Annotated in this window: 50 protein-coding genes and 1 other RNA gene (1 of these 51 running past the window's edge); 26 read left to right on the forward strand and 25 right to left on the reverse strand. The window is 64.4% G+C overall.

The genetic code is table 11. The features are described 5' to 3' along the window. Positions 1–159: 159 nt before the first annotated feature. The 5 genes from D3880_RS09435 to puuE all read right to left on the reverse strand — a co-directional run bounded on the left by D3880_RS09435 (position 160) and on the right by puuE (position 4,684). Entirely contained in the window at positions 160–1,482 is a 1,323-nt protein-coding gene (locus D3880_RS09435) for a urate hydroxylase PuuD (RefSeq protein ID WP_119893212.1), read from the reverse strand. A gap of 50 nt (positions 1,483–1,532) precedes the next feature. Continuing rightward, complete coding sequence (locus D3880_RS09440) at positions 1,533–2,036, reverse strand: ureidoglycolate lyase (RefSeq protein ID WP_119893213.1); 504 nt, start codon at positions 2,034–2,036, stop codon at positions 1,533–1,535. A 144-nt stretch (positions 2,037–2,180) separates the two neighbouring features. Then, positions 2,181–3,176, reverse strand: coding sequence for an allantoicase (alc, locus tag D3880_RS09445; RefSeq protein WP_119893214.1), 996 nt, complete (start codon positions 3,174–3,176; stop codon positions 2,181–2,183). Positions 3,177–3,227: 51 nt separating this feature from the next. Next, positions 3,228–3,743, reverse strand: a complete 516-nt coding sequence (uraD, locus tag D3880_RS09450; RefSeq protein WP_119893215.1) for a 2-oxo-4-hydroxy-4-carboxy-5-ureidoimidazoline decarboxylase — start codon at positions 3,741–3,743, stop codon at positions 3,228–3,230. Next, positions 3,740–4,684: an allantoinase PuuE gene (puuE, locus tag D3880_RS09455; RefSeq protein ID WP_119893216.1), complete on the reverse strand. Its 945-nt coding sequence runs from the start codon at positions 4,682–4,684 to the stop codon at positions 3,740–3,742. The genes uraD and puuE overlap by 4 nt, the downstream gene beginning before the upstream one ends. Positions 4,685–5,105: 421 nt before the next feature. Here puuE and uraH point away from each other — a divergent pair, with 421 nt between their 5' ends. After that, positions 5,106–5,459 (forward strand): hydroxyisourate hydrolase, encoded by a 354-nt coding sequence (gene uraH / locus D3880_RS09460; protein WP_119893217.1) that lies wholly within the window; start codon positions 5,106–5,108, stop codon positions 5,457–5,459. A 639-nt stretch (positions 5,460–6,098) separates the two neighbouring features. Here the strand turns inward: uraH and D3880_RS09465 are convergent. Then, on the reverse strand, positions 6,099–6,725 hold the full coding sequence (locus D3880_RS09465) for a LysE family translocator (RefSeq protein WP_119893218.1): 627 nt from the start codon (positions 6,723–6,725) through the stop codon (positions 6,099–6,101). 156 nt (positions 6,726–6,881) lie between these two features. Further along, entirely contained in the window at positions 6,882–8,231 is a 1,350-nt protein-coding gene (locus D3880_RS09470) for an NCS2 family permease (RefSeq protein ID WP_119893219.1), read from the reverse strand. Positions 8,232–8,861: 630 nt separating this feature from the next. Between D3880_RS09470 and D3880_RS09475 the strand changes: the two genes are divergently transcribed. Continuing rightward, positions 8,862–9,632, forward strand: coding sequence for a GntR family transcriptional regulator (locus D3880_RS09475; RefSeq protein ID WP_119893220.1), 771 nt, complete (start codon positions 8,862–8,864; stop codon positions 9,630–9,632). A 330-nt stretch (positions 9,633–9,962) separates the two neighbouring features. Here D3880_RS09475 and guaD read toward each other — a convergent pair whose 3' ends face one another. From guaD to D3880_RS22700, 8 genes are all read right to left on the reverse strand, one after another. Then, positions 9,963–11,267: a guanine deaminase gene (gene guaD, locus D3880_RS09480; protein WP_119893221.1), complete on the reverse strand. Its 1,305-nt coding sequence runs from the start codon at positions 11,265–11,267 to the stop codon at positions 9,963–9,965. A 185-nt stretch (positions 11,268–11,452) separates the two neighbouring features. Beyond that, the gene (gene xdhC, locus D3880_RS09485) at positions 11,453–12,289 is read right to left on the reverse strand and encodes a xanthine dehydrogenase accessory protein XdhC (protein WP_119893222.1); all 837 of its coding nucleotides are present in this window, start codon (positions 12,287–12,289) and stop codon (positions 11,453–11,455) included. Then, complete coding sequence (locus tag D3880_RS22695; RefSeq protein ID WP_162934972.1) at positions 12,286–12,423, reverse strand: hypothetical protein; 138 nt, start codon at positions 12,421–12,423, stop codon at positions 12,286–12,288. The genes xdhC and D3880_RS22695 overlap by 4 nt, the downstream gene beginning before the upstream one ends. An 86-nt stretch (positions 12,424–12,509) precedes the next feature. After that, positions 12,510–14,906 (reverse strand): xanthine dehydrogenase molybdopterin binding subunit, encoded by a 2,397-nt coding sequence (gene xdhB / locus D3880_RS09490; protein ID WP_119893223.1) that lies wholly within the window; start codon positions 14,904–14,906, stop codon positions 12,510–12,512. Next, on the reverse strand, positions 14,899–16,341 hold the full coding sequence (gene xdhA, locus D3880_RS09495) for a xanthine dehydrogenase small subunit (protein ID WP_119893224.1): 1,443 nt from the start codon (positions 16,339–16,341) through the stop codon (positions 14,899–14,901). Before xdhA ends, xdhB begins: the two co-directional genes overlap by 8 nt. A gap of 523 nt (positions 16,342–16,864) precedes the next feature. Then, positions 16,865–18,181 (reverse strand): NAD(P)/FAD-dependent oxidoreductase, encoded by a 1,317-nt coding sequence (locus D3880_RS09500; RefSeq protein WP_119893225.1) that lies wholly within the window; start codon positions 18,179–18,181, stop codon positions 16,865–16,867. A 121-nt stretch (positions 18,182–18,302) separates the two neighbouring features. Next, entirely contained in the window at positions 18,303–19,667 is a 1,365-nt protein-coding gene (locus D3880_RS09505; protein ID WP_119893226.1) for a glutamine synthetase family protein, read from the reverse strand. Positions 19,668–19,779: 112 nt separating this feature from the next. Next, positions 19,780–19,956, reverse strand: coding sequence for a hypothetical protein (locus tag D3880_RS22700; protein ID WP_162934909.1), 177 nt, complete (start codon positions 19,954–19,956; stop codon positions 19,780–19,782). 231 nt (positions 19,957–20,187) lie between these two features. On the opposite strand from D3880_RS22700, the gene D3880_RS09510 reads away from it, so the two are divergent. The 4 genes from D3880_RS09510 to ligA all read left to right on the forward strand — a co-directional run bounded on the left by D3880_RS09510 (position 20,188) and on the right by ligA (position 27,813). Continuing rightward, the gene (locus D3880_RS09510; protein WP_119893227.1) at positions 20,188–20,847 is read left to right on the forward strand and encodes a GntR family transcriptional regulator; all 660 of its coding nucleotides are present in this window, start codon (positions 20,188–20,190) and stop codon (positions 20,845–20,847) included. 11 nt (positions 20,848–20,858) lie between these two features. Continuing rightward, positions 20,859–24,347, forward strand: a complete 3,489-nt coding sequence (gene smc / locus D3880_RS09515) for a chromosome segregation protein SMC (protein WP_119893228.1) — start codon at positions 20,859–20,861, stop codon at positions 24,345–24,347. A 171-nt stretch (positions 24,348–24,518) separates the two neighbouring features. Further along, positions 24,519–25,364, forward strand: coding sequence for a cell division protein ZipA (gene zipA / locus D3880_RS09520; RefSeq protein ID WP_119893229.1), 846 nt, complete (start codon positions 24,519–24,521; stop codon positions 25,362–25,364). Between the two features lie 67 nt (positions 25,365–25,431). Continuing rightward, positions 25,432–27,813, forward strand: a complete 2,382-nt coding sequence (ligA, locus tag D3880_RS09525) for an NAD-dependent DNA ligase LigA (RefSeq protein WP_119893230.1) — start codon at positions 25,432–25,434, stop codon at positions 27,811–27,813. Positions 27,814–28,107: 294 nt separating this feature from the next. Here the strand turns inward: ligA and D3880_RS09530 are convergent, their stop codons facing one another. After that, entirely contained in the window at positions 28,108–28,728 is a 621-nt protein-coding gene (locus D3880_RS09530) for a methyltransferase family protein (RefSeq protein WP_119893231.1), read from the reverse strand. A gap of 137 nt (positions 28,729–28,865) precedes the next feature. Next, a complete protein-coding gene (locus D3880_RS09535; protein WP_119893232.1) occupies positions 28,866–29,741 on the reverse strand; it encodes a helix-turn-helix transcriptional regulator in 876 nt (291 codons plus the stop codon). 382 nt (positions 29,742–30,123) lie between these two features. Here D3880_RS09535 and D3880_RS09540 point away from each other — a divergent pair, with 382 nt between their 5' ends. The 14 genes from D3880_RS09540 (at position 30,124) to D3880_RS09605 (ending at position 43,017) form a co-directional block, all read left to right on the forward strand. Next, positions 30,124–30,351: a Flp family type IVb pilin gene (locus D3880_RS09540; protein WP_119893233.1), complete on the forward strand. Its 228-nt coding sequence runs from the start codon at positions 30,124–30,126 to the stop codon at positions 30,349–30,351. 30 nt (positions 30,352–30,381) lie between these two features. Beyond that, positions 30,382–30,918, forward strand: a complete 537-nt coding sequence (locus tag D3880_RS09545) for an A24 family peptidase (protein ID WP_119893234.1) — start codon at positions 30,382–30,384, stop codon at positions 30,916–30,918. 15 nt (positions 30,919–30,933) lie between these two features. Further along, positions 30,934–32,253, forward strand: a complete 1,320-nt coding sequence (locus tag D3880_RS09550; protein WP_119893235.1) for a P-loop NTPase family protein — start codon at positions 30,934–30,936, stop codon at positions 32,251–32,253. Between the two features lie 12 nt (positions 32,254–32,265). Next, positions 32,266–33,066, forward strand: coding sequence for a Flp pilus assembly protein CpaB (cpaB, locus tag D3880_RS09555; protein WP_119893236.1), 801 nt, complete (start codon positions 32,266–32,268; stop codon positions 33,064–33,066). 108 nt (positions 33,067–33,174) lie between these two features. After that, entirely contained in the window at positions 33,175–34,686 is a 1,512-nt protein-coding gene (locus D3880_RS09560; RefSeq protein ID WP_119893237.1) for a type II and III secretion system protein family protein, read from the forward strand. A gap of 15 nt (positions 34,687–34,701) precedes the next feature. After that, positions 34,702–34,977, forward strand: coding sequence for a hypothetical protein (locus D3880_RS09565; protein ID WP_119893238.1), 276 nt, complete (start codon positions 34,702–34,704; stop codon positions 34,975–34,977). Between the two features lie 10 nt (positions 34,978–34,987). Next, positions 34,988–36,343, forward strand: coding sequence for a pilus assembly protein TadG-related protein (locus tag D3880_RS09570; RefSeq protein ID WP_119893239.1), 1,356 nt, complete (start codon positions 34,988–34,990; stop codon positions 36,341–36,343). Between the two features lie 8 nt (positions 36,344–36,351). Continuing rightward, positions 36,352–36,840, forward strand: coding sequence for a TadE family protein (locus D3880_RS09575; protein ID WP_119893240.1), 489 nt, complete (start codon positions 36,352–36,354; stop codon positions 36,838–36,840). After that, complete coding sequence (locus D3880_RS09580; protein ID WP_119893241.1) at positions 36,840–37,343, forward strand: TadE/TadG family type IV pilus assembly protein; 504 nt, start codon at positions 36,840–36,842, stop codon at positions 37,341–37,343. The genes D3880_RS09575 and D3880_RS09580 overlap by 1 nt, the downstream gene beginning before the upstream one ends. Then, the gene (locus D3880_RS09585; protein ID WP_119893242.1) at positions 37,337–38,554 is read left to right on the forward strand and encodes an AAA family ATPase; all 1,218 of its coding nucleotides are present in this window, start codon (positions 37,337–37,339) and stop codon (positions 38,552–38,554) included. The genes D3880_RS09580 and D3880_RS09585 overlap by 7 nt, the downstream gene beginning before the upstream one ends. A 3-nt stretch (positions 38,555–38,557) precedes the next feature. After that, the gene (locus D3880_RS09590; RefSeq protein WP_119893243.1) at positions 38,558–39,988 is read left to right on the forward strand and encodes a TadA family conjugal transfer-associated ATPase; all 1,431 of its coding nucleotides are present in this window, start codon (positions 38,558–38,560) and stop codon (positions 39,986–39,988) included. Next, positions 39,985–40,971, forward strand: coding sequence for a type II secretion system F family protein (locus D3880_RS09595; RefSeq protein WP_119893244.1), 987 nt, complete (start codon positions 39,985–39,987; stop codon positions 40,969–40,971). Before D3880_RS09590 ends, D3880_RS09595 begins: the two co-directional genes overlap by 4 nt. A 29-nt stretch (positions 40,972–41,000) precedes the next feature. Then, on the forward strand, positions 41,001–41,969 hold the full coding sequence (locus D3880_RS09600; RefSeq protein ID WP_119893245.1) for a type II secretion system F family protein: 969 nt from the start codon (positions 41,001–41,003) through the stop codon (positions 41,967–41,969). Position 41,970: 1 nt separating this feature from the next. Then, complete coding sequence (locus D3880_RS09605) at positions 41,971–43,017, forward strand: tetratricopeptide repeat protein (RefSeq protein ID WP_119893246.1); 1,047 nt, start codon at positions 41,971–41,973, stop codon at positions 43,015–43,017. A 341-nt stretch (positions 43,018–43,358) separates the two neighbouring features. Here the strand turns inward: D3880_RS09605 and D3880_RS09610 are convergent, their stop codons facing one another. Together D3880_RS09610 and D3880_RS09615 are read right to left on the reverse strand one after the other, a co-directional pair. After that, positions 43,359–43,637 (reverse strand): HU family DNA-binding protein, encoded by a 279-nt coding sequence (locus D3880_RS09610; protein ID WP_119893247.1) that lies wholly within the window; start codon positions 43,635–43,637, stop codon positions 43,359–43,361. A 140-nt stretch (positions 43,638–43,777) separates the two neighbouring features. Continuing rightward, complete coding sequence (locus tag D3880_RS09615; protein ID WP_119893248.1) at positions 43,778–44,011, reverse strand: hypothetical protein; 234 nt, start codon at positions 44,009–44,011, stop codon at positions 43,778–43,780. Between the two features lie 143 nt (positions 44,012–44,154). Between D3880_RS09615 and ffs the strand changes: the two genes are divergently transcribed. The 6 genes from ffs (at position 44,155) to D3880_RS09645 (ending at position 50,467) form a co-directional block, all read left to right on the forward strand. Next, positions 44,155–44,251: signal recognition particle sRNA small type (gene ffs / locus D3880_RS09620), an RNA gene on the forward strand. Positions 44,252–44,672: 421 nt separating this feature from the next. Continuing rightward, positions 44,673–46,742 carry a DNA polymerase III subunit gamma/tau gene (dnaX, locus tag D3880_RS09625; protein ID WP_119893249.1) on the forward strand — a complete coding sequence of 690 codons (2,070 nt, stop codon included), beginning with the start codon at positions 44,673–44,675 and terminating at the stop codon, positions 46,740–46,742. A gap of 24 nt (positions 46,743–46,766) precedes the next feature. After that, complete coding sequence (locus D3880_RS09630) at positions 46,767–47,093, forward strand: YbaB/EbfC family nucleoid-associated protein (RefSeq protein ID WP_119893250.1); 327 nt, start codon at positions 46,767–46,769, stop codon at positions 47,091–47,093. A gap of 157 nt (positions 47,094–47,250) precedes the next feature. Next, complete coding sequence (gene recR / locus D3880_RS09635) at positions 47,251–47,850, forward strand: recombination mediator RecR (RefSeq protein WP_119893251.1); 600 nt, start codon at positions 47,251–47,253, stop codon at positions 47,848–47,850. Positions 47,851–47,957: 107 nt separating this feature from the next. Further along, on the forward strand, positions 47,958–49,106 hold the full coding sequence (locus D3880_RS09640) for an acyl-CoA dehydrogenase family protein (protein WP_119893252.1): 1,149 nt from the start codon (positions 47,958–47,960) through the stop codon (positions 49,104–49,106). A gap of 299 nt (positions 49,107–49,405) precedes the next feature. Then, a complete protein-coding gene (locus tag D3880_RS09645; protein WP_238474424.1) occupies positions 49,406–50,467 on the forward strand; it encodes an MBL fold metallo-hydrolase in 1,062 nt (353 codons plus the stop codon). Between the two features lie 87 nt (positions 50,468–50,554). Here D3880_RS09645 and aauR read toward each other — a convergent pair whose 3' ends face one another. The 6 genes from aauR to D3880_RS09675 form a co-directional block, all read right to left on the reverse strand. Beyond that, entirely contained in the window at positions 50,555–51,829 is a 1,275-nt protein-coding gene (gene aauR / locus D3880_RS09650) for a two-component response regulator AauR (RefSeq protein WP_238474443.1), read from the reverse strand. Between the two features lie 40 nt (positions 51,830–51,869). Beyond that, the gene (locus D3880_RS09655; protein WP_119893255.1) at positions 51,870–53,777 is read right to left on the reverse strand and encodes a sensor histidine kinase; all 1,908 of its coding nucleotides are present in this window, start codon (positions 53,775–53,777) and stop codon (positions 51,870–51,872) included. Positions 53,778–53,953: 176 nt separating this feature from the next. Next, positions 53,954–55,042 carry an asparaginase gene (locus tag D3880_RS09660; protein ID WP_119893256.1) on the reverse strand — a complete coding sequence of 363 codons (1,089 nt, stop codon included), beginning with the start codon at positions 55,040–55,042 and terminating at the stop codon, positions 53,954–53,956. Positions 55,043–55,110: 68 nt separating this feature from the next. Further along, a complete protein-coding gene (locus D3880_RS09665; RefSeq protein ID WP_119893257.1) occupies positions 55,111–55,845 on the reverse strand; it encodes an amino acid ABC transporter ATP-binding protein in 735 nt (244 codons plus the stop codon). Next, positions 55,842–56,510 carry an amino acid ABC transporter permease gene (locus tag D3880_RS09670; RefSeq protein ID WP_177412167.1) on the reverse strand — a complete coding sequence of 223 codons (669 nt, stop codon included), beginning with the start codon at positions 56,508–56,510 and terminating at the stop codon, positions 55,842–55,844. The genes D3880_RS09665 and D3880_RS09670 overlap by 4 nt, the downstream gene beginning before the upstream one ends. Next, positions 56,507–57,004: the 3' portion of an amino acid ABC transporter permease gene (locus tag D3880_RS09675; protein WP_119893259.1), read on the reverse strand. 249 nt of this gene lie beyond the right edge of the window; the window shows 498 of its 747 coding nt (coding positions 250–747); the start codon falls outside the window, past its right edge; its stop codon occupies positions 56,507–56,509. The genes D3880_RS09670 and D3880_RS09675 overlap by 4 nt, the downstream gene beginning before the upstream one ends.

The raw sequence follows: 57,004 nt of genomic DNA on the forward strand, positions 1-57,004 counted from the left end.
TTGTAAGCATCCGCTGACCTGACGGTCACCCGGATCGACTTCAATCTGGTCCTGAGCTCCTGGAATATCTCCTCTGCGCGGCAGCACTTAAAAAGAGGCCCGCCGGTTGGCGGGCCTGAAACTCCTGGCTGCGACGGTAGTAACAGCCAGTTCGTGGGTTCAGTCGGTATGGGCGCCCTGGGCGATCCATTGGCCGATCAGTTCACGCTCTTCCGGGGTCATCTGGGTGATGTTGCCCAGCGGCATGATCTGCGAGGCCACCGCCTGCGCCTGGATCTTCGGCGCCAGCTGCTGAATCTGCTGCGGCGTATCGAACATCACCCCGGCCGGGGCAGCGCTGAACATCGGGCTGGTCGGCTTGGCCGAGTGGCAGACCGTGCAACGTTCCTGGATCACGCTATGCACTTTCGCGAAGGCCGGGCCGGCGGCCTGGGCCTGGGCGGGAGCTGCGGCGCTGGCCGGGGCGGCGGGCTTGGCGGCCTGCTCCTGTTCCAGCTGCTCGGCAGTCTTGCCACCGATGGCGGTTGCCGGCAGCGGCTGGTACTCGAGCTCCTGGACCTTGCTCACGCTCTCGACCGTGGTCGGTTGCAGGCTGGGGCCGGTGACGAAGGCCAGGCAGAGCATGCCCACTGCGCCAGCCGGCAGGGTCCAGGCGAACTTGTTGCTGTCGTGGCGGGTGTTGAAGTAGTGACGCACCAGTACCGCGATCACCGCGATCCCGGCCAGGATCAGCCAGTTGTACTCACTGCCGTAAGTGCTCGGGAAGTGGTTGCTGATCATGATGAACAGCACCGGCAGGGTGAAGTAGTTGTTGTGGCGCGAGCGCAGCAGGCCCTTGGCCGGCAGCACCGGGTCCGGCGTGCGGTTCTCCTCGATCGCCTTAACCAGTGCACGCTGGGCCGGCATGATGACGCGGAACACGTTGCCGACCATGATGGTGCCGATCAGCGCGCCGACGTGGATGTACGCGCCCCGGCCGCTGAACACTTGAGCATAGCCCCAGGCTGCGGCGATGACCAGGATGAACAGCACCAGGCCGAGCAGCGCCGGCTTCTTGCCCAGCGGCGAGTCGCAGAGGAAGGCATAGACGAACCAGCCGACGATAAGCGAGCCGAAGCCGATGGCGATGGCCGCCGCCGGGGCGAGCTCGACGCCCGGTTTGATCAGGTACAGGCTCGGGTTGAGGTAATAGACCACCATCAGCAGGGCAACGCCCGACATCCAGGTGAAGTAGGCCTCCCATTTGAACCAGTGCAGGTTGTCCGGCATTTTCGGCGGGGCCAGCTTGTACTTCTCCAGGTGGTAGATACCGCCACCATGGATAGCCCACAGGTCACCGGACAGCCCGTCGCGCGGGTTGGCGCGGTTGAGATTGTTCTCCAGCCAGACGAAGTAGAACGATGCACCGATCCAGGCAATGCCGGTGATCATGTGTACCCAACGAATGCCCAGGTTCAGCCATTCAATCAGATGTGCTTCCACAGTTGTTTCCTCTTTCTCCCGTCACCGGCACGCCGGCTTTGGGTCTTCTCTTATTGGTGGGGGTCGAGGAGGAGCTGCTCGTCCTCGGTGAAGAAGTGCTCATCGCAGTTGTTGCCAGAACCACTGCGATCAACCACCAGGAAGTCATCCCGCTTTTCGATCGTCAGCACCGGGTGGTGCCAGACGCCGCGATGGTAATTAACGCCCTGCCTGCCATTAGAGAGGAAGGCACGGACCAGGCCCGGTACAGGTGCATCGCCAAGTGGCGCGACCACGACCAGAAAGGAGTTGCCGAGCAGCGGAATGAAGGCCTGGCTGCCCAGCGGATGGCGCTCCAGCATGCGGATGCGCAGCGGCATCTGCAGCGCCTCGGCACTGAAGATGCTGATGATCGCCTTATCCTCCGGCTGCGCGGTCTCGACCGTGGCCAGTTTGTGATAGCGGCGGGTGGAGCCGTTGTTGATCATGAAGTAGTCGCTGTTGTCGGTTTCGATCACGTCACCGAAGGGGGCGAAGGCTTCTTTAGTCAGCGGCTCGATTATCAGTTTGCGCATGCTGGTTCTGCTTGTTCGTTTCTGTTTCCCCCTCTTCCATTCATGGGAGAGGGGCCGGGGGAGAGGGTTGAGCTGTTACGCGCCAATTTCCCTCTCCCGCCCTTCGGGCACCCTCTCCCATAAATGGGAGAGGGGAAAGCACAGTTACTTCGCCGCCTTGCCAAACAGGCGCAGACGGCTGACGCCACCGTCCGGGAACACGTTCAGGCGGATGTGGGTGATCGGGCCGAGCTTGGCGATCTGCTCGGCGAACTCGTGCTCGGCGTGCATCGACAGCTTCTGGCTCGGTAGCAGTTCGCGCCAGAACAGGCTCTGGGTCTCGATCTGCGCGTCGGTACCGCCTTTCACGTAAGCGCCCTGGATCGAGCAGCTGTCCGGGTAGTTGCCCTTGAAGTGCAGGGTATCGACGACGATGCGCTCGATCTCGCCCGGATGGCCGAGGGCGACGATCACCCAGTCGTTGCCCGGGGTGCGGCGGCGCGCGGTTTCCCAGCCGTCGCCCATGTTGATGCCGCGGCCCGGGTTGAGGATGTTGCTCATGCGGCCGAAGTGCTCGTCAGAACAGGCCAGGGCACGGCCACCGTTCAGCGCGGCAGCCAGGTCGATCTGTTCGTTGTCGCCGACCGAGCTCCAGTCGCGGAACGGGATGCCGTACACGCGCAGGCGCGCCACGCCGCCATCCGGGTAGATGTTGAAGCGCAGGTGGGTGAAGGCCTGCTCGTTGGCGATCTCGTGGTAGTGGTGGCTGTTGCCCTGCAAGGTCACCGCCGGTAGCACTTCGGTCCAGACGGTGGCGTCGCTCGGGTCGCCCTCGGCGACGAAGCAGGCTTCCAGCGAAGCCGATGGCGGGAAGTTGCCGGTGAAGTGGCTGGTGTCGATGTCCACGCCCTTGATCGAGCCCGGCACGCCGAGGCGGATCACCGCGCTGTCGTAGCCTTCGAAGCGCTTGCGGCGCGATTCCCAGCCGTCCATCCACTTGCCGTTATCGTCGAACACGCCCTCCTTCCAGACCGCCGGGGTCGGCTGGAATAGCCGGTTGACGTCGGCGAACCAGTCGTCGGTGACGGAAATGGCCTTGGTGCCGAGGCGGGCGTCGGCGAGGTTGACGTATTTCTCGAAGGGTACGGCGTAAGCTTTCATGTACGAGTCTGCCTTGAATGGAGGGCGGGAGAGGGGCGGCCAGTCGCCGGCTTACAGGGTCTGCAGCCGGAACAGCGCGATCTTGTTGATCTCGGCCAGGGCCCGGAGGAATTCGGCTTCGCGCGAGTTGTGAATGCGCTCTTCGAAGGCCGCCAGGATCTGGTGCCGGTTGCTGCCTTTAACCGCCATGATGAAGGGAAACGCGAACTTCGCTTTGTAGGCGTCGTTCAGCTCGGTGAAGCGCTGGAACTCTTCAGCCGTGCATTCGTGGATGCCGGCACCGGCCTGTTCGCTGGTGCTGGCTTCGGTCAGTTCGCCGCGGATGGCGGCCTTGCCGGCCAAGTCCGGGTGCGCGTTGATCAGCGCCAGCTGGGCGGCATGCTCGGCGCTCAGGAGGATGTCGGCCATGCGCTGATGCAAGGCTTCAATCTCGTCGACGCTGGCGTCCAGCCCCAGGTCGTAGGCCTTCTCGGCCACCCAGGGCGAATGTTCGTAGATGTCGGCGAAGGCGGCGACGAATTCGTCACGGCTCAGCTGGGACGGAGTCAGAGTCTGGAAGCGGCTCATTTCGCGCTCTCCTGCTTGTTGTTCTCAGAGAATGGGTGAGTGGTGTGCCAGTGGCGGGCGATGTCGACGCGGCGGGCGAACCACACCTGCTCATGGCCTTTGACGTAATCGATGAAGCGCGCGAGTGCGGCCAGGCGCGCCGGGCGGCCGAGCAGGCGGCAGTGCATGCCGATCGACAGCATCTTCGGCGCACCTGCGGCACCCTCGGCGTAGAGCACGTCGAAGGCGTCCTTCAAATAGTTATAGAAGTCGTCGCCGCTGTTGAAACCCTGCACCTGGGTGAAGCGCATGTCATTGGTGTCCAGGGTGTAGGGAATCACCAGATGTGGCTTGCCGGTCGGGTTGTTGGCTTCCCAGTAGGGCAGGTCGTCGTCGTAGGTGTCGGAGTCGTAGAGGAAGCCGCCTTCCTCCATCACCAGCCGGCGGGTGTGCGGCCCGGTGCGGCCGGTGTACCAGCCGAGCGGGCGCTCGCCGGTCAGCTCGGTGAGGATGCGGATGGCCTCGAGCATGTGCTCGCGCTCCTGCGCCTCGTCCATGTACTGGTAGTCAATCCAGCGGTAGCCGTGGCTGCAGATCTCATGGCCGTCGGCGACCATGGCCTTGATCACCTCGGGGTGGCGCTGGGCGGCCATGGCCACGGCGAACACGGTCAGCGGAATGTCGTGCTGCTTGAACAGTTTGAGCAGGCGCCATACGCCGGTGCGGCTGCCGTACTCGTACAGCGACTCCATGCTCATGTTGCGCGCGCCCTGCAACGGCTGGGCGGCGACCATCTCGGAGAGGAACGCCTCGGACTCCTTGTCGCCGTGCAGCACGCAGCGCTCGCCGCCTTCCTCGTAATTGAGCACGAAGGACAGCGCGATGCGCGCGTTGCCCGGCCAGTGCGGGTGAGGAGGGTTGTTGCCATAGCCGATCAGGTCGCGTGGGTAGTCAGCACTCACTGCAGTCTTCCTTCTTTAGACGTTGCAATCGCCAGGGGCGGCTGAGGGTTCAGGCTGTGGCGATCATGATGGGGTGATTGTATACAAAGTGAATGACACTTTGTAAATCGAAAATTTCACTGTTTTGCTGTCGGAGTGTGCTGCAAAAATCTTGCCCGCTTGGTCAGATGCAGAGGGCAAGAGGGCCTGTATCAGTGGTCTGGATGAAAATCGCTGAGATTCTGGGTGAGCCGTGGCAGCGGAAAATTCAACTGGAATATTGTGTACAATCTATAAGAAAAATGTCTTATATTTCTCCGGCAGCATGTTATGCTGGCCTCGCGCCGGGGCTCCAAGCCTGTGCGGCGTACCGAATTCAACTGACTAATAGGAGGCGTGGCGTCTGCGCCATTCGCCCGGCGAACGCAGAGGCCCTGAAGCCATGGGACGTTTAACCACGCATGTACTGGATGCCGCACACGGCTGCCCTGGCAGCGCGATCACGGTCAAGCTGTACCGGGTCGAAGGCGAACAGCTGGAACTGATCAATACCGTGCAGACCAACCATGACGGCCGTTGCGACGCGCCGCTGCTGCAGGGTGACGACTACCGTTCCGGGGTCTATCAGCTGCAGTTCCACGCCGGCGACTACTACCGTGCCCGTGGCGTCGCGCTGCCCAACCCGGCCTTCCTCGACGTGGTAGTGCTGCGCTTCGGCATCGACGCCGGCCAAGACCACTATCACGTACCGCTGCTGATTTCGCCCTACAGCTATTCCACCTATCGCGGCAGCTAGTCGCCCAGGTACCCCAACTCGTTACCCTCTGACTCCTTAGAAGAGTCCTTGCCCGCCCACACTGCGGGCTTTTTTTTGACGCTGTCCCAGCGACGGGTTGCATGGGGCAGGGCTTTTGTAGGAGCGGAGTTATCCGCGGGCAAGGGCCAGGCCCTTTCGCGAATAAATTCGCCTACAGGTTCGGAGTGTGCTGACAGCCCGCAGTGCAGGTTATGCGGCGCCCCAGATTGCATCCGGGATCTACGGCTGGAGTCCATCGGTAGGATGGGTGGAGTGCAGCGATACCCATCGGCGGCGGTTCGTTGGCTATCGCTGCGCTCAAGCCGACCTAAGGTGCTGCACAGTTCGACGGTGATCGCCAGTTAGCCGGTTCCCGCAAAAGGCTGTGACACGCAACTGGGACATAGCCTTCTTTGGCTCGGTGATTGAGCGGCCGACAGTAAAAGGCCCGGCTTTGGGTCGGGCTTCGTGGCTTGAAGAAGGCGTTGCCGGAGATAGCATCGGCCGCGCGGCGCCGGACTTGGCCTGGCACGGAGTGCATGGGCGTCAGCTGCAGCGCCTGCCCGCGCAGGAACCTGTGCGACCTTGAGTCTGCGTGTGCCGCAGGCGCTGGTGGCCAGCGCTCAGTAGGGACGACTCTTAGCGGCTCAACAGCGACGCCGTGCCGGCACCGGCAAACAGCCCGGCGCTGATACGGTTGAACCACACCTGGCCCTTGCCCGAGCGCAGGAAGCGCGCGGCGCCGTGGGCGCTGAGGCCGTAGAACAGCTTGCAGGCGAGATCGAGCACCACCCAACTGGCGATCAGTATCAGCAACTGCGTGAGCAATGGGCGCTCGGCGCTGAGGAACTGCGGCAGGAAGGCGGCGAAGAACAGGATGTCCTTGGGGTTGCTGGCGCCCAGGCCGAAGGCTTTCCAGAACATGCTGCGAAAGCTCGGGTTGACCGGTTGCTCCTCGGCATTGCGCGGTTGGGCCGCGCGGCGCGACTCGCGCCAGCTCTGCCAGCCGAGATAGAACAGGTACAGCGCGCCGACGATCTTCAGCGCGCTGAAGAGTTTTTCCGAGGCCAGCAGCAGGGCGCCGAGGCCGAGGGCTGAAGCACTGAGCAGGCACAACGAGGCAGACACCCCGCCGAGAAAGCTCGGCAGCGAGCGGCGCAGGCCGTAGTTGAGGGTGTTGCTGATCATCAGCAGCGACAGCGGCCCGGGGATGAGGATCACGATCAACGCCGCACTACAGAACAGCAGCCAGGTTTCCAGACTCATTGCATTCCCTCACGAATAAAAACGGTCGCAGGAGCGGCCCAGGACCGCGAAATGTTGCGAATCGCGGCGATGGGCCGCTCCTACAAAGTTACGTGCACCGGAATGAAAAAGGCCCAGTCGCGGTGCGGCTGGGCCCGGTGGCGCGTGGCTGCAAGCTTACAGGAAGATAAACTTGGCTACAAAAATTGCGCAAAGTGCATACAGGCTGCTGGAGATGTCCTTGTGCTTGCCGGTGAACAGTTTCATCACCACGTAGGTGATGAAGCCCATGGCGATGCCGTCGGCGACCGAGAAGGTCAGCGGCATCATGATCACGGTGACGATCGCCGGGATGGTTTCGGTGTGCTCGTTCCAGTCGATGTGGGCCATGCCGCCCATCATCAGCATGGCGACGTAAATCAGCGCGCCGGCGGTGGCGTAGGCGGGGATCATGCCGGCCAGCGGGGCGAAGAACATCGCCGCGACGAACAGCGCGCCAACCACCACTGCGGTCAGCCCGGTGCGGCCGCCGGCGGCAACGCCTGCGGCGCTTTCCACGTAGCTGGTCACCGGCGGTACGCCGAGCACGCCGCCGAGTACGCTGGAGGCGCTATCGGCCTTCATCGCCTTGGACAGATTCTCGATGCGCCCGTCTTCTTTCACCAGGTGCGCGCGCTGGGCTACGCCCATCAGCGTGCCGGCGGTGTCGAACATGTGCACGAAGAGGAAGGCCAGGATCACGCTGATCATGGTCACGTCGAAGGCGCCGGTGATGTCCATCGCCATGAAGGTCGGTGCCAGGCTCGGCGGCATGGAGAACACGCCGCCGAACTTGACCAGGCCGAGGGCGACGCCGGCCAGGGTGACGGTGAGGATGCTGATCAGGATGGCGCCGAACACGCGGCGGTATTCCAGCACCGCGATCATCAGGAAGCAGATCGCGGCGAGCAGCGGGCCGGGGGCGGTGAGATCGCCGATATGCAGCAGGGTGGCCGGATGGGCGACCACTATGCCTGCGGTTTTCAGGCCGATCAGACCGAGGAATAGCCCGACCCCGGCGCCCATGGCGAAGCGCAAGCTGCTGGGGATGCTGTTGAGCAGCCATTCGCGAATGCGAGAGAAGGTCAGCACCATGAACAGCACGCCGGAGATGAACACCGCACCGAGGGCGATCTGCCAGCTGTAGCCCATGGTTTGCACCACGGTGTAGGTGAAGAAGGCGTTGAGGCCCATGCCCGGCGCCAGGCCGACCGGCCAGTTGGCGTACAGGCCCATCAGGAAGCAGCCGAGCGCCGCGGCCAGGCAGGTGGCGACGAAGGCGGCGCCGTGATCGACACCGGCATCGGCCATGATGTTGGGGTTGACGAAGATGATGTAGGCCATGGTGATGAAGGTGGTCAGACCGGCGGCCAGCTCGGTTTTGACGGTGGTGCCGTGCAGGCTCAGCTTGAACAGGCGTTCCAGCAGGCCCGTGCCGGCAGGGCGTACAAGCGGGATACTTTGTTGTTCTTGTTTGGTGCTTTCCACAGCGGGGTACTCCTCATCTCTTTTGTTTTGTTCACCCAGAACCGTAGGCGTGTGCCTGGGGTTCTCTGAGGCAGGTGGTGTGAGCGGTGCGCTTTCTGGTCGGGTTTAGTTGACCTGAGAGTCAGAAATCGTACGAGCGCGATTATGCGTTTGTGTACAAAAAAAGCAAATATTGTTTATATTGTTGCGAAAATTGATCCTATCGATTGTCGCCGGGTGGAAGGGCCGATTGCATGCGACAATCGTGCTGCGCTCAAATTTCAAGAAAGTCTTTAAAAACAATAGGCTATAGACGTGGATTGGTGTTTGGCGCGGCTTGTAAGCGACATCAGAAGTGGCGTCGACGGGTGGATAAAGCGAGTCGAGTAGGGCGGAATTTGCTATTAATGAGTCTGTTAGGAAGAAAATGTACTGAAAGCCAGGTCGGTTTTGTCGTCAATCTATGGCGCTGTCGCGCCCCGGACGGTCGACCATAAAAGCAGTGATGGCTTGTAAGGTGTGGGTGTAGGTTAAATTGTGTACAATGTGCCAGCCCTTTTACCCGCTCCCCTGCTATTTCTGCTTGCCAGCAGCCAGGGGGAAAGCAGTAGAGTCTCGCTAGACCGCCGACCCTCATTGACGCGAGCCACGATGAACGAAGAATTGCAGCCCCTCAAGAAGCAGCCGCGCGCGGGCAAGAACAGCCGCAGCGGGACTCAGGACGATGTCGTTTACGCCCATATTTTCGATGCCATCCTCGAGCAGCGCCTGGCACCGGGTACCCGCCTGAGCGAAGAGGCCCTGGGCGAGATCTTCGGCGTCAGCCGCACCATCATCCGCCGCGCCCTGTCGCGCCTGGCCCACGAAGGCGTGGTGCTGCTGCGGCCGAACCGCGGTGCGGTGGTTGCCAGCCCCAGCGTCGATGAAGCCCGGCAGATTTTCTACGCGCGGCGCATGGTCGAGCGCGCCATCACCGAACTGGCGGTGGAGCACGCCACAGCCGAGCAACTGGCCGAACTGCGGCAGATGGTCATCGACGAGCAGACCAGTTTCTCCCGTGGCGACCGTGGTGCCGGTATCCGCCTGTCCGGCGAGTTCCACCTGAAGTTGGCCGAGGCGGCGAAGAACGCCCCGCTGATCAGCTTCCAGCGCAGCCTGGTGTCGCAAACCTCGCTGATCATCGCCCAATACGAAAGCGGCAGCCGCTCGCACTGTTCCTACGACGAGCACAACGAACTGCTCGACGCCATCGAGGCGCGCGACGTGGCCAAGGCGGTGCACCTGATGATGCATCACATGGATCACATCGACAGCAAGCTCAACCTCGACGAGGAAAGCGCCTCGGACGACCTGCACGCGGTGTTCTCGCACCTGCTGCAGACCAAGAAGAAGCCCGGGCGCAGCACCTCGCGCAGCGTCTGAGTAAGCCGGCAAACAAGAAGCCCCGCAGATGCGGGGCTTTTTCGTTTCCAACTCTGGCACTTCTGCTGGTGCCCACGTTGGCGCGCAGGAACCAGCAGAACCCCATTGCAGGACTGCGCCGAAGTTTGACCGCCAGTCACCCCTCTCCCGTTCACGGGAGAGGGGGCAGGTCGTGCAGTTTGAAAGGGTGGGTTAGGTGTGCATGCACCTGGGTTGGGTTATGCGTGAGCTAACCCACCAGCGGCGTTTACCTTGACTCCGCCGGGCGCCCAGGCACCTTGCTGGGTTTCGGCCGCGTGCGCTTGCGCCACTAACCCACGGACGGGCCGCTCAATTGCGCCGATGCACGCTGCGGCCAGCGGCGAAAGTTTCCTTCACGACGCGGTCGTCGCCGAGGATGGTCAGGGCGAACAGTTTCTCCGTCAGGCTCTTGGCCTGCTGCATGCGGTAGGCGATCAGCGGCGTGGCGTGGTAATCGAGCACCACGAAGTCGGCGTCCTTGCCGGTCGCGAAGTTACCAATCTGGTGGTCCAGGTACAGCGCGCGGGCACCGCCGAGGGTGGCCAGGTACAGCGACTTGAACGGGTCGAGCTTCTTGCCCTGCAACTGCATGACCTTGTACGCCTCGTTCAGCGATTGCAGCTGGGAGAAGCTGGTGCCGGCGCCGACATCGGTGCCGAGGCCGACGCGCACGCCGTGCCGCTCGAGTTTCTCCAGGTCGAACAGGCCGCTGCCGAGGAACAGGTTGGAGGTCGGGCAGAAGGCGATGGCCGAGCCGGTTTCCGCCAGGCGCTGGCATTCGTCATCGCACAGGTGCACGCCGTGGGCGAACACCGCACGCGGGCCGATCAGCCCGTGGTGGTCGTAGACGTCCAGATAGCCCTTGCGCTCGGGGAACAGCGCCTTGACCCACTCGATCTCTGCACGGTTCTCGGACAGGTGGGTGTGCATGTACAGGTCCGGGTATTCGGCGAACAGCTGGCCGGCCAGGGTCAGTTGTTCGGGCGTGCTGGTCGGTGCGAAGCGCGGGGTCACTGCGTAGTGCAGGCGGCCCTTGCCGTGCCAGCGCTCGATCAGCTCCTTGCTGTCGGCATAGCCGGACTCGGGCGTGTCGGTCAGGTAGTCTGGGGCGTTGCGGTCCATCAGCACCTTGCCGGCAATCATGCGCAGGTCGAGCTTCTCGGCCGCCTCGAAGAAGGCATCCACCGACTGCTTGTGCACGCTGCCAAACACCAGCGCGGTGGTGGTGCCGTTGCGCAGCAGTTCCTTGAGGAAGATGCCGGCGACGTCGGCGGCGTGGGCCTTGTCGGCGAACTGCTGCTCGGTGGGGAAGGTGTAGGTGTTTAGCCAGTCCAGCAGCTGCTCGCCGTAGGAGGCGATCATCCCGGTCTGCGGGTAATGGATGTGGGTGTCGATGAAGCCGGGGGTGATCAGCGCGTCGCGGTATTCGCTGACTTCGACGCCTTTCAGGCGCGGCAGCAACTCGTCGGCGGGGCCGACCTCGACGATCCGGCCGTTGTCGACCACCAGCACGCCGTCGGCGAAGTACTGGTAAGACTGTTCGATGCCGACCTCGGCCGGGTCGGCGAGGCTGTGCAGGATGGCGGCGCGGTAGGCTTTTACGTGGCTAGGCATATCGGTCTTATCTCAATCTTGTGGTTCAGGCGGCTACGGCCTTGAAGGCGAACTTCACCGTAGGTTGGGTTGAGCCTGCGATACCCAACAAAGAGCGCGCAGCGCTCTCGGAAACTTTGCCGGCCGCTTCTGCGAACCGGATGTTGGGTATCGCTGCGCTCAACACCAACCTACAAGTCAGGTGCTCAGGCTTGGCTGCGGCGGCTGTCCGGCAGCAATTTGGCGACGGTCGATTCGCCCTTCTTCACTTCTTGGCCGAAGTGGGCGTTGTAGGTGGCGATCACTTCGCCGGCGATGGACACGGCGATCTCCACCGGCAGCTTGCCCTTCACTTCCGCCAGGCCCATCGGGCAGCGCATGCGCTGCACCGTCTCGGGGGCGAAGCCGCGCTCGTGCAGGCGGTGCTCGAACTTGACGCGCTTGGTGCGCGAGCCGATCAGGCCGTAGTAGGCGAAGTCGTTGCGCTTGAGGATGGCCGCGGTCAGCTCCAGGTCGAGCTGGTGGTTGTGGGTCATGACGATGAAGTAGCTGCCGGCCGGCATGTTGTCGACCTCGTCGACCACCTCGTCGTTGACCACTTTCTCGACCCCGGCGGGGAGCTGCTCGGGGAATTCGTTTTCCCGCGAGTCGATCCAACGCACCTTGCACGGCAGGCTGGCGAGCAGCGGCACCAGGGCGCGGCCGACGTGGCCGGCACCGAATACGGCGATCTGCGCCTGCGGCTGGCCCATCGGCTCGAACAGCAGCACGGTGGCGCCGCCACAGCACTGGCCGAGGCTGGCGCCGAGGCTGAAGCGCTCCAGACGGGTGTCCTGGCTGCGGCTGGCAAGTATCTCGCGGGCGATCTCCAGCGCCTTGTATTCCAGATGACCGCCGCCGATGGTCTCGAACAGGCGCTCGGCGGTGACCACCATCTTCGAGCCGGCGTTACGCGGCGTGGAGCCGCGCTCTTCGATGATGGTCACCAGCACGCAGGGTTCACCCCGTTGTTGCAGGTCGGCGAGGGCGCTGATCCAGCTCATTTGCTCAGCCTCCAGGTGCGCAGCGGCTTGGCCGGGCGCGACAGGCGCCAGTCATCGGCTGGCAGATCCAGCAGCAGCGGCGGCAGGAGCGGCGCGGCTGCGGGTTTGGATTTCGCTTCGGTGTGCTTTGTCATTGTTGTGCACCCTGATGTTTCGTGTAGGAGCGAATTCATTCGCGATGGGCCGTGGCACGGTCGCGAATAAATTCGCTCCTACAGGTTCAGGCCGGCTCCACCTCGGTGACGGCGACGGCCTTGGTCGATTGCTGCAGCTTGCGCATCTGCTCCACGCCCCAGAGCACGCGCTCAGGGGTGGCGGGGGCGTCGATCTGCGGCTGCGCGCGGTAGTCGGCCAGGCTGGCGACGGCGTCCTTGATCGCGCACCAGGGGGCGATGCCGAGCATGAACGGCGGCTCGCCCACGGCCTTGGAGTGGAACACCGTGTCTTCCGGGTTCTTGCGGTTTTCCACCAGCTTGACCCGCAGGTCGATGGGCATGTCGGCGATGGCCGGGATCTTGTAACTGGCCGGGCCGTTGGTCAGCAGCTTGCCCTTGGCGCTCCACACCAGCTCCTCGGTGGTCAGCCAGCCCATGCCCTGGACGAACGCGCCTTCCACCTGGCCGATGTCGATGGCCGGGTTCAGCGAGTCGCCGACGTCATGCAGGATGTCGCCACGCAGCATCTTGTACTCTCCGGTCAGGGTATCGACTATCACCTCGACGCAGGCGACGCCGTAGGCGTAGTAGTAGAACGGCCGGCCGGCGGCCTTCTCACGGTCGTAGTAGATCTTCGGCGTGCGATAGAAACCGGTGGTGGACAGCGACACCTGGCCGAAGTAGGCCTTCTGGATCACTTCCTCGAAGGACAGGAACTGGCCGCGCACGCGCACCTGGCTGTTGCGGAACTCGACGTCTTCCGCGGTCACCTTGTATTCGCGCACGAGGAAGTCGACCAGGCGCTGCTTGATGATCTCGGCGGCGTTCTTGGCGGCCATGCCGTTCAAGTCGGCACCGCTGGAGGCGGCGGTCGGCGAGGTGTTGGGCACCTTGTCGGTGTTGGTGGCGGTGATCTGGATGCGCTCGATGTCGACGTTGAACACCTGGGCCACCACCTGGGCGACCTTGGTATTCAGGCCCTGGCCCATCTCGGTACCACCATGGTTGAGGTGGATGCTGCCGTCGGTGTAGATGTGGATCAGCGCGCCGGCCTGGTTGAGGAAGGTGGCGGTGAAGCTGATGCCGAATTTCACCGGGGTCAGCGCCAGGCCTTTCTTCAGCACCGGGCTGTTGGCGTTGAAGGCGCGGATCTCCGCGCGGCGCTTGCTGTACTCGGCGCTGGCTTCCAGTTCGGCGGTCATCTCATGGATGACGTTGTGCTCGACGGTCTGGTGGTAGTGGGTGACGTTGCGCTCGTCCTTGCCGTAGTAATTCAGCTTGCGCACCTCCAGCGGATCCTTGCCGAGATGGCGGGCGATCACGTCCATGATCTCCTCGATGGCGACCATCCCCTGCGGGCCGCCGAAACCGCGGTAGGCGGTGTTCGAGGCAATGTTGGTCTTGCAGCGGTGACCGTTGATGGTGGCGTTGCCGAGGAAGTAGGCGTTGTCCGAGTGGAACATCGCCCGGTCGACGATCGAGCCGGACAGGTCCGGCGAATAGCCGCAGTTGCCGGCCAGGTCGATCTGGATGCCGTGCAGCAGGCCATTGTCGTCGAAGCCGACGTCGTATTCGACGTAGAAGGGGTGGCGCTTGCCGGTGATGGTCATGTCTTCCATACGCGGCAGGCGCATCTTGGTCGGCCGCCCGGTGAGGTGGGCGATCACCGCGCACAGGCAGGCCGGGCCAGCCGCCTGGGTTTCCTTGCCGCCGAAACCGCCGCCCATGCGACGCATGTCGATGACGATCTTGTGCATCGGCACGCCGAGCACTTCGGCCACCAGCTTCTGCACTTCGGTGGGGTTCTGCGTCGAGGTGTAGACCAGCATGCCGCCGTCTTCGCTGGGCATCACCGAGGAAATCTGGGTTTCCAGGTAGAAGTGCTCCTGGCCGCCAATGTGCAGGCTGCCCTGCAGACGGTGTGGCGCCGTGGCCAGTTCGGCGGCGGAGTCGCCGATCTTGTGCTGGTGGCTGTCGAGGACGAAATGCTTCTTGCGGTAGGCCTCGACCACATCGAGCACCGGCTCCAGGTCTTCGTACTCGACGATCGCCGCCATGGCCGCCTTGCGCGCGGTTTCCAGGCTGTCGGCGCCGACGGCGAGCACGACCTGGCCGACGTATTCGACCTTGCCGTCCGCCAGCAGCGGGTCACCGGCGACCACCGGGCCGATGTCCAACTGGCCGGGTACGTCCTCGGCGGTGATGGCGATGGCCACGCCGGGGAACTGGTAGCAGGGCGCGGTATCGATCCTGACGATGCGCGCATGGGCGCGGTCGCTCATGCGGGCGTAGACGTGCAACTGGTTGGGGAATTCCAGGCGGTCGTCGACATACACCGCCTCGCCGGACACATGCTTGTCCGCGCTCTCGTGCTTGACGCTGCGGCCGACGCCGGTGGTGATGTCGGCGCGGAACAGGGCGGCCAGCTCTTCTTGGGTCTTGTGTTGAACGTGATTAGACATAGGCGGTCACCCGGGTTTCGACTTCGGGAGCTTGTTGCTCGAGGAAGAATTTGCGCAGCAGGTTCTGTGCGGCCAGCAGGCGGTATTCCTTGCTGGCGCGGAAGTCGCTGAGCGGGGTGAAGTCCTGAGCCAGGGCTTCGCAGGCGCGTTCGACCACCCCGGGATACCAGGCTGAGCCGACCAGCGCGGCTTCACAGGCGGCAGCGCGTTTCGGGATCGCCGCCATGCCGCCGAAGGCGATGCGCGCGGCGCTGACCACACCGTTGTTTTCGATGCTCAGATTGAAGGCCGCACACACGGCGGAAATGTCGTCGTCCAGGCGCTTGGACACCTTGTAGGCGCGGAACACCTGATTGGTCTGGGCGCGCGGCACCAGGATCTTCTCGATGAACTCGCCTTCCTGGCGGGCGGTGACCTTGTAGTCGAGGAAGTAGTCTTGCAGCGCCAGCGTGCGGCTGTCGTGGCCCTGGCGCAGGACGATCTGCGCGCCGAGGGCGATCAGCAGCGGCGGGGCGTCACCGATCGGCGAGGCGTTGCCGATATTGCCGCCGAGGGTGCCCTGGTTGCGGATCTGCAACGAGGCGAAGCGGTGCAGCAGCTCGCCGAAGTCCGGGTATTCCGCGGCCAGCGCGGCGTAGCAGTCGGACAGCGAGGTGGCGGCGCCGATCTCGATGTTGTCGGCGGTCACCTCCACGCGCTTCATCTCGGCGACATGGCCGACATAGATCATCACCGGCAGCTCGCGATGGAACTGGGTGACTTCCAGAGCCAGGTCGGTGCCGCCGGCGAGCAGGCGCGCCTGCGGGTTAGCGGCATAGAGGTCGGCCAGGTCGGCGACGGTCAGCGGCAGCAGGCAGCGCTTGTCGCCGCTGTTCAGCTCGGCGGTTTCGCGCGGGGCTATGGCTTGCAACTGGGCGACGGTCTGCGCCTCGCTGGCGTCGAACTGGTCCGGCTGCTTCTGGCAGCAGGCCTGCTCGGCGGCGTCGATGATCGGCCGGTAGCCGGTGCAGCGGCACAGGTTGCCGGCCAGGGCTTCCAGGGTGTCGGCCTTGTCGAAGCCTTCGCTGTTCTTCTGCAGGGCGAACAGCGACATGACGAAACCGGGGGTGCAGAAGCCGCACTGCGAGCCGTGGCAGTCGACCATGGCCTGCTGCACGCTGTGCAGTTGGCCCTTGTGTTTGAGGTCTTCGACGGTGATCAGCTGCTTGCCGTGCAGGGAGGAAACGAAGGTCAGGCAGGAGTTGAGGGTGCGGTAGCGGATGCGATCCCCCTCCAACTCGCCGACTACCACGGTGCAGGCACCGCAGTCGCCAGAGGCGCAGCCTTCTTTGGTTCCTGGTTTGCCGACGTGCTCACGCAGGTAATTCAGCACGGTGACGTTGGGGTCGAGCGCGTGCTCAGTGCGCAGCTCTCGGTTGAGTAAAAACTGGATCAAGGACGACCTCCAGGCACTTTATTGTTTTTTACGAGGGCTCGTATGAGGACAAATTTAGAGTTTTCTGACTTTTGGGTCAACTAATATTTGACTCTCTGGTCAAGCAACTCTCATGCCTTCGGGTTATGAGTCCGGTAAGCAACAGGGCCATGCCTTAAGGGTAGTGCCTGGCGGGGTGTAAAGCCCGCTAAACAGGGAGTTGGCGCGCTGGATGGTTGGGGGTGTGACGAGGGATGTCAGTGGGCGGAACGGGGCAGGAGGCGGGCGGGTGGGCCAATGTCGTGCAGTTTCAAGGGTGGGTTAGCCGAAGGCGTAACCCACCGAGGAATGCAGTGCCGCAGGGGGATGTCGCGTTTCACATCCACAGGCGTTGGTGCTTGCTCAGCGCAGTTCCGTAGGATGGGTTGAGCGTAGCGATACCCATGCAATCCGCCTGTTGGGTATCGCTGCGCTCAACGCCAACCTACAAAATCGTCGTAGGGTGGATGTCGCTCTTTACATCCACCAGAGCGAAGGTGCTCGCTCAGCGCAGCTTCTCAAGCAGCTGGTAGTACCACATGCCGGCGGCCAGCATCGGGTTGCCGAAGATGTCGCCCAGCGGCACCTTGATGTGCTTGCAGGCGGCGAAGGTGTCGAATTGGGTCAGGTCGCCGTGCATGGCGTTGGCCATGATCTCGCCCATGATGTGGGTGGTGGCGATGCCGTGACCGGAGTAGCCCTGGCAATACCAGACATGATCCGACAGCTTGCCGAGCTGGGGGATGCGGTTCATGACTATGCCCATGGCGCAGCTCCACTGGAAGTCGATCTCCACGCCCTTGAGCTGGGGGAAGGTGCGTTCGATGCACGGGCGCAGTTCGGCGGCGATGTCCCGTGAGTCGCGGCCCGAGTAGTTGGCGCCACCACCGAATAGCAGGCGCTTGTCGGCGGTGAGGCGGTAGTAGTCGAGGACGAAGCGGCAGTCGTAGACGGCCAGGTCCTGCGGGTTGAGTTGCGCGGCCAGTTCCTCGCCCAGCGGCTTGGTGGTGACGATGCCGCCCATGGCTGGGAAGATCTTGCCCTTGAGCTGCTTAGGTTCGAGCTTGTGGTAGACATCGCCAGCCAGCAGCACCTGCCGGGCGTCGATCCGCCCTTGAGCGGTGATCACCGCCGGTCGTTCGCCATGGACGATGTTCAGCACCTCGGAGTGCTCGAAGATCAGCGCGCCGAGGCTTTCCGCCGCCTTGGCCTCGCCGATGCACAGGTTCAGCGGGTGCAGGTGCAGGTTGCGGGTGTTCTTGATCGCGCCGCAGTAGAGATCGCTGCTCAGGTGTTGGCGCACGCCGTCGCGATCCAGCAGGCTCACGCTGTCGCCCATGCCGCGGCACTGGGCTTCTGCATAGGACGCTTGCAGTTCATCCATATGGCTGGACTTCATCGCCGCGTGCAGGTGGCCGTGCTTGAGATCGCAGCGGATGCCGTATTTCTCTACGCGGCTCTTGATGATGTCGTGGCCGCGCCAGCGCATGTGCCAGATGAAATCGTCGACCTCGTCGCCCAGGGTGTGGCGCATCTGTTTGCGCATCGCCTCGTCGCCGGACAGGCTGCCGGTGACCTGGCCGCCGTTGCGCCCGGTGGCGCCCCAGCCGATCTTGTTGGCTTCGACTATGGCCACCTTGTAGCCGCGCTCGGCCAGTTCCACGGCGGTGGCCACGCCGGTGAAGCCGCCGCCGATGATCGCCACGTCGACGCTGACCTGGCCTTGCAGGCTGGGGTAGTGGGTTTCCTCGTTGAGCGTGGCGCTGTAGTAGGACGGGCAGCGCTCGGCGGCGGGGGTGACGGGTTTGAGTGCAGCGTTCATAACGGCTGTTCCTTTATACGTAGGGTGGAAAACCGCGAAGCGTTTTCCACCGCAAAATCAGGCGAATCTGTGGACAAGCAGAGCGTTGTCCACCCGACGAATCGATTGAGCGCAGTAGCGCTCAGGCTTGGGTCAGATACCAGCGCCAGTCCTGCTCACCCACCTCGGCCATGAACTGGCGGTATTCGGCGCGCTTCACCGCCAGGTAAACGCCGAGGAATTCCTGGCCCAGCGCCTCGTGTGCCCAGCTCGAACGCTCCAGCGCTCGCAGCGAGGTCAGCCAGTCGGTCGGCAGGAACTCTGTGGCCTGGGCATAGCCGTTGCCGGTGACCGGCGCGCCCGGGTCGATTTCCTCGCGGATGCCGCGATGGATGCCGGCGAGAATCGCCGCCGCGGCCAGATAGGGGTTGGCATCGGCGCCGCAGATGCGATGCTCGATATGCCGGGTATTCGCCGGGCCGCCTGGCACGCGCAGGCTCACGGTGCGGTTGTCGATGCCCCAGGTCGGCGCCAGCGGCGCGTAGCTGTTGGCCTGGAAGCGCCGGTAGGAGTTGGCGTTGGGGCAGAACAGCAGCAGCGAATCCAGCAGCGATTCGAGCATGCCGCCCACCGCCAGACGCAGCAGCGGCGTGCCGGCCGGGTCGTCGCTGGCGAACAGGTTGCGACCCTCGGCGTCGGCCAGGCTGACATGCATGTGCATGCCGGTGCCGGCCAGGTGATCGAAGGGTTTGGCCATGAAGCAGGCCTGCATGCCGTGCCTGTGGGCCACACCCTTGACCAGGCGCTTGTAGCGCACCGCCTGATCCATGGCTTGCAGCGCGTCGCCGTGCTCGAGGGTGATTTCCACCTGACCCGGGGCGTATTCCGAGATCGCCGTGCGCGCCGGGATGCCCTGGGCCTTGCAGGCGGCATACAGGTCGGCGAGGAACGGCTCGATCTGCTCCAGCTCGCGCAAGCCATAGACCTGGGTACTGCGTGGTCGGCCGCCGTCGCGGTCGAGCGCCGGCTGCGGCCGGCCGTGGGCGTCGCGCTGCTGGTCGAGCAGGTAGAACTCCAGCTCGCAGGCCATCACCGGGTGGTAGCCGTCGGCCTTCAGTGCATCGATGACCTGGATCAGCACATGGCGCGGGTCGGCGATGGTCGCCGGCATCCCTTCGCTCGGGTGCATGCTGACCTGCACGGCGGCGGTCGGCATCTGCCGCCAGGGCAGGCGCACCAGGCTGCCGGCTAGCGGGTAGGCGCGGCAGTCGATATCGCCGACGTCCCAGACCAGGCCGGAGTCTTCGACGTCCTCGCCGTGGATGGTCAGGCCGAGGATGGTGCTGGGCAGCGGCCGGCCACTCTGGTAGACCGCCAGCAGCTCATCGCGATGCAGCAGCTTGCCGCGCGGCACGCCGTTGGCGTCGAGGATGAACAGTTCGAAGGCTTCGATATCCGGGTTTTGTGCCAGGAAATCCTGGGCTTCTTGCACGTGGGCAAAGGTCATGCAGAACTCGTTAGCGCCGCCGGGGCGCGAATAGACGTATCTCGGCCGACCGCCGCGCGCTCAGGGCGTGGGGTGTCGGCATCCGTAGGGATGAGGCGGCAGGGGCTCGCGCTCAGGCGAGGCGAGCGGCATCCGGCGGGCGGGCGTGGCGGCAATGCCAGAGGGCCCAGAAGGCCAGTTCGGCGGGCAGGGCGGTGGTGGCTTGGCGATTGTTCTTGCGCAGGCGCCCGGCATCCGGTGTGCGGGTGCTGGGTGTCGCAAGAGACGTGAAAATCGCGGCAAGCTGCATGAAGTGGCGTCGTGACGAGCCACACGGGGCTCAACTAGCGGCAGGTTTGCACGGCGGCTATCGGCTGTTAAATCATATTTTTCATATGTTCAGTTCTGCGCTCGCTAAACTTATCGCGCGCCGATCAGCGCGTATCGGGGCGTGGCAGGCACGCGCCTGCCGCCATCTTTGTCGGCTAATCCCCTGTGGTAGACTCCGCGCTTTGCGCGCCCCTTCAACCCAAGGAAAACCATGACCTTCAAGGCATCGGACAGCCTCGTCGAACAGATCGCCAACCACCTGGCCGAGCGCATCATTCGCGGCGAGTTGCAGGAGCGTGAGCGTATCCAGGAGCTGAAAGTCACCCAGGAATTGAATGTCAGCCGCGGCTCGGTGCGCGAGGCGCTGTTGCTGCTCGAGCGCCGCCATCTGGTGGTGATTCCGCCTCGGCGTGGGGCGCAGGTCAGCGAGTTGACCCCGCATAACGTCAAGAGCCTGTATGCCCTGGTGAGCGAACTGTACATCCTGCTCGCCAATGCGGTGGCCGAGCGCTGGCAGATCGAGGCCGACCTGGCGCCGTTCCGCGCCATCCAGCAGCGCTTGATCGACAGCGCCGAGCGTGGTGACATCCACGCCTTCGTCGCCGACAGCTTCAATGTCATGCGCGCCGGGCTGCCCTTCGCCGACAACCCCTACCTGCAGGAAACCCTGGACAACCTCCTGCCGGCGGTCAGCCGTTCCTACCACCTGGCGCTGGAGCGGCGCAAAGCCAAGATGAGTCAGTTCCTCGAGGTGTTCGACGGCCTGCTGCAGGCGGTGATTGCCCGCGATCAGGTACAGATTCGCGAACTGCTCAGTGCCTATGGCAAGCACAACTGCCAGACGGTGCTGGCCGCCCTGGCTGACCGGTAAGGGAACGGAACATGCGGCTCAAGTGCATCAAGCTGGCGGGCTTCAAGTCGTTCGTCGACCCCACCACCGTCAGCTTTCCGAGCAACATGGCCGCCGTGGTCGGGCCCAATGGTTGCGGCAAGTCCAACATCATCGACGCCGTACGCTGGGTGATGGGCGAGAGTTCGGCGAAGAATCTCCGCGGCGAGTCGATGACCGACGTCATCTTCAACGGCTCCAACACCCGCAAGCCGGTGACCCAGGCCAGCATCGAGCTGATCTTCGACAACGCCGATGGCAGTCTCGGCGGCGAATACGCCCAGTACGCGGAAATCTCCATCCGTCGCCGCGTGACCCGCGACGGGCAGAACGTCTACTTCCTCAACGGCACCAAGTGCCGGCGCCGCGACATCACCGATATCTTCCTTGGCACCGGCCTCGGCCCGCGCAGCTACTCGATCATCGAGCAGGGAATGATTTCCAAGCTGATCGAGGCCAAGCCCGAGGATCTGCGCAATTTCATCGAGGAAGCCGCCGGCATCTCCAAGTACAAGGAGCGCCGCCGCGAGACCGAGAACCGCATCCGCCGCACCCACGAGAACCTGGCGCGTCTGACCGACCTGCGCGAGGAACTGGAGCGCCAGCTGGAGCGCCTGCACCGGCAGGCCCAGGCGGCGGAGAAGTATCAGGAATACAAGGCCGAGGAGCGCCAGCTCAAGGCCCAGCTGGCGGCCCTGCGCTGGCAGGCGCTGAACCAGCAGGTCGGCCAGCGCGAGGCGGTGATCGGCAACCAGGAGGTCAGCTTCGAAGCGCTGGTGGCCGAGCAGCGCAATGCCGACGCCAGCATCGAGCGCCTGCGCGACGGCCATCACGACCTGTCCGAGCGCTTCAATCAGGTGCAGGGGCGCTTCTATTCGGTGGGTGGCGATATCGCCCGAGTCGAGCAGAGCATCCAGCATGGCCAGCAACGTCTGCGCCAGCTGCAGGATGACCTCAACGAGGCCGAACGGGCGCGCCTGGAAACCGAATCGCACCTCGGCCACGACCGCACCCTGCTCGCCACTCTCGGCGAGGAGCTGGACATGCTGGTCCCCGAACAGGAGATGAGCGCCGCCGCCGCCGAGGAAGCTTCCGCTCAATTGGAAGAGGCCGAAGGCGCCATGCACGCCTGGCAGGAGCAGTGGGACGCCTTCAACCAGCGTTCCGCCGAGCCGCGCCGGCAGGCCGAGCTGCAGCAGGCGCGCATCCAGCAGCTGGAGCAGAGTCTGGAGCGCCTGGCCGAGCGCCAGCGCCGCCTGGGCGACGAACACCGGCAACTGGCCGCCGACCCCGAGGACGCGGCGATCCTCGAACTCGCCGAGCAGGTCGCCGCCAGCGAGCTGAATCTGGAAGAGCTGCATGCTGCCGAACTGGAACTGGTCGAGGGTTTGGAGCAGCTGCGCGGCGAACTGCAGCAGGCCGGCCAGGCCCAACAACAGGCGCAGGGCGAACTGCAGCGCTTGAACGGCCGCATCGCCTCGCTCGAGGCGCTACAACAGGCGGCGCTGAATCCCGGCAAGGGCGCGACCGAGTGGCTGCGCGAGCAGCAGCTGAGTGAGCGGCCGCGCCTGGCCGAGGGCTTGCGCGTCGAGCCGGGCTGGGAGCTGGCGGTGGAAACCGTGCTCGGCGCCGACCTGCAGGCGGTGCTGCTGGATGATTACGAAAGTCTCGATCTGGCTAGCTTCACTCAGGGCGATCTGCGCCTGGTCAGCCCGGCCAGGGGTGGCGTGCGGGTGGTCGGCAGCCTGCTCGACAAGGTCGAGGCCGGTGTCGACCTGGCGCCCTGGCTGGCCCGGGTCAAGCCGGTGGAGTCGCTCGACCAGGCCTTGGCTATGCGCGTCCAGCTAGCTGATGGCGACAGCCTGATCAGCCGCGACGGCTACTGGGTCGGCCGCCATTTCCTCCGCGTGCGGCGCGCCAGCGCAGCGGAAAGTGGCGTGCTGGCGCGCGGCCAGGAGCTGGAGCGCCTGAGCGGCGAGCGTGACGAGCGCGAAGCGACGCTGGCGGCTCTCGATGAACGTTTGCAGCAGCTGCGCGAGCGCCAGCGCCAGCAGGAAGAGACCCGCGAGCAGCAACGCCGCCGCCTGCAGGACGAGGCACGCCATCAGGGCGAACTGAAGGCGCAGCTGTCCGCCGGCCAGGCCAAGGTCGAGCAACTGACCTTGCGCCGCCGCCGTCTCGACGAGGAATTGCATGAGCTGGGCGAGCAGCGCGGCAGCGAACAGGAGCAACTCGGCGAATCGCGCCTGCAACTGCAGGACGCGCTGGACGCCATGGCCATCGACACCGAGCAGCGCGAGGCGCTGCTGGCGCAGCGCGACCAACTGCGCGAGCGCCTCGATCGTGTGCGCCAGGAATCGCGCCAGCACAAGGACCAGGCACATCAGCTGGCCGTGCGTCTGGGCTCGATCCGCGCCCAGCACGAGTCCACCCGCCAGGCCCTGGAGCGTCTCGAGCTGCAGTTCGCCCGCAGCCTCGAGCGCCGCGAGCAACTCACGCTGAACCTGGAGGAGGGCGCCGCGCCGCTCGAAGAGCTGCGCATGAAGCTGGAAGAGCTGCTGGAAAAGCGCATGGGCGTGGAGGACGAGCTCAAGCAGGCCCGTCTGGCCCTGGAGGACGCCGACCGCGAACTGCGCGACGCCGAGAAGCGCCGCACCCAGGCCGAGCAGCAGGCGCAACTGTTACGCGGCCAGCTCGAGCAGCAGCGCCTGGAATGGCAGGCCCTCAGCGTGCGGCGCAAGACCCTGCAGGATCAGTTGCTGGAAGACGGCTACGACCTGCACGGCGTGCTTGCCACCTTGCCCGGCGAGGCCAGCGAAAGTGCCTGGGAAGAAGAATTGGAGCGTCTGGCTGCGCGTATCCAGCGCCTCGGCCCGATCAACCTGGCGGCCATCGACGAATACCAGCAGCAGGGCGAGCGCAAGCGCTACCTGGATGCACAGAACGCCGACCTGGTGGAGGCGTTGGACACCCTGGAAAACGTCATCCGCAAGATCGACAAGGAAACCCGCAACCGCTTCAAGGAAACCTTCGACCAGATCAACGGCGGCCTGCAGGCGCTGTTCCCGAAAGTCTTCGGCGGCGGCAACGCCTACCTGGAACTTACCGGCGAGGATCTACTCGATACCGGGGTGAGCATCATGGCTCGGCCGCCGGGCAAGAAGAACAGCACCATCCATCTGCTCTCGGGCGGGGAGAAGGCGTTGACCGCGCTGGCGCTGGTATTTGCCATCTTTCAGCTCAATCCGGCGCCATTCTGCATGCTCGACGAAGTGGACGCGCCGCTGGACGACGCTAACGTCGGCCGCTACGCGCGGCTGGTCAAGGAGATGTCGGAGAAGGTGCAGTTCATCTACATCACCCACAACAAGATCGCCATGGAAATGGCCGATCAACTGATGGGGGTGACCATGCACGAGCCCGGTTGCTCGCGGCTGGTGGCGGTGGATGTGGAGGAGGCGTTGGCGATGGTCGAGGCCTGAGCCGGTGCAGTGGATTATGTGAACGACGGTGTAAAGTAGCCGTTCGTCGTGCTAGCTTAGGGCAAACTTTTAATATGCGCGGAAAATACCTGTAAGAACATACAGTTGTCCGCGTTTCAGGGGGCGAGGACGCCCTTTCTTCATTATCATTTTCAGGGGTTAAGGGGTCACATGGAAATCGGTCTGCGCGAGTGGCTGATCGTCATCGGCATCATTGTTATCGCCGGCATTCTCTTCGATGGCTGGCGTCGTATGCGGGGCGGCAAGGGCAAGTTGAAATTCAAGCTGGACCGCAATTTTTCCAATATGCCGGATGACGACGGCGACCCGGAATTGCTTGGCCCGGCGCGGGTGACCCCGCGTTCGCGCGATCCCGAGCTGAACGAAGAAGAACTACCGGTGATGAGCGCCCGCGAGCTGAACCGCCGCCGCGGCACGCCGGTCGAGCCGCAGCAGGGTGACCTCAACCTCGGCGCTGACGAGCCGCCGACCCTGCTCAACCCGGTCGAAGAGGGCGAGCCGAAGAAACGCAAGGGCGCCGCCAAGAAAGAAGAGAGCAAAGAAAGCCAAGAGGCGGCCCCGGTCGAAGAGGTGCTGGTGATCAACGTGGTAGCCCGCGACGATGACGGCTTCAACGGTCCGGCGTTGCTGCAGAATATTCTCGAAAGCGGCCTGCGCTTCGGCGAGATGGACATCTTCCATCGTCACGAAAGCATGGCCGGCAATGGCGAAGTGCTGTTCTCCATGGCCAACGGCGTCAAGCCGGGAACCTTCGACCTCGACGACATCGACCACTTCCGCACCCGGGCGGTAAGCTTCTTCCTCGGCCTACCGGGGCCGCGCCATCCGAAGCAAGCCTTCGATGTGATGGTCGCCGCCGCGCGCAAGTTGGCCCATGAGCTGAACGGTGAGCTGAAGGATGACCATCGCAGCGTGCTGACCGCCCAGACCATCGAGCATTACCGCCAGCGCATCGTCGAATTCGAGCGCAGCAAGTTGCTCACCCAGAAACGCTGATCCGGCCAGCCCGTGTCAGAGCGAAAGAGCAGCCGAGGCTGCTCTTTTCGTTTGCGAGAGAATCACCATGACTGACACCGCTACATCCACAAAGAATGCCGCCGAACGCATTGCCGAGTTGCGCGCCGAGCTCGATGCGCACAACCACCGCTACTACGTGCTGGACGAACCGAGCATTCCGGACGCCGAGTACGACCGCCTGTTCAACGAGTTGAAAACGCTGGAGGGCGAGCACCCCGAGCTGGTGACCGCCGATTCGCCGACCCAGCGAGTTGGCGGCGCAGCGCTCAGCGCGTTCGGCGAGGTGCGCCACGAGGTGCCGATGCTCAGCCTCGGTAACGCCTTCGAGGACAGCGACCTGCTCGACTTCGACCGCCGCGTGCGCGAGGGCCTGGACCTGCCGGCCGGCGATCTGTTCGGCGGCGGCGCCACGGTGGCCTACTGCTGCGAACCGAAGCTCGACGGCCTGGCCGTCAGCTTGCTGTACCGCGACGGCCAACTGGTGCGCGGCGCCACCCGCGGCGACGGCAGCACCGGCGAGGACATCAGCAGCAACGTGCGCACCGTGCGCAACATCCCGCTCAAACTGCAGGGCAGCGGTTGGCCGGCGCTGCTGGAGGTGCGCGGCGAGGTGTTCATGTCCAAGGCCGGCTTCGAGGCGCTTAATGTCCGGCAGCTGGAGAGCGGCGGCAAGACCTTCGCCAACCCGCGCAACGCCGCCGCCGGCAGCTTGCGCCAGCTGGATCCGAAAATCACCGCCAGCCGGCCGCTGGAGTTCTGCTGCTACGGCATCGGCCAGGTGCAGGGCGAGTTGCCGGATAGCCAGGTCGGCATCCTCCAGGCACTCAAGGGCTGGGGCCTGCCTATCAGCCACGAGCTGAAGTTGGCCGAGGGCGTGGAAGCGTGCCTGGACTACTACCGCAACATTGGCGAGCGGCGTCAGGCGCTGGCCTATGAAATCGACGGGGTGGTGTTCAAGGTCAACAACCTGGCCTGGCAGCGTGAGCTGGGCTTTCGCGCCCGCGAGCCGCGCTGGGCCATCGCCCACAAGTTTCCGGCCAGCGAGGAGCTGACCGAGCTGCTGGACGTCGAGTTCCAGGTCGGCCGCACTGGCGCCGTCACCCCGGTGGCGCGCCTGAAGCCGGTCAAGGTGGCCGGCGTCACCGTGTCCAATGCGACCCTGCACAACATGGACGAAGTGGCGCGCCTGGGCCTGATGATCGGCGACACGGTGATCATCCGCCGCGCCGGCGACGTGATTCCGCAGGTCATGGCCGTTGTGGCCGAACGTCGCCCGGCCGATGCGCGGTCGGTGCAGATCCCCGCGTGCTGCCCGGTGTGCGGCTCGCAGGTCGAGCGCACCCAGCTGGTCAAGCGCAGCAAGGGCAAGGAGACCCTCAGCGAAGGCGCGGTGTACCGCTGCGTCGGCCGTCTGGCCTGCGGCGCGCAGCTCAAACAGGCGATCATCCATTTCGTCTCGCGGCGCGCCCTGGACATCGAGGGCCTGGGAGAGAAGAGCGTCGAACAACTGGTGGACGAGGGCCTGGTGCGCTCGCCGGCGGACCTGTTCACCCTGCGCTTCGAGCAGATCGTCGGCCTCGAGGGCTTCGCCGAGCTGTCGAGCAACAACCTGCTGGCGGCCATCGCCGCGAGCAAGCGGCCGGGCCTGGCGCGCTTCATCTACGCCCTCGGCATCCCCGATGTCGGCGAGGAAACCGCCAAGACCCTGGCCCGTGCCCTCGGCTCGCTCACACGCATCCAGCAGGCCTTGCCGGAAGTGCTGACCTGGCTGCCGGATGTCGGTGCCGAGGTGGCCTACGAGATCCACAACTTCTTCGGCGATGACCACAACCGCACGGTGATCGCCCAGTTGCTCGAGCGCGGTCTGCAGTTGCAGGAGGAGGGCGAGTTGCATGCCGAATTCGCCGCCGCCACCACCCTGGCCGATTTCATCGACAAACTGAACATTCCCTTCATCGCCGCCACCGGGGCGAGGAACCTGGCGGACAAGGCCGGCAGCTTCGACGGGGTGATCGCCCTCAGCCAGGACTGGCTGGAGCTGAGCGTGATGAAGGGCCTGAACGACAAGGCCAAGCAGTCGCTGCGCGAATTCTTCGCCAACCCGGACAACGTCGCCCGCGCCCGTGCCATCGAGACGCAGCTGCGTGACTTTGGCATGCACTGGGAATCCGAGAAGAAAGCAGTCGCAGGCCTGCCGCTGGCCGGCCAGACCTGGGTGCTGACCGGCACCCTGGAGGCCATGAGCCGCGATATGGCGAAGGACAAGCTGGAAGCACTGGGCGCCAAGGTTGCCGGCTCGGTGTCGGCCAAGACCAGCTGCGTGGTGGCCGGGCCGGGCGCCGGCTCGAAGCTGGCCAAGGCTAGTGAGCTGGGAGTGCGGGTACTGGATGAGGCGGAGTTTCTCGGCTTGTTGCAGCAGTTCGCCTAAGTGCCTGCTTCGTACAGAATCTGACACGCAGGCGGCAAAGCCTGGGGCGTGAAGGGTGCCCGGCGTTCACCTTTGTAGGATGGGTTGAGCGCAGCGATACCCATCGCACGGAGCCCGGCTCGGCGCCGCTGGTGGGTTACGCGGCGCGGATGCCTTGTCTTGGGGCCAAGCACTTTGCACTTGCGCCGCTAACCCACCCTACGATTGCGCCTGTCTGTCAAGGGGGGGTGACGCTTCACCCATCCAGCTTCTTGGCAAGGTTTGTTGGATGAAAAGCTCATCCACCTTATGGATTTAAAATATGAGCGGAATAAGCCGGTAGCGCACGTCAATCATGTATTCACGGTACTGGGGGTCAAGAGCCAGGTGCCTTTCTTCCCGGAATATTCGTATGCAAAGAAGCCCTATGGTCACCGCATAGATAGCTACGTTCGCAAGAGTCGTATTTGTCAGTACATATCCGGTGAATATCAGGCAGTAACTCGCATAGATCGGGTGGCGGACGATGCGATACATCCAGGCTGTTTTGATTTTTCGCTTTGCCGCAACAAGCGCAAAACTGCGGTTAAGTGAGATTAGAGCCAATATCTGAATGCATGCCCCTGCAATAATCGCCGTGCTTGCCAAAGGCAGTATTCCCCATGAGGCTGGGCGAAAAAACAGTGGGGCGAATGTCCCGCCAATTGCTACCAGCCAATCGAAGGGAATGGTTGAGACAGTTTCTGGATCGCTTCGAAATATAAAAAATATGGCTGTCAGTGTTTCAGATAAACAAAATATTAGAGGTGAAAGTTCGTGCGTCTTCTGGAATTGCAAGATATGAGCGTAAGCGAACATCCCCCAAACGACCGCAAGGAACATTCCGCTGTAGAAATTGAGTCGACTTGATTGCAGTAATTTTGATGTTTGGCTCATATAGGTCTGCTCTTTGATCGATGATTTTGTTGATTATTTTATTTTTGCAGTTTGTAGGTTGGATGACGCTTCACCTGTCCCCTTGGTAATCCCCTGGTGGATGAAAAAAGCGTAATCCACCCTACGGATCTAGACGCTCAGGCCTGTTCCCGTATGCCGGTCTGCAGCATTTCCTCGCGGGTGCTGCCCAGGCCCAGGTCTGTCCTGGTGGACTCCTTGTCCGGCCCTGCGCTGCGGTATTCGCTGGGCGTGCAGCCCATGTACTGCTTGAAGCTGCGGGCGAAGTAGGAGGGGTCCTTGAAGCCGGATTCGTAGCCGATGCTGGTGATGGGCATCTGGCTGTTGTTGAGCAATTCTTTGGCGAAATCCATGCGCTTGCGCAGGATGTATTCCATGAAGCCCACGCCGAGCTGCTCCTTGAACAGCCGACAGAAGCGAAAGGGCGTCATGCCGCAGCGCTGGGCCAATTCCTTCTGGTCGATGCCCTCGTGGAAGTGCTGGTCGATGTGCAGCAGGGCCTTCTGCAGCGCGCGCTGTATCTGGTGTGATTTGGTCAGCCGAATGCTGTCGGGTAGTGGACAGCCGCGCTCGATGCAGGGTTTGCTGGCGTGGACGGCGCCGCCTTGGCGCAAGGTCCGCAGTTGCTGCAGAGATTCCAGATAACGGGTCTTTTCGGCGCAGGGGAGTGGCAACACCAGGTATTCCCAAACGCCGGCGCGCATGGCCCATACAGCCAGTTCCTCGGAGTGTTGCACGGTGAACATGGTGATGGGGATCGACGGCGCTGTGCGCTTGACCTCCAGCAGCAGGTTGAGGCCGAGGGCGTCCGGACGGTCGAAGTGCATGCAGATCATGTCGGGCTGCTGGTCATGCTCCGCATCCGTCACACTGGAGTCTCGTGCCAGCCGGCAATCGCAGGACGAGCGAAACTGGCCGATCAACTCCTCCGCCGAGCGGTCGTGCGTGAGATCGAGCCATAACAGCACTGGTTTACTGCCGGAATTGCACGCCATTTTCCCGAGCCCGCCCTGTTTTCTTATATGGCCCTTCCAGAAACTCTACGCAGAGCCTTGCGTTTCCCTGTTCTGCAGTATCGCCAATGTGCTATCAGGCTAAAGACCTATTTCTGATATAGGACTAAGGTCGCATATGAATAACGGTCTAAAAACCAGCCGTGGGCGCCTGCTTGCGTCAAGGAATCGCCATTTTGCTTGGTTTGGCAGGGATTTCGCCGTTCGTCTGACGCTTTGTAGTGGGAAGGCCGGCGGGCAAAAAACTCCTAGCGATGCGCAAAAAACTCCTAACCCCGTTCACTCGCCGCTGACTAACTTGCAGACACGGCGCACAGCGTGCAGCCGGTTTTCGGCAAACCAATCAGCGAGTGAGGTGGGCGAAATGAATCTGCAAACGATCAAAGGTGCGGTGATGAAGTTCGTCAAAGACGAGGACGGGTTGACCATCGTGGAGTATGCGGTGGCCGGGGGACTGATCACAGTTGCGGCTGTTGGAGCCTTTGTCACGTTGGGCCAAAACGTGAACTCTAAGATCGGGTGTATGCGTGATGCCGTTGGAACAGGTGCAACTCCAGGCACCGCATGTGGTGGTGCTGCTCCTGCTCCTTAACTAAGTGGTAACTCTGAGAGAGCGCTGGCGATGTCAATGGAGCTGCTGCTTGGCAACATTTTACTGCTAGGACTGCTGGGTGCTGCGGTGGTGAGCGATCTATGCCGCCACCGCATCCCCAACTGGCTGGTGCTGTTAGGGCTGGCTCTCGGGCTGACTGGGCAGGTTCATGCTTTAGGTATAGCCGGCTTAGGCAGCGGCCTGCTGGGCCTGCTGGTCGGTTTCGTTGTTTTCCTTCCGTTTTATGTCTTGGGCGGAATGGCGGCGGGCGATGTGAAGCTGATGGCTATGGTCGGCAGTTTTCTGGCCCCTACAGCAGCCCTCTGGGCGGCAGCGTGCAGTTTGATGGCCGGTGGGCTCTGCGCCTTGTTGCTGGTACTAGTGCGCGGCCAGTTGCCACTGACCCTGTCTCGCTACCGGCTGAGCCTGATGGCCCGAGCCTATTTGGCTCCGGCGCCGGATGAAGTGGCGGGCCAACCCTTTCCCTACACGGTAGCCATCCTCCTGGGCACCTTGCTCAGTCTGTTCTGGCAACCCTTCGAACACTGGCAGCTGTTCGGCCACTAGCGCAGGAGGCCCATTATGTACGCCGTCAGCGACAGCGATGCCTACCCCAGCGAACGCGAGGCCGTGCAGCGCCTGGCGCCGCAGCCGCGCAGCATCCGTGATACCGGCCTGACGGACAACTTCCTCGGCGACCTGCTGTGCAAGCACCTGCATGACGCCGGAGTGCTGGATCTGCCGCGCCTGGTCGAGCGCCTGGCGCTGACCGGCTCGGTGCTGGAGGAGGTGCTGGCCTTCCTGCGCAAGGACGGGCGCGTCGAGGTACTCGGCCAGGCCGGTGGCCAGGGGCTGCGCTACGGCCTCACCGAGCGTGGCCGGCGTGCCGCCCGCGATGCGCTGGCGCGCAGCGGCTACATCGGCGCCGCGCCGTTTCCGGTGAGCGCCTATCGTTCGCTGCTCAAGGTGCAGACCATCCATCACGGCCGCATCGGCATAAGCGATATGCGCTGCGCCTTCGACGGGGTGGTGCTGGCCGATGGCATGCTCGATCAGTTGGGTGTGGCCCTGAATTCCGGACGCGCCATCATGATTTACGGCCCGGCCGGCACCGGCAAGACCTATGTCAGCAGCCGCCTGATTCGTCTGTTCGCCGAGGCCATCTGGCTGCCGCATGCCATCGTCATCAACGATGCCGTGCTGGAAATTTACGACCCGCAGATCCATCAGCGCCTGGATGCCGACCAGCAGGGCAGCCTGCTGCTCAACGAAGGCATCGACCGGCGGCTGCTGTGCTGCAAGCGGCCGCTGCTGATCACCGGCGGCGAACTGGGCCTGGAGCAGTTGGAGGTCCGCTTCGACCCTTCCACCCGTCTGTACCAGGCGCCGCTGCAGCTCAAGGCCAGCAACGGCCTGTTCGTCATCGACGATCTGGGCCGTCAGCGCGTGGCCGCGGGCGAGTTGCTCAACCGCTGGATCGTGCCGATGGAAGAGCGGCGCGATTTCCTCAACCTTGGCGGTGGTCGCCACTGCGAAATACCGTTCGACCTGGTCCTGGTGTTTTCCACCAACCTCAATCCGTTGGAACTGGCGGACGAGGCCTTCCTCCGGCGGATTGGCTACAAGCTGCATTTCAACTACCTCGACCCCGGCCATTACGAGCGCATCTGGCGCCAGGAGTGCGAGCGCCTGGGCATTCCTTTCGATCCACTGCTGCTGCGCTATGTGCTGCAGGGCTTGTACGAGGCCGAGGGCATGCCGTTGGTGCCCTGCCACCCGCGTGACCTGCTGGGCATGGCGCTGGACCGCCAACGCTATCTGAATGCCTCTGGCCCGCTGTCATTCATCGATCTCGAGTGGGCCTGGCGCAATTATTTCGTCCAGCTCGACTTTTTGGATTAGGGAGATACCGACATGAGCGCGCGTACCTTGACTCTGATTGCCCTGTCCCTGGTCCTCGGCCTGGGTGCTGCCTGGATGGCCAACAACTGGCTGAGCGCGCGGCTCAACGCCAGTCCGGACGACAACCTACAGAACGTGGTGGTCGCCACGGTGGAGATTCCGTTCGGGCAGATGGTCGAGGCCCAGCAGGTCACCGTGGTGCGCATGCCCAAGGGCACCGTGCCGGACGACTCCTTCGCTGCCACCGAGCAGGTGGTGGGCAAGATCGCCACCTTCTCCATGCTGCGCGGCGACATCCTGCGCGGCGCCCGGCTCGCCGAGCACCTGGGCGGCAGCACCCTGGCCTCGCTGATCGAGCCCAGCAAGCGGGCGGTGTCGGTGCGGGTGGACGACGTGGTCGGGGTCGGCGGCTTCCTCTTGCCGGGCAACCGGGTGGATGTGCTGGCGACCAAGCAGGCCGGCGGCAACAGCAATGCCGAGGCGGAAACCATTCTGGAAGACCTGCGCGTGCTGGCGGTGGACCAGACCGCCAGCACCGACAAGACCCAGCCGGTCGTGGTGCGCGCGGTAACCCTGGAAATGAGCCCCGCCGAGGCGGAGGTGCTGGTCAAGGCGATGAGCGAAGGCCGTCTGCAACTGGCACTGCGCAATCCGCTGGACGAGCAGAAGAAGCCGGCGCAACCACTGGCGGTGAACCAACCGACAGCGCCGCCGCCGGCGCCCAAACCGGTGCTGCGCCGCAGCGGTGGTAGTGGCGGCGGCATCACGGTGATTCGCGGTATCGAGGTCAAGGTGGCGAAAGCCCAACTGTAAGCGGTGCCTCTCCCGTAAACGGGTGAGGGAGACAAGCTAAGCGGTGCACGCCCTGAGAGGCAGGCGTACTAACTGATGGCAAGCGGCATATCACGCAAGGAGTAGTACATGGATACCCTCCACAAATTCAGGACATACGCGCTGCACACCCTGGGCGCATGCTTGCTGCTGACTGCCGCAGTGCAGGCGGCCGAGCCGCCGACGGCGGTACGCGCAATGCCGGCGGCCAACACCAGTCGTATTCAGGTGCCGATCTACAAGTCGCGCGTGCTCACCACTCGTGCACCGGTGAAGAAGGTCTCGGTCGGCAACCCGGAAATCGCCGACATCCTGATCACCAGCCCGACCCAGTTGTACCTGTTGGGCCGTTCCCTGGGCAGCACCAACGTGCTGTTGTGGGACGGCGGCAACCGCCTGATCGACAACTTCGAACTCGAGGTGGAGCACGACCTCAACGGCTTGAAGACCAAGCTGCACGAGTTGCTGCCCAACGAGAAGATCGAGGTTTACAGCGCCCAGGGCGCTCTGGTGTTGCGCGGTCACGTCAGCAGCGCGGTGGCCATGGATACCGCAGTCAAGCTGGCCAAGACCTATACCGCGCAAACCTCGAGTGTGGTCCAGGGGGAAGGTGAGGCCGCCGTGGCGGCGCCGACCCAGTCACTGGACGTGATCAACCTGCTCAGCGTCGGCAGCAGCCAGCAGGTGATGCTGGAGGTCAAGGTCGCGGAGATGCAGCGCAACCTGTTCAAGAGTCTCAGCGTGCGCTTCAACGCCCTGGACTTCGGCTCATCCAGCCGCTGGTCCACGGGCGGTTTCAACAACGGCGAGGGGCTGGGCTTCGACGGCAATGGCAACGTCAACCCGGTCTCCCTGATCGGCAATGGCAAGGGCTTCTTCGGCCAGTTCCTCTCCGACGAGTTCCTCTTCAACGTGGTGCTGGAGGCGGCCAAGGACAATGGCTCGGCCAAGGTGCTGGCCGAGCCGACCCTGACCACCCTCACCGGGCAGCAGGCCGAGTTCATCTCCGGCGGCGAGTTCCCGGTGCCGATCACCGAGGACGATGGCATCACCATCGAGTTCAAGGAGTTCGGCGTCGGGGTGAAATTCCTCCCGGTGGTGCTCGATTCCGGGCGCATCAACCTCAACCTGAATGTCTCGGTCAGCGAGCTTTCCAACGCCAACTCGCTGGTGCTGGACACCGGCCTGCAGAGCATCCTCGGCGAGGGGGTGACCCAGGTGATTCCCTCGCTGACAAAGCGCAGCGCCCAGTCCACCGTCGAACTCGGCAACGGCCAGACCATCGCCATCGCCGGGCTGATCAGCGAGAACACCCGCGATTTCGTCAGCCGTTTCCCAGGCCTGGGCGACCTGCCGATACTCGGCCACTTGTTCCGCAGCCAGCAGTTCATCAATGGCGAAACCGAACTGGTGATCCTGGTGACGCCGCACCTGGCCAAGCCGGTGGATGCGCGGACCGTGCGCCTGCCGACCGAGAAGTTCGTCGAGCCCAGCGACCTGGACTTCTACCTGCTCGGCAAGACCAAGGGCCGTGAGCCCGGGCGCCCGGTCCCCGTCAGCCTCGGGGTCAGCGAGGGTAGCTTTGGCCATGATCTCAATTAAGTAGAGGCAACGACTATGAAAGCCATGATTTCCCTTGCCCTGCTGCTGTTCGGGCTAGCCGGCTGTGTGATGAGTTACGAGGAAGGGCGGGTCGGTACCCTGGGCTACAGCATCTACCAGACCAGCTACCAGCAGATCGCCGACAAGGAGGTGGCGGCCAACCCGGGTACGGAAGTTTCGGCGGCCGGCACCGATGGCCCGCTGACCGAGAAGGTAATGGACGCCTACCGGGGCCAGACCGGCGATGCCGCGCAGGTCGGCCAGCCGATCCAGATCAATATCGGCGACTGAGGAACCGACCATGAGCTCCCGCATCCATAGGCCATTCACCGCGCCGCCGCGCCGCCAGCGGGGGGCGGTGATCGTGCTGATCGTAATCGCGCTGCTGGCCATGCTGGCCATGGCCGCGCTGGCGCTGGACGGCGGGCACATGCTGGTGAACAAGACGCGCCTGCAGAATGCCGTGGATGCCGCCGCGCTAAGTGGGGCCAAGCGGCTCTTGCAAGTGTCCGGCGCGGCTGGTGCGGCGACCGTGGTGCAGACTGCCGCGCGCGATACCCTGCTGCTCAACGCCAGTGCGCAGAACGGCAATGGCGAGCTGGCGACGGCCATCACCCGGGCGGGGGGCATTGGCAGTTTTGCGGTGGTGGAGTTGGCCAGCAGCGTCTACGGGCCGTTCTCCTTCCCGGGGCCGGCGGATGCCAGCTATGTGCGGGTGTCGGTGCCGAACTATCGTTTGAGCGAATTTTTCTGGGGCATCCTGCAGGCGATTGCGGGGCCCGACCCGAGCAAGGCGGTGGCGGCCATCGCCACCGCCGGGCCGAGTCCGACCAGCCCCTGCGACGTGGTTCCGCTCATGGTGTGCGGCAACCCGGCTCAGTACGACCCGGACAATGGGATGTTCTGGGGCTACCGCTTCGGCGATCTGCAGCTGCTGAAAACCGCGGCGAACGACAGCTCGCCAATCGGCCCCGGCAACTTCCAGTTGCTCGATCTGGGGGGCAATGGCGGTAATGGCGTCCGTGAAGGGCTGGCCGGCGGAATCAAGCAGTGCAATAGCGTCGGTGAGCAGGTCCAGACCAAACCGGGCAATACGGTCGGCCCCTCCGTCCAGGGCTTGAACACCCGGTTCGGTGACTATCAGGGCGGCAACCTCAGCCGTCAGGACTATCCGCCGGATCTGGTGATTACCGCCAACTCGCCGGAGCTGAAGTACGACGACTCGGAGTCGCCGCCGCGCATCGAGCACCAGAATCTGCCGGTCACCTCCAGCAACGGCCACCTGTCCACCGCCACCCGTGCGCTGTTCGATTACCACGACTGGGAACCGGCTTCCTCGGCCTGCGCCGCTGGCACCGGCAGCGGCTGTCAGAGCGGCGGCGTGTTCGAGCGGCGCATGCTGAAGATCGTGGTCGGCCAGTGCAGCGGAACCGATGGGGGTACGTCATCGGTGCCGGTGCTGGGTTTCGGTTGCTTCTTCGTGCTGCAACCGGCGGAGCACCAGGGCAACGAGGCGCAGATCTTCGGCCAGTTCGTCAAGGAGTGCGAAGGCGACAATGTGGCCGGGCCGACCCCGATAGACGATGCCGGCCCGCAGATTATCCAGCTGTACAAGACCTATATCGACAACAACCGCACGCCGAGCGGCGACTCCTAGGAGGGGCCATGGACCGACAAGCATTCGCGCGGCGCCAGGCCCAGGAGGGGGTGGCCATGGTTGAGTTCGCCATCACGCTGCCGCTGCTGCTGTTGCTGTTGTTCGCCATCGGCGAGTTCGGCCGCCTGCTGTTCCAGTACAACAGCCTGCTGCAGGCCAGCCGCGACGCCGGGCGCTTCGTCGCCAACGAAGCCTGGAACGCCACCCTGGGACGGGTCGAGCTGAGCGCTAGCCTGCGCACCCGGACCCAGAACCTGGCGGCCAGCGGGGTGGCCTCCGCGCAGACGGCGAGCTGTAGCCCCGACAACAGCGTGCGGTTGGTACCCAAGCCGTGCCCGGGCGACGTTGCCGTCACCGCAGTGGGCAGCGATCACGTCCAGGTCACCATCAGCTACACCTTCCGACCACTCATCGGCAACGGCCTGCCGGCGTTCATCGGCAATGGCACGGCGCTGAGCGTCCCGTTGGTCGCCACCACCGTGATGAGGGCCTTGTGATGAACGCCAGGCGGATGCGCGGGGTGTATGTGGTCGAATTCGCCGTCATTGGCCTGCTGCTGTTCATCCTGCTGTTCGCTGTGCTGGAGATGGGCCGTCTGTTCTTCACCGTCAACGCCCTGAACGAAACCGTGCGCCGCGGCGCGCGGCTGGCCGCGGTGTGCGACATCAGCGAGCCGCGCATCCTGCGTCGCGCTATCTACAACGCGGCCAACGACGCCGGCGCCAGCAGCCTGATCGGCGGCCTGGACACGGCCGACCTGAGCCTGACCTATCTGAACGAGAACGGCGCGGCCGTGGCGAGCCCCAGCGATCTCAGCGGCGCTGCCGGCTTCCGCGCTATCCGCTACGTCCGCCTGCAGCTCCAGGGCTTCACCTTCAACCTGCTGATCCCCGTGCTGGGCACGGGGATCACGCTGCCGCTGTTTCAGTCGATCCTGCCCCGCGAGAGTCTTGGCCGGCATGCCGAAGCGGGCGTAGTGCCGGAGATCACGCCATGTTGATGAGCAGGGATGTCACCCCGTCGAGAACCGTCGCCCGGCAGAGCATGCGCCTGCTGATCAGCAGCCGCGACGCCGCGGCCTTGCGCCACCTGCAAAGCCTCAGCCAGCGCATTCCCGGCCTGCAGGTGACCACGCGGCTGGTGAGCAACGGCCATACCGACCCGCTTTACGGCCTGGAGCAGATGCCCGACCTGCTGTTGCTGCGCCTCAGCCATCTGTGGCGCGAGGAACTGGCCGCGTTGCTGCAGCGCCCGGCCCAGGAGCGTCCGCCCTTGCTGGTCTGCGGTCCGCTGGACGAGCTCGAGGGCATGCGCCTGGCGATGCAGGCCGGCGCCCGCGATTTTTTCCCCGAGCCGGTGGCCGCTGAAGAGTTGCAGGCGGCGATCGGCCGCGTGCTCAGCGAGGCCCGCAGCGGCACCGGCTGCGGCGGCAAGTTGATCGCGGTGATGAATGCCAAGGGCGGCTCCGGCGCCACCTCGCTGGCCTGCAACCTGGCTCAGCAGCTCAGTGCCAGCGGCGCCAGCACCTTGCTGCTGGATATGGATCTGCAGTTCGGCAGCGTGACCCATTACCTGGATGTACGGCCCTCGCACAGCCATTTGGAAGTGCTGCAGCAGATCGACGAACTGGATAGCGTGGCCCTGCGTGGCTTCTGCAGCCATTTCAGCCCTGACTTGCATGTGCTGGGCGGGCGCTCTAGCGAGCTGTGCCTGCCGCAGGATGTGCACCAGGAACAATTGGAGTCCTTGTTGCGCCTGGCGCGCAGTACCTACGACTGGGTGGTGGTCGACTTGCCGAGGCAGATCGATCACCTCACCAGCATCACTCTGGAACAGGCCGACCGGGTCTACATCCTGGTGCAGCAGAGCCTCAGCCACCTGAAGGACGCCACCCGTCTGATGCGCATCCTGCGTGACGACCTGGGGGTGCAGGGCAGCCATCTGCAGGTGGTGGTCAACCGCTACAACAAGGTGGCCCCGGTCAGTCTCAAGGATATTGCCGAGGCGCTGCGCTGCGCCGATCTGCAGAAACTGCCCAACGATTATGCGGTAGTCAGCGAAAGCCAGAACACCGGCGTGCCGCTGGGGATTCATGCGCCGCGCGCGCCGGTCACCCTGGCCATGCGCGAGCTGTGCCAGGAGTTGCTCGGCACCGAGGCCGCCGCGCAGGGCTTGCTGAAACGTACTTTTGGCCGACTGTTCAGGGGATAGACCATGCTCAGCGAACTTCGCAATCGTCTGCGTCAGCAGCCCGGTAAAAGCGCCCCGGCGGCATTGGCGGAAGAGCCGGCCGCCGTCGCCACCCCTATGACCTGGGAGGTCAATGCACCGGACGTCGTCTACGAAACCCGCACCCAGCTCAACCCGGTGGAAACCGAGTGGCGCGAGAAGATCTATCAGCTGTTGCTCAAGGTCATGGACCTGTCATTACTGGACTCCCTGGAGCCGGTCGAGGCGGGGCGGCAGATTCGCGAGATCTGCCAGCGTCTGTTGGACGAGAATTCGGCACCGGTAAGCGCCAGCAGCCGCCAGCTGATCATCAAGCAGATCACCGACGAGGTGCTCGGGCTGGGGCCGCTGGAGCCCTTGCTGGCCGATCACAGCGTGTCGGACATCCTGGTCAACGGCCACGCCTCGGTGTACGTCGAGCGCCACGGCAAGCTGCAACGCACTGACGTGCGTTTTCGTGACGACCAGCATCTGCTGAACATCATCGACCGCATCGTTTCCAGCCTGGGGCGGCGCATCGACGAATCCTCGCCGCTGGTGGACGCCCGCTTGAAGGACGGTTCGCGGGTCAACGCCATCATCCCGCCGCTGGCCATCGACGGACCGAGCATGTCGATTCGCCGTTTCGCCGTGGACCTGCTGAGCACCGAGAGCCTGGTGCAGATGGGCACCCTGACGCCGGCCATCGCCCTGCTGCTCAAGGCCATCGTGCGCGGGCGCATGAATGTGCTGGTGTCCGGCGGCACCGGCACCGGCAAGACCACCATGCTCAATGTGCTGTCCAGTTTCATTCCGCATAACGAGCGGATCGTCACCATCGAGGACTCCGCCGAGCTGCAACTGCAGCAGCCGCACGTGGTGCGCCTGGAGACCCGGCCGTCGAACATCGAGGGGCGCGGCGAGGTGAGCCAGCGCGAGCTAGTGCGCAACAGCCTGCGTATGCGCCCGGACCGCATCGTCATCGGCGAGGTGCGCGGTGCCGAGGCGCTGGACATGCTGACGGCGATGAACACCGGCCACGACGGCTCGCTGACCACCATCCATGCCAACACTCCGCGCGATGCCTTAGGAAGGATCGAGAACATGGTGTCGATGACCGGCGCGACCTTCCCGATCAAGGCCATGCGCCAGCAGATCGCCTCGGCCATCGACGTGGTGGTCCAGCTGGAGCGTCAGGAGGATGGCCGCCGGCGTTTGGTCAGCGTGCAGGAAATCAACGGCATGGAGGGCGACATCATCACCATGACCGAAATCTTCACCTTCGAACGGCGCGGCATCGGCGAGCAGGGCGAGGTGCTCGGCGATTTTCGTCCGACCGGGATGATTCCGGGCTTTCGCGACGTGCTGGCCAAGCGCGGCATCGAGCTGCCGCTGAATCTGTTCCGCCCCGAATGGATGGAGGCCCTGCAGTCATGAACCAGCTCCCCTCCGAGTACATCCTGGCGTTCCTCGGCATGGTCTTCGTCGCCGTATTCCTGCTCAGCCAGGGCGTGGTGGTGCCGGTGTTCGGCGAGGCGGGCAAGACGCGCAAGCGTATCCGCGCGCGCCTGAGTGTGCTGGAGCATGCCGCCCAGTTGCCGAACATGCAGACGGTGCTGCGACAGAAGTACCTCACGCGCCTGTCGCCGCTGGAGGCCAGTCTGGAGCAGTGGCCCTTGATGGAGGCCCTGGCCACGATGATCGAGCAGGCCGGCCACGAGTACCGGGCCTATCGCGTGCTGATGCTCAGTCTGGCGCTGGCGCTATGGGCCGGTGTCGGACTGTGGCTGCTGGTGCCGCTCTGGTGGGCGGCTTTGGGGCTGGCAGCGCTGGTGTTCTGGGTGCCGATCCTGAAAATCGCCAGCGATCGCAGCAAGCGTTTCGCCGCCTTCGAAGAAGGCTTGCCGGATGCCCTGGACGCCATGTGCCGCGCCTTGCGCGCCGGCCACCCGTTCAACGAGACCCTGCGCCTGGTGGCCGACGAGCACAAGGGGCCGGTGGCCCATGAGTTCGGCCTGACCTTCGCCGACATCAACTACGGCAACGATGTGCGCCGGGCCATGCTCGGCCTGCTGGAGCGCATGCCGAGCATGACGGTGATGATGCTGGTGACCTCGATCCTCATTCACCGCGAGACCGGCGGCAATCTGACCGAGGTGCTGGAGCGTCTGAGCAGCCTGATCCGCGGACGCTTCCGCTTCCAGCGCAAGGTCAAGACGCTGTCCGCGGAGGGGCGGATGTCGGCCTGGGTGCTGATCTCGGTGCCCTTCGTGCTGGCCGCGGCAATCATGCTGACGACTCCGGAGTACATGCCGGTGCTGATCAAGGAGCCACTCGGGCAGAAGCTGGTCATGGCGGCGTTCGGCGCCATGCTGGTGGGCATCGTGTGGATTCGCAAAGTCATCCGTATTCAGGTGTAGGCGTTACCCCTAGAGGGAAGGAGTTGGACATGGACTACCTGTTGGCTCTGATCAAAGGCGCAGTGGGCAACGAACAACTGGCGCGCCTGCTGTTTCTCGGCGCCATCGGCCTGAGCGCGGCGCTCGCCGTGGTCACCGTGGCACTGTTGGTGATGGGCTTGCAGGACCCGGTGCAGCGCCGGCTGGCGCTGATCAAGCGCGGTCATGGCGACTTGTCCGGGGATCAGCGGGCTCCCGGCAATCTGCAACTGCTGCTGGAACAGGTGGGCCAGCGCTTTGCCAAGGAAGACCGCAGCCAGGTTTCCGCCACCCGTACCCTGTTGATGCACGCCGGCTACCGTTCGGCCTCGGCCGTGCAGCTGTACTGGGCCATCCGTCTGGTACTGCCGCTGACGCTGCTGGGCTTGGCGCTGCTGGTGCTGCCCTTGCTGCCGAAGCTCTCGCTAACCTTGGCTCTGTTGCTGGCGGCCGGGGCTGCCGGCGTCGGCTGGCTGGCGCCGGCGATCTATGTGGAGAAGCGCAAGGCCGCGCGGATCAACCGGCTGCGCGCGGCCTTTCCCGATGCTTTGGACCTGATGGTGGTGTGCGTGGAGTCGGGGCTGGCCTTGCCCCAGGCCATCGAACGGGTCGCTGACGAGATGGCGGTCAGCCAGGTGGAACTGGCCGAGGAACTGGCGCTGGTGAATGTAGAAATCCGCGCCGGCATCCCCAGCGCCCAAGCGCTTAAGGGGTTGGCCCTGCGCACCGGGCTGGATGATGTGCAGGGCCTGGTCAGCCTGCTGGCGCAGAGCATCCGCTTCGGCACCAGCATCGCCGATACCTTGCGCATCTACGCCGAGGAGTTTCGCGATCGACGCACCCAGGCCGCCGAGGAGCAGGCCGCGAAAGTTGGTACCAAACTGGTGTTTCCGCTGATCTTCTGCCTGTGGCCAAGCTTTTTTCTGGTGGCCATCGGGCCGGCGATCATTGGTGTCTTCAAAGCATTCGGGAAGCTATGACATGAACAGGAAAATGCTGCTGTTGGCTGTGATGGCCGTGCTGTCGGGATGTCAGACCACTGGTTCGGAGCAGGCCAGTGCGTTTCGCTCGGTCTACACCGGCGACAACTCGGTGCTCTATCAGGTGCAGAAACAGATCGACTCGCCGACCCAGGCCATGCAGCTGGCGGCCAGGGCCTACCAGAGCGGCAATCTCGATCTGGCGCTGTTCCAGTACCTGCGGGCCATCGAACTGGACCCGAAGCGCTACGGGGCCCTGGTTTGGGTCGGGCGCATCCACCGTGAGCGGGGCAATACCCAGCTCGCCGAGATGGCGTTCAACGATGTGCTGACGAGCGATCCGGACAATCTCGATGCCCTGACCGAGCTGGGCCTGCTGTATCTCGCTGCGCGCAATCATGAAAAGGCCCAAGAGCTGCTTGGCAAGGCCGTCGCCATTGACCAGCGACGGCTTGGCCATGGCGAGGGCGACAGCCCGCCCGATCTCGCGGCGCTACAGGTGGACGGCCAGTCGCCACTGAAGGTGTACAACGGCCTCGGCGTATTGGCCGACCTGCGCAACGACTTCACCCAGGCCGAGGCCTACTACCGCTTGGCCATGCAAATCGAGCCGCGCTCGGCGCTGGTGCAGAACAGTCAGGGCTATTCCTATTACCTGGCCGGCTCATGGCCGGAGGCTGAGCGTATGTATCAGCGGGGGATCGGCTACGACCCTTCCTACCATCCGCTGTGGCGCAACTATGGATTGTTGCTGGCGCGCATGGGCCGCTATGAGGAGGCCGTCTCCGCGTTCGAGCAGATCGAGAAGCGGGCCGAGGCCAGCAATGATGTGGGTTATGTCTGTCTGGTGGAAGGCAAGCTGGATGAGGCCGAGCAGTTCTTTCGCAGCGCTATCGAGCAGTCGCCGGCGCATTACGCCACGGCGTGGGACAACCTGAAGCGGGTCGAGCAGGTCAGGCGGATTCGCCAACTGGGCGCCAATCAGGCGCCGGACAAGCCCGCCTCGGCCATTCTGGGTGTGGAGGTAACAGCGGCAGCGACGCCCTGAGGCGCAAGGCAGAGAGGCCGCTTTTGCCCCTATCCCCCTGCTTCATAAAAGAAAGGCGGGAGAGGGCTGGGGAGAGGGCTGGTTGGCGAAACCCTCTCCACAAGTGGAAGAGGGGAGTTACCGAGATCGTGAGCAGGCTCTTAGAACCTGTCTCGGATCTGCTGCGCGTCGGCCAAACGGCGTTAAAAACGGCTTCGGAATGCTCATTTACAACTCGTAAACTCCGCTTCCTCAGCCGTTTGACTCGCTACGCTCGCCCTGCGGGCCAGCCTTCGGCTGTTACTCCGCTACGCTACGTTGCGCCTTGTTTGATTCTAGCTCGCGAGATCCGAAACAGATTCTTAGTTGACTGCGTCGGTCAGCGCCTTGGCCGGCACGTATTTCACCACCCGCTTGGCAGCGATCTCGATGCTCTTGCCAGTCTGCGGATTGCGGCCGGTACGGGCCGGGCGCTCGGCGACCTTCAGCTTGCCGATACCCGGCAGGGTGATTTCTTCATGATTTTCCAGGGCATCGCTGACGATTTCGCTCAACTGATCCAGCACTGCGCGTACGGAGGCTTTGGTCGCTTCGGTCGCCTCGGCGATATCGGTGATCAGCTGGTCTTTGGTCATTGCCATGATGGTGCTCCATTGGATGAGTGTTCGTTTGTCTGGCGCTTGTGCGGCGCCTGTAAAGGCCGGCACGCTAGCATAAAAAGATGGCGCTAGCTGCCCGACCCGCTCTGCGCCGGGCGTTTTAACCGGTTTGTGTCACAGGTTCAGGTTTCGGCATTCCACGCCGAAACCACGAAGCGTAGCTGACCTTTGACGCCCGGCTTGGTTCCGCTGTCGAGCGGCACTTTCACTTCCACCTTGCCGTTCTTCAGCGCCTTGCTGTCCAGCAATTCGCGGGCCTGGCTGACGCCCTGATTCTGCCAGGCGAAGGTGAAGCGCCTGTCCCTCCGCGAGCCGGCACTATTGCAGCACTGTCTGACTTGGCTACACAGCGGCATATTGCTATGTCAGCGGCCTCCCGATATGACGGCAAGTGCTTGTCGTGGATGCGATTTTTAATCGCCGCTAGGCGGTTGTAAGTTGCCGATAAGCCGGTACAATGGCGCGGCTCGCCGCCAGGCGGGCAGCGTTATGGTGGCCCCTTCGGTCCCCCCGCAACGATCAGCCGTGAACCCGGTCAGGCCTGGAAGGGAGCAGCCGCAGCGGTGACATTGTGTGCCGGGGTGTGGCTGAAGGGGTTGCCTCCAATATCTAAGTCTTTAATTCTAAAAGACTTTTCTCGCCAAAAATCGAAGAGTGGAACAGCGTTTAGGTACACCGAAGTGGTGCATCACGCTGGGCATTCTAGCCACTGTTACTCTCTCTCTCTCTCCAAGGTCATCGCTACGTGCCTTCTCTCTGTGGGCTCATGGTGGCTCTACTCCCGCATTTAGGACGCAATAAGCGTGCTATCAGCCAGGAGGAGTGATGGCCAATTCACCGTACACATCTGATGCTCTTTACCATTTCGTTGGTCGGGGATCACTGGATGACCGGTATCCTCGGCAAGCTGCAGGTCCTCTTCGTGTACGCAGTGTGGGTGCGTGCATGGCGGGTGCAATTTACCCCTTGCTCCGCTAGGATTAGCCCACTTCCGCTTCCCAGTCGTGACGGTTTTCAATGAGTTATCAGGTTCTTGCACGTAAGTGGCGCCCGCGCTCGTTTCGCGAAATGGTCGGCCAGACCCATGTGCTCAAGGCCCTGATCAACGCCCTCGACAGCCAGCGCCTGCACCACGCCTATCTGTTCACCGGCACCCGCGGGGTGGGCAAGACCACCATTGCGCGGATCATCGCCAAGTGCCTGAACTGCGAAACTGGCATCAGCTCGACGCCTTGCGGCGTCTGTTCGGTGTGCCGGGAGATCGATGAGGGGCGCTTCGTCGACCTGATCGAAGTCGACGCCGCCAGCCGTACCAAGGTCGAGGACACCCGCGAACTGCTCGACAACGTGCAGTACGCCCCGAGCCGCGGGCGTTACAAGGTCTACCTGATCGACGAAGTGCACATGCTCTCCACGCACTCGTTCAACGCGCTGCTCAAGACCCTCGAAGAGCCGCCGCCGCACGTCAAATTCCTCCTTGCCACCACCGATCCGCAGAAGCTGCCGGTCACCATCCTCTCGCGCTGCCTGCAGTTCTCGCTGAAGAACATGCCGCCGGAGCGGGTGGTCGAGCACCTGACCCATGTGCTGACTGCCGAGCATGTGCCGTTCGAGGAGGATGCCCTCTGGCTGCTCGGCCGCGCGGCCGACGGTTCGATGCGCGATGCCATGAGCCTGACCGACCAGGCCATCGCCTTCGGCGAAGGCAAGGTGCTGGCCGCCGACGTGCGCGCCATGCTCGGCAGCCTCGATCACGGCCAGGTGTATGGCGTGCTGCACGCGCTGCTGGAAGGTGACGCCCGTGCCTTGCTCGAGGCGGTACGCCAGTTGGCCGAGCAAGGCCCGGACTGGAGCGGCGTGCTGGCGGAAATGCTCAACGTGCTGCACCGCGTGGCTGTTGCCCAGGCGTTGCCGGAGGCGATCGATAACGGCCAGGGCGACCGCGATCGCGTGCTGGCCCTGGCCCAGGCGCTGCCGGCCGAGGATGTGCAGTTCTACTATCAGATGGGCCTGATCGGTCGCCGCGACCTGCCGCTGGCCCCCGACCCGCGCGGCGGCTTCGAGATGGTCCTGCTGCGCATGCTGGCCTTCCGTCCGGCGGACACGGACGACGCGCCGAGGGTGGCGCTAAAGCCGCTAGGGATTAGCCAGGCCACTGCTGATCCCCGTCCCAACCCAGTGGCCGGCGCCGCTATGGCGGCGCCGGCTATTGCCGCCATTGCAGTGGCCTCGACCCACGCGCCAGTACCGGTTGGCGAAGCCGCCACGATGGTGGTCGCTGCCACGCCTGAGCCCGTAGCCGTTGCCGTGCCCACAGTGGTGCCACGCGAAGTGGCGCCTGAGCTAGAGCCTGTTGCCGTCGCCCTGGTCGTAGAGCCGCCGGTAGCGCCGGCAGCAGCGCCTGCCGTGGTCGACCTGCCGTGGGAAGAGCCAAAAGCCGCTGAGCCGCCGGTCGCCGAGGCAGTCGCAGTAGTAGCCGAGTCCGAGCCCGCAGTCGTGGTCCAGGCGCCAACCCCGATCGCGGCACCGACCCCGGTGGCGATTGCCGACAGTGACGACGATGATGAGCCGCCGCTAGCCGATGACGACTATTACGAAGTGGACAGCGAGACGGCCTACCTGGATGTCATGCCCGGTCTGGGCGAGCCTGAGGCCGCCGCCGAGTCCGAGCCGCTGCCCGCCGCGCAGCCGGCCACTGGCCTGGCCGCCGAATGGCTGGACCTGTTCCCGCGCCTGGGTATCAGCGGCCTGACCGGCAGCATCGCCGCCAACTGCTCGCTGGTCGCCGTCGACGGCGATACCTGGCATCTGCACCTGGACCCGGCGCAAAGTGCGTTGTTCAATGCCACTCAAGAACGTCGCCTGAACGAGGCGCTGAACCAATATCACGGCCGCGAGCTCAAGCTGGCGATCGAGCTGCGCAAGCCCGAGCAGGAAACCCCGGCCCAAGCCGCCGCCCGCAAGCGTGCCGAGCGCCAGCGCAATGCGGTGGCTTCGATCCATAACGATCCGCTGGTGCAGCAAATGATCCAACAGTTCGCTGCGGTGATCCGCGAAGACAGCATCGAACCTGTTGAGACCCCCTAACCTAGAAATCCGAGGTAACTCCCCATGATGAAAGGTGGCATGGCAGGCCTGATGAAGCAGGCCCAGCAGATGCAGGAAAAGATGCAGAAGATGCAGGAAGAGCTGGCCAACGCCGAAGTCACCGGCCAGTCGGGCGCCGGTCTGGTCAGCGTGGTGATGAACGGCCGGCACGACGTCAAGCGCGTCAGCCTGGACGACAGCCTGATGCAGGAAGACAAGGAAATCCTCGAAGACCTGATCGCCGCGGCGGTGAACGACGCGGTGCGCAAGATCGAGGCGAACAGTCAGGACAAGATGTCCGGCATGACTGCGGGGATGCAGCTGCCGCCTGGCTTCAAGCTGCCCTTCTAAGAACAGCCCAGACCGCAGCCGTAGGATGGGTTGAGCAACGCGATACCCGTCTTTCGCGCCCTGAGCCACTGCTCGCTGGGTATCGCTACGCTCAACCCAGCCTACGGAATGGCCTGAACGGCCCGTCCGCAGCCCCCGTATTCTTTGAGTGTCCGCCATGAGCTTCAGTCCGCTGATTCGCCACCTGATCGACTCCCTGCGCATCCTGCCGGGGGTAGGGCAGAAGACCGCCCAGCGCATGGCCCTGCACTTGCTCGAGCGTGATCGCAGTGGCGCCCTGCGCCTGGCCCAGGCGCTGACTCAGGCGATGGAGGGCGTCGGTCATTGCAAGACCTGCCGGACCCTGAGCGAGGATGAGCTGTGCCCGCAGTGCAGCGACCCGCGTCGCGACGACAGCCTGTTGTGCATCGTCGAAGGGCCGATGGATGTGCATGCGGTGGAGCAGACCGGCTATCGTGGCCGCTACTTCGTGCTCAAGGGCCACCTCTCGCCGCTGGACGGCCTGGGCCCGGAAGCCATTGGCATTCCCGAGCTGCTGACACGGGTCGAGGCGGGCAGCTTCAGCGAGGTGATCCTCGCCACCAACCCCACGGTGGAGGGCGAGGCGACAGCCCACTACATCGCCCAGATGCTGGCCAACAAGGGCTTGATCACCTCGCGCATCGCCCATGGCATGCCGCTGGGCGGCGAGCTGGAGCTGGTCGATGGCGGCACCCTGGCCCATGCCTTGGCGGGGCGGCGACCGATCAGCCTCTGATTCATTTGCCGCGCTCGGCCATAACGCTGGCGGAGTTGGCCAAAGTCTCACCTTGAAAACCAAGCAAGCGCTCGGTAAGGTCGAATAAACCTCACCGGGAGCTGCGCATGTCCGCCTTTCAGGAATACTTCGACGAGTCCCATCAACTGGTGCGCGATTCCGTGCGGCGTTTCGTCGAGCGGGAAATCCTGCCGCATGTCGCCGAGTGGGAGGAGGCCGAGGAATTTCCCCGCGAGCTGTATCTGAAGGCCGGCGCCGCTGGCATTCTCGGCATCGGTTATCCGGAGCAGCTAGGTGGCAGCCATGAGGGTGATCTGTTCGCCAAGCTGGCGGCCAGCGAGGAGCTGATGCGCTGCGGCTCCGGCGGCCTGGTGGCCGGGCTCTGCTCGCTGGATATCGGCCTGCCGCCGGTGCTCAAGTGGGCCAAGCCGGAATTGCGCGAGCGCATCGTGCCGCAGGTGCTTCGCGGCGAGAAGATCATGGCCCTGGCGGTCACCGAGCCGTCCGGCGGCTCCGATGTGGCCAGCCTGAAGACCCGCGCGGTGCGTGACGGCGACCACTATCGCGTCACCGGCAGCAAGACCTTCATCACCAGCGGCGTGCGCGCCGACTACTACAGCGTGGCGGTGCGCACCGGCGGCGACGGCTTCGGCGGCGTCAGCCTGCTGCTGATCGAGAAGGGCACACCCGGTTTCAGCGTCGGTCGCAAGTTGAAGAAGATGGGCTGGTGGGCGTCGGACACTGCCGAGCTGTTCTTCGACGACTGCCAGGTGCCGGTGGAGAACCTGATCGGCGTCGAGAACATGGGCTTCGCCTGCATCATGGCCAACTTCCAGAGCGAGCGCCTGGCGCTGGCGATCATGGCCAACATGACCGCGCAGCTGGCGCTGGAAGAGTCGCTGAAATGGGCGAAAGAACGCGAAGCCTTCGGCAAACCGATCGGCAAGTTCCAGGTGCTCAAGCACCGCCTGGCGGAGATGGCCACCCAGTTGGAGGTCTCGCGCGAGTTCACCTACCGCCAGGCGGCGAAGATGGATGCCGGCAAGAGTGTTATCAAGGAAATCTCCATGGCCAAGAACTTCGCCACCGATATCGCCGACCGCATCGTCTACGACGCGGTGCAGATGCTGGGTGGCATGGGTTATATGCGCGAAAGCCTGGTCGAGCGCCTGTACCGCGACAACCGCATCCTCTCCATCGGCGGCGGCACCCGCGAGGTGATGAACGAGATCATCGCCAAGCAGATGGGGCTGTAATCTAGGGCGTGCGATGCGCATCGGAACGCGCTGTCTGCGAGGGCTTCTGTCATGGCAGCGGCTGCCTTTACCTGGAAAATGGCCAAAGCCCCCGGCTGAACGGCAGTTATGACGCTGACTTGAAGCGCGCCAATCGCCTCTAATCGATACGAAAGGGTCTGAATAGACGAACTGCGCGTCGTCGGCCAGCCTTGCGCCGCGGCACTTTCGCCTGCGGCTTCCCCCCGGGATGATAGGCTCCTACGAATTTTCGCCGGCGTCGCTTGCGTCGCGGCTACCCGAATCGAGAAGGCACCAACGTGAGCAAACCTGAACGGATACCGCTGGTTTATCCCTGCGGTGAAGCGCCCGCGCCGGGCGCCGTGCGCGAGGTCGCGCCCGGTGTGTTGTGGCTGCGCATGCCGCTGCCGCTGTCGCTGGACCACATCAACCTGTGGGCGGTGCAGGACGGCGAAGGCTGGGCGATCTTCGACACCGGCATGCACACGCCGGCCACCCTCGACGCCTGGCGCACGCTGATCGGCCCCGGCGCGCCGCTCGGCGAATGCGGTCCCAGCCGCATCCTCGCCACCCACATGCATCCCGACCACATCGGCATGGCCGGCTGGCTCACCCGCAAGTTCGGCTGCGAGCTGTGGATGACCCGCGGCGAGTACATGACTTGCCGGGTACTGGTCGGCGACACCGGCCGCGAGGCGCCGGCCGAAGGCATCGGCTTCTACCGGCGTACCGGCTGGGACGCCGAAGCGCTCGAGACCTACTGCGCGCGCTTCGGTGGCTATGGCAAGCACATCTCGCCCTTGCCGCAGCGCTACCGGCGCCTGCAGGACGGCCAGCAGATCCGCATTGGCGCCCACGACTGGCAGGTGGTGGTCGGTTCCGGACATTCGCCGGAGCATGCCTGCTTCTACTGCGCCGAACTGAAGGTGCTGATCTCCGGCGATCAGGTGCTGCCACGCATTTCGCCCAACGTATCGGTGTTTCCCACCGAGCCGGAAGCCGACCCGATGGGCGAGTGGCTGGAGTCGTTGGCCAAGCTCAAGCGCCAGCTGCCCGCGGATGTGCTGGTGCTGCCGGCGCACAACGAGCCGTTCGAGGGGCTGCATGCGCGTCTGGATCGGCTTGTCGCGGGGCATCAACGCTCATTCGAGCGGCTGATCCAGTTGCTGAGCGAGGGGCCGAAACGGGTGGTGGATGTGTTCGGCGCGCTGTTTGCACGGCCGATCGATGCCGATCTGCTGCCCCTGGCCACCGGTGAGGCGCTGGCCAACCTCAACTATCTGGTGCAGCGCGGCCAGGTGACGGTGCGCGAGGACGAGGACGGCGTGGCCTGGTACCGGGCCAGCACGGCCGAGGCCTGACCTCGCGCAACCCGCCTTCCGGGGCCGGCACGTCCGGCCTCGAGCGACCTCCGGCCCCCCGGCAGTCGTTGCCGCTAACCGCGGGGGTCACAGCCCGTACTTCTTCACCTTGTCGAACAGCGTGGTCTTGGCCATGCCCAGCGCTTGGCTGGCCTGGCTGAGGTTGCCGGCGTGGCATTCCAGGGCCTCGCTGAGCAGGCTCTTTTCGAAGGCTTCCACCGCCTCGGCAAAGGACGGACCGCTGGCTTCCGCGGCCGCGCCGCCTTTCTTGAACACCGGCAGACCGAGGGCGAAGCGCTCGGCGACGTTGCGCAGTTCGCGCACGTTGCCCGGCCAGTCGTGGGCCATCAGGCTCGACAGGGTCGGGCGGTCGAGTTCCGGCGCGGTGCGGTCGAAGCGCAGCGAGGACTGCTGGAGGAAGTGCGCGAACAGCAGCGGGATGTCCTCGCGCCGCTCGCGCAGCGGCGGCAGCTCCAGGGTGACCACATTGAGCCGGTAGTAGAGGTCGCTGCGGAACTGCCCGGCCTTGCCCAGCTGGCCGAGGTCGGCCTTGGTCGCGGCGATCACCCGGCAGTCCACCGCGACCGACTGGTTGGAGCCGAGGCGCTCCAGGCTGTGCTCCTGCAGCACCCGCAACAGCTTGATCTGCAGGTTGAGCGGCATGCTCTCGATCTCGTCGAGGAACAGGCTGCCGCCGTTGGCGTGCTCGATCTTGCCGATGCGGCGCTTGCCGGCGCCGGTGAAGGCGTGCGCCTCGTGGCCGAAGATCTCGCTCTCGAACAGGTTCTCCGGCAGGCCGCCGCAGTTGAGGGCGACGAACTGCTTGGCCTGGCGCCGGCTGAAATCGTGCAGGCAGCGCGCGACCAGTTCCTTGCCGGTGCCGGTCTCGCCTTCGATCAGCACGTTGGCCGAGGTGTCGGCGACGTTGGCGATCAGCTCGCGCAACTGCTGCATGGCCGGCGAGCGGCCGATCAGGCGCTCCTCCAGGGCCTGGCGCCCGGCTAGCTGGCGGCGCAGGGCCGACACCTCGCGGGCCAGGCCGCGTTGTTCCAGGGCGCGGCGCACCACGTCGACCAGACGTTCCGGCGAGAAGGGTTTTTCCATGAAGTCATAGGCGCCGTCGCGCATCGCGCCGACCGCCATGGAGATGTCGCCGTGGCCGGTGATCAGCACCACCGGCAGGCTGCGGTCGCGCGCCTTGAGGCGGGCGAGCAGCTGCAGGCCGTCGATGCCGGGCAGGCGGATGTCGCTGATGACGATGCCGGCGAAGTCCTCGCCGACCCGTTGCAGGGCTTCCTCGGCGCTGCCCACGCCGATGCTGGGAATGTCCTCCAGACCCAGCGCCTGCTGGCAGCCGAGCAGCACATGAGGGTCGTCCTCGACGATCAGGACGGTCAGCGGCTCATTCATCGTGAGGGTTCTCGACTGGGGATGGGGCGAGCAGCGGCAGGCTCAGGACGAAGGCGGTGCCACCTGCGGCCGGGTGCTGCACGCTGAGGTTGCCGCTGGCCGCGGCGGCCAGGCTGGCGGACAGGGTCAGGCCGAGGCCCAGGCCCTGTTCGCCGGGCTTGGTGGTGAAAAACGGCTCGAACAGGTGCACGCGCAGTGAGGGCGGAATGCCGGGGCCGTTGTCGCGCACGCTGAGTTGGTAGCAGTCGTCGTGGGCCTGGCCTTCGAGCCACAGCTGGCGGTCGCTCTGCGCGCTCATGGCGTCGATGGCGTTGACGACCAGGTTGACCAGGATCTGCTCCAGACGGGTCTGGTCGATGGCCAGGCGGGCGTCGGTGAAGGCCCGGTGGATGGTCAGCGGCGTGCGCTCCAGACGCGGGCGGAGGAGGAACAGCGCGGCGTCCACCGCCTTGCCCAGCTGGGCGGCGCCGGTGTCGTCGGAACGGCGGGCGAAGGCGCGCAGGCTGGCGGTGATGCGGCCCATGTGGTCGACCAGCTCGTTGATGGTTTGCAGGTTGCTGCTGGCGGTTGCCAGGTTACCGCGCGCCAGGAAGCGCACGCTGTTGCCGGAGAGGGTGCGCAGCGCCGCCAGCGGCTGGTTGAGCTCGTGGGCGAGGCTGGTGGACATCTGCCCGATCACCGCCAGCTTGCCGGCCTGGACCAGGTCGTCCTGGGTTTTGCGCAGGTTTTCCTCGGCCTGCCGGCGCTCGCGGATCTGCGCCTTCAGGCGTTCGTTGCTGGCGCGCAGGTCGGCGGTGCGTTCGGCGATCTTGCGTTCCAGTTGGTTGTTGGCCTGCTCCAGGGCTTCGCGTGCGGCCAGGCGAGTGGCGAGCACCTTGCGCCGTTCGTTCCAGGCGATCAGCAGGAACGCCAGCAGGGCGAAGGCGACCGCCGCCAGCATGCCGTGGCTGATGGCCTCGCGGCGCACGTCCTGCACCGGGGTGAGCAGGTTGAAGGTCCACGCCGTGTCGTTGAGCCGGCGGCTCTGCGCCAGGTAGCGGATCGGCCGGGCCGCGCCATCGCTCGGGTCGCTGCCGGGCAGGGTCAGCAATTCCGCGCTGCCGAAGGGTTGGCGGGCCTGCGGCTGCAACTCATCCAGGCGGGTCCAGTGGTATTGCAGGCTGCTGGCCAGGCGTGCGCGGGTTTCTGTGCTGAGCGGCTGAACGGCCTTGAGCCGGCGGGTCGGGTCGCTGGAGAGGATGATGATGCCGTTCTCGTCGCTGACGAAGGCTTCCAGGCGCGCCCGTTCCCAGCGTTGCTCGAGCGGGTCGAGACGGATCTTGACCACCGCCACGCCGATGATCCGGCCATGATGGCGCAGGCCGTGGGCCAGGTAGTAGCCAGCCTCGCCGGTGGTGCTGCCGACGCCGTAGAAGCGCCCGGGTTGGCCGCGCATGGCGTCGCGGAAATAGGCGCGGAACGACAGATCCTCGCCCTGGAAACTGTCGGCATCGCGCCAGTTGCTGGTGGCCATCACCCGGCCGCTGGTGTCGAGCACATAGATGGCGCGGCTGCCGCTGCGCTGGTTGAGGCCTTCGAGGTAGGCGTTGACCCGTTCGCGGCGGTAGTCGGTGGGGGTCACCAGCAGGCGGCTGACGCTGGCTTCCAGTTCCAGCAGACTGGGCAGGTAGGTGTGGGTGCTGATCTCGCTTTCCACCGCGCGGGCGTGCAGCTCCAGCTGGCGTTCGCCGTTGTCGGCCAGGGCGCGGATACCGGCCTGTTCGCTGAGGTAGTAGGCGGCGTAACCGCAGGCGAGCATCAGCAGGATGATCGGCATGGGCAGCAGCAGGCGGCGGAGCAGGCGTGGCTTCACGGTCGGCAGGGCGGGCAGCGCGCGAAGAGGGGTGGAGGGGGATTGCATCACAGTTGTCCGGGGCTGGCCAGTTGGTGCGGTGTTGCCGTTTTCCCTCTCCCCCCGGCCCCTCTCCCATGAATGGGAGAGGGGAGGTTCCGTAGGATGGGTCGAGCCCCGCGATACCCATCGAGGGCGGTGATGGGTATCGCTTCGCTCGACCCATCCTACGAGAACAGCGGCGGTCAATATTCCCAGAAGATCCGTTGCAGCTCCCGGCTGTCCTGGGTGCTGGTCAGGGCGACCGAGGCGAGGATGCGCGCCTTCTGCGGGTTGAGGTCGTGGGCCACCACCCAGTCGTTCTTGTCGTCCGGCTGCTCGGCGTTGCGCAGGACGAAGCCGCCCTGGTTGACGTGGGAGGAGCGGATGACCTGCAGGCCGTCCTTGCGCAGGGCCTGCAGGGTCGGCACCACCCGTGAGGCGACCGAGCCGTTGCCGGTGCCGGCGTGGATGATGGCCTTGGCGCCGGCCTGGGCGAACGCCTTGTAGGAGGTGTCGTCGACGTTGCCGTAGCCATAGGCGATGTCCACGCGCGGGAGGCTGGAGATCTTCGCGATGTCGAACTCGGACTGGGCGGTATGCCGCTTGGCCGGCAGGCGGAACCAGTAGCTCTTGCCTTCCACCACCATGCCCAGCGGGCCCCATGGGCTCTTGAACGCCTCGGTCTTGATGTTCACCGACTTGCTGACGTCGCGACCGGCGTGGATCTCATCGTTCAGGGTCACCAGCACGCCCTTGCCGCGGGCGCTCTGGTCGCTGGCCACGGCCACCGCGTTGTACAGGTTGAGCATGCCGTCGGCGGACATCGCGGTGCCCGGACGCATCGAACCGACCACCACGATGGGCTTGTCGGTGCGCTCCACCAGGTTGAGGAAGTAGGCGGTCTCTTCCAGGGTGTCGGTGCCGTGGGTGATGACGATGCCGTCGACCTCGGCGCTGGCGGCGAGCTGGGCGACGTGCTTGCCGAGTTGCAGCAGGTTGTCGTTGGAAATGCTTTCCGAGGCGATCTGGAACACCTGCTCGCCGCGCACGTTGGCCAGCTGCTTGAGCTCCGGCACGCCGGCGATCAGCTGCTCGACCGGCACCTTGGCCGCCTGGTAGGTGGCGCTGTTGGCGGCGCTGGCGCCGGCGCCGGCGATGGTGCCACCGGTGGCGAGGATCACCACGTTGGCGAGCTGCTGTGGCGCGGCGACTTCCTTGGCCTGCACGCCTTGCGGCAGCAGGAACAGCAGAGCCAGTACGCCGGGGGCGAATGAATGCAGAACGTCCTTCATCTCTTGTTTCTCTTCTGTGGGGGGGACGGTTGGGCCGGCCTGCCTGGGCAGGTCAGGCCGGGGTGGCATCAGTGCTGGAGGATCTTGGCGAGGAACTGCTGGGCACGCTCGGAGCGCGCCGTGACATCGCCGAAGAATTCTTCCTTGTCGCAGTCTTCGACGATCTGGCCCTTGTCCATGAAGATCACCCGGTTCGCCACCTTGCGGGCGAAGCCCATCTCGTGGGTCACGCACATCATGGTCATGCCTTCCTGGGCGAGCTGGACCATCACGTCGAGCACCTCGTTGACCATCTCCGGGTCGAGCGCCGAGGTTGGTTCGTCGAACAGCATCACCACCGGGTCCATGGCCAGTGCGCGGGCGATCGCCACGCGCTGCTGCTGACCGCCGGACAGCTGGCCCGGGTGCTTGTGCGCATGGGCCTTGAGGCCGACGCGGTCGAGCAGGGCCAGGCCCTTCTCGGTGGCCTCGTCCTTGCCGCGGCCGAGCACCTTGGTCTGGGCGATGGTTAGGTTCTCGGTGATCGACAGGTGCGGGAACAGCTCGAAGTGCTGGAACACCATGCCGACCCGCGAGCGCAGCTTGGGCAGGTCGGTCTTCGGGTTGGCGATGGAGGTGCCGTCGACCACGATGTCGCCCTGCTGGAACGGTTCCAAGGCGTTGACGCACTTGATCAGGGTCGACTTGCCCGAGCCGGACGGCCCGCACACCACCACCACTTCGCCTTTCGCCACTTGCGTGCTGCAACCGGTCAGCACCTGGAAGTCCGCGTACCACTTGTTGACGTTCTGGATCGAGATCATACGGCTAACCTTTTTTGCAGATGCTTGACCAGCTGCGAGGCGGCGAAGCTGACGGTGAAGTAGACCAGGCCGGCGAAGATCAGGAACTCATGGGCCTGGCCGATGATGTCGCCGCGCGAGCGGGCGGCGTTGAGGAAGTCCATCAGGCCGACGGCATAGACCAGCGAGGTGTCCTGGAACAGGATGATGCTCTGCTGCAGCAGCAGCGGAGTCATCTTGCGGAACGCCTGCGGCAGGATGATCAGGCGCATGCTCTGCCCGTAGGTCATGCCCAGCGCCTGGGCGGCGCCCATCTGGCCCTTGGGAATGGCCTGGATGCCGGCGCGGACGATCTCGCAGAAGTACGCCGCCTCGAACATCATGAAGGCCACCAGGCACGAGGTGAACGCCCCCACCGGGGTGTCCTCGCCGGTGATCCAGCGCAGCAGGAAGGGCACCATGAAGTAGAACCAGGTGATCACCAGCAGCAGCGGGATGGAGCGGAAGTAGTTGACGTAGGTGGCGCCGATATTGGCCAGCAGCTTGTTGTGCGACAGGCGCATCAAGGCCAGCAGGGTGCCGAGCACCACGCCGCCGAGCACGCCCAGCGCCATCAGCTGCAGGGTGGTCAGCATGCCTTCCCAGAGCCCCGGCAGCGCCGGGACGATAGCGCTGAAGTCCATCATTTACCTCCCACGGCGATCAGGCCGGGCACCGCGACCTTCTTCTCCACCAGGCGCATGAGCAGCATCAGACCCATGTTCAGGGTGAAGTAGATCAGCGTCGCCAGGGTGAAGGCCTCGAACAGGTTGGCGCTGAACTCGGCGGTCTGCTTGGTCTGCGCCAGCAGTTCCATGAGGCCGATCAGCGAGGCCACCGAGGAGTTCTTGAAGATGTTGAGGAACTCCGAGGTCAGCGGCGGGATGACGATGCGAAAGGCCTGTGGCAGCAGGACGTTGGCGTAGACCTGCGGCAGGCGGAAGCCGAGGGCGTAGCCGGCGGCCAGCTGGCCCTTGGGCAGCGCCTGGATGCCGGTGCGCACCTGCTCGCAGACCCGCGCGGCGGTGAACAGGCCGAGGCACAACACCACCGAGAGATAGGCCGAAGTGGCCGGGCTCAAGTCCTGCTTGAACCAGAGTTCCAGCGGCTCGGGCAGCAGGTCGGGGACCAGGAAGTACCA

Origin of the sequence: Pseudomonas cavernae (genome assembly GCF_003595175.1) — a bacterium.
Lineage (GTDB): Bacteria > Pseudomonadota > Gammaproteobacteria > Pseudomonadales > Pseudomonadaceae > Aquipseudomonas > Aquipseudomonas cavernae.

What these genes read in the sequence shown, in the direction of transcription:
- D3880_RS09585 (WP_119893242.1), top strand. Translation starts at nt 37,337, where the DNA reads ATGTTGATGAGCAGGGATGTCACCCCGTCGAGAACCGTCGCCCGGCAG.
- guaD (WP_119893221.1), bottom strand. Translation starts at nt 11,267, where the DNA reads ATGCCTAGCCACGTAAAAGCCTACCGCGCCGCCATCCTGCACAGCCTC.
- D3880_RS09570 (WP_119893239.1), top strand. Translation starts at nt 34,988, where the DNA reads ATGAGCTCCCGCATCCATAGGCCATTCACCGCGCCGCCGCGCCGCCAG.
- D3880_RS09595 (WP_119893244.1), top strand. Translation starts at nt 39,985, where the DNA reads ATGAACCAGCTCCCCTCCGAGTACATCCTGGCGTTCCTCGGCATGGTC.
- D3880_RS09465 (WP_119893218.1), bottom strand. Translation starts at nt 6,725, where the DNA reads ATGAGTCTGGAAACCTGGCTGCTGTTCTGTAGTGCGGCGTTGATCGTG.
- D3880_RS09600 (WP_119893245.1), top strand. Translation starts at nt 41,001, where the DNA reads ATGGACTACCTGTTGGCTCTGATCAAAGGCGCAGTGGGCAACGAACAA.
- D3880_RS09440 (WP_119893213.1), bottom strand. Translation starts at nt 2,036, where the DNA reads ATGCGCAAACTGATAATCGAGCCGCTGACTAAAGAAGCCTTCGCCCCC.
- D3880_RS22700 (WP_162934909.1), bottom strand. Translation starts at nt 19,956, where the DNA reads ATGCAGCTTGCCGCGATTTTCACGTCTCTTGCGACACCCAGCACCCGC.
- recR (WP_119893251.1), top strand. Translation starts at nt 47,251, where the DNA reads ATGAGCTTCAGTCCGCTGATTCGCCACCTGATCGACTCCCTGCGCATC.
- D3880_RS09500 (WP_119893225.1), bottom strand. Translation starts at nt 18,181, where the DNA reads ATGAACGCTGCACTCAAACCCGTCACCCCCGCCGCCGAGCGCTGCCCG.
- D3880_RS09665 (WP_119893257.1), bottom strand. Translation starts at nt 55,845, where the DNA reads ATGATCTCGATCCAGAACGTCAACAAGTGGTACGCGGACTTCCAGGTG.
- alc (WP_119893214.1), bottom strand. Translation starts at nt 3,176, where the DNA reads ATGAAAGCTTACGCCGTACCCTTCGAGAAATACGTCAACCTCGCCGAC.
- D3880_RS09610 (WP_119893247.1), bottom strand. Translation starts at nt 43,637, where the DNA reads ATGGCAATGACCAAAGACCAGCTGATCACCGATATCGCCGAGGCGACC.
- D3880_RS09560 (WP_119893237.1), top strand. Translation starts at nt 33,175, where the DNA reads ATGGATACCCTCCACAAATTCAGGACATACGCGCTGCACACCCTGGGC.
- D3880_RS09660 (WP_119893256.1), bottom strand. Translation starts at nt 55,042, where the DNA reads ATGAAGGACGTTCTGCATTCATTCGCCCCCGGCGTACTGGCTCTGCTG.
- D3880_RS09580 (WP_119893241.1), top strand. Translation starts at nt 36,840, where the DNA reads ATGAACGCCAGGCGGATGCGCGGGGTGTATGTGGTCGAATTCGCCGTC.
- D3880_RS09590 (WP_119893243.1), top strand. Translation starts at nt 38,558, where the DNA reads ATGCTCAGCGAACTTCGCAATCGTCTGCGTCAGCAGCCCGGTAAAAGC.
- smc (WP_119893228.1), top strand. Translation starts at nt 20,859, where the DNA reads ATGCGGCTCAAGTGCATCAAGCTGGCGGGCTTCAAGTCGTTCGTCGAC.
- D3880_RS09505 (WP_119893226.1), bottom strand. Translation starts at nt 19,667, where the DNA reads ATGACCTTTGCCCACGTGCAAGAAGCCCAGGATTTCCTGGCACAAAAC.
- cpaB (WP_119893236.1), top strand. Translation starts at nt 32,266, where the DNA reads ATGAGCGCGCGTACCTTGACTCTGATTGCCCTGTCCCTGGTCCTCGGC.
- D3880_RS09510 (WP_119893227.1), top strand. Translation starts at nt 20,188, where the DNA reads ATGACCTTCAAGGCATCGGACAGCCTCGTCGAACAGATCGCCAACCAC.
- D3880_RS09640 (WP_119893252.1), top strand. Translation starts at nt 47,958, where the DNA reads ATGTCCGCCTTTCAGGAATACTTCGACGAGTCCCATCAACTGGTGCGC.
- dnaX (WP_119893249.1), top strand. Translation starts at nt 44,673, where the DNA reads ATGAGTTATCAGGTTCTTGCACGTAAGTGGCGCCCGCGCTCGTTTCGC.
- D3880_RS09670 (WP_177412167.1), bottom strand. Translation starts at nt 56,510, where the DNA reads ATGATGGACTTCAGCGCTATCGTCCCGGCGCTGCCGGGGCTCTGGGAA.
- D3880_RS09545 (WP_119893234.1), top strand. Translation starts at nt 30,382, where the DNA reads ATGTCAATGGAGCTGCTGCTTGGCAACATTTTACTGCTAGGACTGCTG.
- zipA (WP_119893229.1), top strand. Translation starts at nt 24,519, where the DNA reads ATGGAAATCGGTCTGCGCGAGTGGCTGATCGTCATCGGCATCATTGTT.
- uraH (WP_119893217.1), top strand. Translation starts at nt 5,106, where the DNA reads ATGGGACGTTTAACCACGCATGTACTGGATGCCGCACACGGCTGCCCT.
- D3880_RS22695 (WP_162934972.1), bottom strand. Translation starts at nt 12,423, where the DNA reads ATGACAAAGCACACCGAAGCGAAATCCAAACCCGCAGCCGCGCCGCTC.
- D3880_RS09535 (WP_119893232.1), bottom strand. Translation starts at nt 29,741, where the DNA reads ATGGCGTGCAATTCCGGCAGTAAACCAGTGCTGTTATGGCTCGATCTC.
- xdhB (WP_119893223.1), bottom strand. Translation starts at nt 14,906, where the DNA reads ATGTCTAATCACGTTCAACACAAGACCCAAGAAGAGCTGGCCGCCCTG.
- D3880_RS09655 (WP_119893255.1), bottom strand. Translation starts at nt 53,777, where the DNA reads ATGCAATCCCCCTCCACCCCTCTTCGCGCGCTGCCCGCCCTGCCGACC.
- D3880_RS09540 (WP_119893233.1), top strand. Translation starts at nt 30,124, where the DNA reads ATGAATCTGCAAACGATCAAAGGTGCGGTGATGAAGTTCGTCAAAGAC.
- D3880_RS09605 (WP_119893246.1), top strand. Translation starts at nt 41,971, where the DNA reads ATGAACAGGAAAATGCTGCTGTTGGCTGTGATGGCCGTGCTGTCGGGA.
- xdhC (WP_119893222.1), bottom strand. Translation starts at nt 12,289, where the DNA reads ATGAGCTGGATCAGCGCCCTCGCCGACCTGCAACAACGGGGTGAACCC.
- D3880_RS09530 (WP_119893231.1), bottom strand. Translation starts at nt 28,728, where the DNA reads ATGAGCCAAACATCAAAATTACTGCAATCAAGTCGACTCAATTTCTAC.
- D3880_RS09550 (WP_119893235.1), top strand. Translation starts at nt 30,934, where the DNA reads ATGTACGCCGTCAGCGACAGCGATGCCTACCCCAGCGAACGCGAGGCC.
- D3880_RS09475 (WP_119893220.1), top strand. Translation starts at nt 8,862, where the DNA reads ATGAACGAAGAATTGCAGCCCCTCAAGAAGCAGCCGCGCGCGGGCAAG.
- uraD (WP_119893215.1), bottom strand. Translation starts at nt 3,743, where the DNA reads ATGAGCCGCTTCCAGACTCTGACTCCGTCCCAGCTGAGCCGTGACGAA.
- D3880_RS09575 (WP_119893240.1), top strand. Translation starts at nt 36,352, where the DNA reads ATGGACCGACAAGCATTCGCGCGGCGCCAGGCCCAGGAGGGGGTGGCC.
- D3880_RS09615 (WP_119893248.1), bottom strand. Translation starts at nt 44,011, where the DNA reads ATGCCGCTGTGTAGCCAAGTCAGACAGTGCTGCAATAGTGCCGGCTCG.
- D3880_RS09630 (WP_119893250.1), top strand. Translation starts at nt 46,767, where the DNA reads ATGATGAAAGGTGGCATGGCAGGCCTGATGAAGCAGGCCCAGCAGATG.
- ligA (WP_119893230.1), top strand. Translation starts at nt 25,432, where the DNA reads ATGACTGACACCGCTACATCCACAAAGAATGCCGCCGAACGCATTGCC.
- D3880_RS09565 (WP_119893238.1), top strand. Translation starts at nt 34,702, where the DNA reads ATGAAAGCCATGATTTCCCTTGCCCTGCTGCTGTTCGGGCTAGCCGGC.